The organism is Brevinema andersonii, assembly GCF_900112165.1.
Lineage (GTDB): Bacteria > Spirochaetota > Brevinematia > Brevinematales > Brevinemataceae > Brevinema > Brevinema andersonii.
In genome coordinates this window covers 57,672-115,342 of sequence record NZ_FOKY01000001.1, presented here as the reverse complement: position 1 = coordinate 115,342, position 57,671 = coordinate 57,672, and the positions used below count along the sequence as shown (strand labels likewise).

The 57,671-nt window shown below is 35.0% G+C and carries 50 protein-coding genes, 2 tRNA genes and 2 pseudogenes (2 of these 54 cut by a window edge); 32 read left to right on the top strand and 22 right to left on the bottom strand.

Annotated elements, in window-relative coordinates; genetic code table 11:
- Together BM018_RS00565 and BM018_RS00560 are read left to right on the top strand one after the other, a co-directional pair.
- Window positions 1–894, top strand: partial view of an efflux RND transporter permease subunit gene (locus tag BM018_RS00565; protein WP_092317126.1) — the 3' portion only. Its footprint begins 2,247 nt before the window's first position; the window shows 894 of its 3,141 coding nt (coding positions 2,248–3,141); its start codon lies off the left edge, out of view; its stop codon occupies window positions 892–894.
- An 83-nt stretch (window positions 895–977) separates the two neighbouring features.
- Window positions 978–1,694 (top strand): pyridoxine 5'-phosphate synthase, encoded by a 717-nt coding sequence (locus tag BM018_RS00560; protein WP_092317123.1) that lies wholly within the window; start codon window positions 978–980, stop codon window positions 1,692–1,694.
- A gap of 82 nt (window positions 1,695–1,776) precedes the next feature.
- Here BM018_RS00560 and mnmG read toward each other — a convergent pair.
- Window positions 1,777–3,651, bottom strand: a pseudogene (gene mnmG / locus BM018_RS00555) (tRNA uridine-5-carboxymethylaminomethyl(34) synthesis enzyme MnmG); the annotation flags it as partial.
- 115 nt (window positions 3,652–3,766) lie between these two features.
- Here mnmG and BM018_RS00550 point away from each other — a divergent pair.
- The 4 genes from BM018_RS00550 (at window position 3,767) to BM018_RS00535 (ending at window position 6,900) form a co-directional block, all read left to right on the top strand.
- Window positions 3,767–4,003 carry a hypothetical protein gene (locus BM018_RS00550; RefSeq protein ID WP_143280358.1) on the top strand — a complete coding sequence of 79 codons (237 nt, stop codon included), beginning with the start codon at window positions 3,767–3,769 and terminating at the stop codon, window positions 4,001–4,003.
- On the top strand, window positions 3,987–6,218 hold the full coding sequence (locus BM018_RS00545; protein ID WP_092317114.1) for a hypothetical protein: 2,232 nt from the start codon (window positions 3,987–3,989) through the stop codon (window positions 6,216–6,218). Before BM018_RS00550 ends, BM018_RS00545 begins: the two co-directional genes overlap by 17 nt.
- 67 nt (window positions 6,219–6,285) lie before the next feature.
- A complete protein-coding gene (gene rpsT, locus BM018_RS00540) occupies window positions 6,286–6,561 on the top strand; it encodes a 30S ribosomal protein S20 (RefSeq protein WP_092317111.1) in 276 nt (91 codons plus the stop codon).
- A 24-nt stretch (window positions 6,562–6,585) separates the two neighbouring features.
- Window positions 6,586–6,900 carry an HU family DNA-binding protein gene (locus BM018_RS00535; RefSeq protein WP_092317108.1) on the top strand — a complete coding sequence of 105 codons (315 nt, stop codon included), beginning with the start codon at window positions 6,586–6,588 and terminating at the stop codon, window positions 6,898–6,900.
- Window positions 6,901–7,112: 212 nt separating this feature from the next.
- Here the strand turns inward: BM018_RS00535 and BM018_RS00530 are convergent, their stop codons facing one another.
- The 8 genes from BM018_RS00530 to BM018_RS00500 form a co-directional block, all read right to left on the bottom strand.
- Window positions 7,113–7,868 (bottom strand): Nif3-like dinuclear metal center hexameric protein, encoded by a 756-nt coding sequence (locus tag BM018_RS00530; RefSeq protein ID WP_092317105.1) that lies wholly within the window; start codon window positions 7,866–7,868, stop codon window positions 7,113–7,115.
- Complete coding sequence (gene mltG, locus BM018_RS00525; protein WP_092317102.1) at window positions 7,865–8,845, bottom strand: endolytic transglycosylase MltG; 981 nt, start codon at window positions 8,843–8,845, stop codon at window positions 7,865–7,867. The genes BM018_RS00530 and mltG overlap by 4 nt, the downstream gene beginning before the upstream one ends.
- Window positions 8,846–8,892: 47 nt before the next feature.
- Window positions 8,893–9,225 (bottom strand): TraR/DksA family transcriptional regulator, encoded by a 333-nt coding sequence (locus BM018_RS07935; protein WP_092317099.1) that lies wholly within the window; start codon window positions 9,223–9,225, stop codon window positions 8,893–8,895.
- A 35-nt stretch (window positions 9,226–9,260) separates the two neighbouring features.
- A complete protein-coding gene (rpmA, locus tag BM018_RS00515; protein WP_092317096.1) occupies window positions 9,261–9,512 on the bottom strand; it encodes a 50S ribosomal protein L27 in 252 nt (83 codons plus the stop codon).
- Between the two features lies 1 nt (window position 9,513).
- Complete coding sequence (locus BM018_RS00510) at window positions 9,514–9,795, bottom strand: ribosomal-processing cysteine protease Prp (protein ID WP_092317094.1); 282 nt, start codon at window positions 9,793–9,795, stop codon at window positions 9,514–9,516.
- Window positions 9,792–10,103 carry a 50S ribosomal protein L21 gene (gene rplU / locus BM018_RS00505; RefSeq protein ID WP_092317091.1) on the bottom strand — a complete coding sequence of 104 codons (312 nt, stop codon included), beginning with the start codon at window positions 10,101–10,103 and terminating at the stop codon, window positions 9,792–9,794. The genes BM018_RS00510 and rplU overlap by 4 nt, the downstream gene beginning before the upstream one ends.
- Before the next feature lie 90 nt (window positions 10,104–10,193).
- Window positions 10,194–10,709 carry a magnesium chelatase subunit ChlI family protein gene (locus BM018_RS08110; protein ID WP_200778543.1) on the bottom strand — a complete coding sequence of 172 codons (516 nt, stop codon included), beginning with the start codon at window positions 10,707–10,709 and terminating at the stop codon, window positions 10,194–10,196.
- Between the two features lie 4 nt (window positions 10,710–10,713).
- Window positions 10,714–11,697, bottom strand: coding sequence for a YifB family Mg chelatase-like AAA ATPase (locus tag BM018_RS00500; protein ID WP_200778542.1), 984 nt, complete (start codon window positions 11,695–11,697; stop codon window positions 10,714–10,716).
- A gap of 117 nt (window positions 11,698–11,814) precedes the next feature.
- Here BM018_RS00500 and topA point away from each other — a divergent pair, with 117 nt between their 5' ends.
- The 6 genes from topA (at window position 11,815) to surE (ending at window position 19,730) form a co-directional block, all read left to right on the top strand.
- Window positions 11,815–13,971, top strand: a complete 2,157-nt coding sequence (topA, locus tag BM018_RS00495) for a type I DNA topoisomerase (RefSeq protein ID WP_092317088.1) — start codon at window positions 11,815–11,817, stop codon at window positions 13,969–13,971.
- A 3-nt stretch (window positions 13,972–13,974) separates the two neighbouring features.
- The gene (locus BM018_RS00490; protein WP_092317085.1) at window positions 13,975–15,255 is read left to right on the top strand and encodes a hypothetical protein; all 1,281 of its coding nucleotides are present in this window, start codon (window positions 13,975–13,977) and stop codon (window positions 15,253–15,255) included.
- 74 nt (window positions 15,256–15,329) lie between these two features.
- On the top strand, window positions 15,330–16,967 hold the full coding sequence (groL, locus tag BM018_RS00485) for a chaperonin GroEL (protein ID WP_092317082.1): 1,638 nt from the start codon (window positions 15,330–15,332) through the stop codon (window positions 16,965–16,967).
- Between the two features lie 128 nt (window positions 16,968–17,095).
- Complete coding sequence (gene dnaN / locus BM018_RS00480; protein ID WP_092317079.1) at window positions 17,096–18,208, top strand: DNA polymerase III subunit beta; 1,113 nt, start codon at window positions 17,096–17,098, stop codon at window positions 18,206–18,208.
- 10 nt (window positions 18,209–18,218) lie between these two features.
- A complete protein-coding gene (locus BM018_RS00475; protein ID WP_092317077.1) occupies window positions 18,219–18,926 on the top strand; it encodes a transporter associated domain-containing protein in 708 nt (235 codons plus the stop codon).
- Window positions 18,927–18,938: 12 nt separating this feature from the next.
- Window positions 18,939–19,730, top strand: coding sequence for a 5'/3'-nucleotidase SurE (gene surE / locus BM018_RS00470; protein WP_092317074.1), 792 nt, complete (start codon window positions 18,939–18,941; stop codon window positions 19,728–19,730).
- Window positions 19,731–19,732: 2 nt separating this feature from the next.
- On the opposite strand, the gene BM018_RS00465 is transcribed toward surE, so the two are convergent.
- The 3 genes from BM018_RS00465 to BM018_RS00455 are packed head-to-tail and all read right to left on the bottom strand — an operon-like array spanning window position 19,733 to window position 24,816.
- Window positions 19,733–21,991, bottom strand: a complete 2,259-nt coding sequence (locus BM018_RS00465; RefSeq protein ID WP_092317071.1) for an alpha-hydroxy-acid oxidizing protein — start codon at window positions 21,989–21,991, stop codon at window positions 19,733–19,735.
- Window positions 21,992–22,001: 10 nt separating this feature from the next.
- Entirely contained in the window at window positions 22,002–23,915 is a 1,914-nt protein-coding gene (locus BM018_RS00460; protein WP_092317068.1) for a tetratricopeptide repeat protein, read from the bottom strand.
- Complete coding sequence (locus BM018_RS00455; RefSeq protein ID WP_159428103.1) at window positions 23,902–24,816, bottom strand: DUF2225 domain-containing protein; 915 nt, start codon at window positions 24,814–24,816, stop codon at window positions 23,902–23,904. Before BM018_RS00455 ends, BM018_RS00460 begins: the two co-directional genes overlap by 14 nt.
- Before the next feature lie 141 nt (window positions 24,817–24,957).
- On the opposite strand from BM018_RS00455, the gene BM018_RS00450 reads away from it, so the two are divergent.
- Genes BM018_RS00450 through obgE form a run of 6 tightly spaced genes read left to right on the top strand, consistent with a single transcriptional unit; the run spans window position 24,958 to window position 34,762 of the window.
- Entirely contained in the window at window positions 24,958–25,767 is an 810-nt protein-coding gene (locus tag BM018_RS00450; RefSeq protein ID WP_092317062.1) for an undecaprenyl-diphosphate phosphatase, read from the top strand.
- The gene (locus tag BM018_RS00445) at window positions 25,764–29,981 is read left to right on the top strand and encodes a DNA translocase FtsK (protein WP_092317059.1); all 4,218 of its coding nucleotides are present in this window, start codon (window positions 25,764–25,766) and stop codon (window positions 29,979–29,981) included. Before BM018_RS00450 ends, BM018_RS00445 begins: the two co-directional genes overlap by 4 nt.
- Before the next feature lie 9 nt (window positions 29,982–29,990).
- Complete coding sequence (locus tag BM018_RS00440) at window positions 29,991–32,471, top strand: ATP-dependent DNA helicase (RefSeq protein WP_092317056.1); 2,481 nt, start codon at window positions 29,991–29,993, stop codon at window positions 32,469–32,471.
- Between the two features lie 56 nt (window positions 32,472–32,527).
- Complete coding sequence (locus BM018_RS00435; protein WP_234945082.1) at window positions 32,528–33,262, top strand: ankyrin repeat domain-containing protein; 735 nt, start codon at window positions 32,528–32,530, stop codon at window positions 33,260–33,262.
- Window position 33,263: 1 nt separating this feature from the next.
- Window positions 33,264–33,698: a dUTP diphosphatase gene (gene dut / locus BM018_RS00430; RefSeq protein WP_092317050.1), complete on the top strand. Its 435-nt coding sequence runs from the start codon at window positions 33,264–33,266 to the stop codon at window positions 33,696–33,698.
- Complete coding sequence (obgE, locus tag BM018_RS00425; RefSeq protein ID WP_200778541.1) at window positions 33,698–34,762, top strand: GTPase ObgE; 1,065 nt, start codon at window positions 33,698–33,700, stop codon at window positions 34,760–34,762. Before dut ends, obgE begins: the two co-directional genes overlap by 1 nt.
- A gap of 5 nt (window positions 34,763–34,767) precedes the next feature.
- On the opposite strand, the gene BM018_RS00420 is transcribed toward obgE, so the two are convergent.
- On the bottom strand, window positions 34,768–36,009 hold the full coding sequence (locus tag BM018_RS00420; RefSeq protein ID WP_159428101.1) for an EAL and HDOD domain-containing protein: 1,242 nt from the start codon (window positions 36,007–36,009) through the stop codon (window positions 34,768–34,770).
- 100 nt (window positions 36,010–36,109) lie between these two features.
- Between BM018_RS00420 and BM018_RS00415 the strand changes: the two genes are divergently transcribed.
- The 9 genes from BM018_RS00415 to BM018_RS00375 all read left to right on the top strand — a co-directional run bounded on the left by BM018_RS00415 (window position 36,110) and on the right by BM018_RS00375 (window position 44,386).
- On the top strand, window positions 36,110–36,550 hold the full coding sequence (locus BM018_RS00415; protein WP_092317044.1) for a hypothetical protein: 441 nt from the start codon (window positions 36,110–36,112) through the stop codon (window positions 36,548–36,550).
- The gene (locus BM018_RS00410; RefSeq protein WP_092317041.1) at window positions 36,550–37,551 is read left to right on the top strand and encodes a hypothetical protein; all 1,002 of its coding nucleotides are present in this window, start codon (window positions 36,550–36,552) and stop codon (window positions 37,549–37,551) included. Before BM018_RS00415 ends, BM018_RS00410 begins: the two co-directional genes overlap by 1 nt.
- On the top strand, window positions 37,548–38,309 hold the full coding sequence (locus BM018_RS00405; protein ID WP_092317038.1) for a T9SS type B sorting domain-containing protein: 762 nt from the start codon (window positions 37,548–37,550) through the stop codon (window positions 38,307–38,309). Before BM018_RS00410 ends, BM018_RS00405 begins: the two co-directional genes overlap by 4 nt.
- Window positions 38,310–38,317: 8 nt before the next feature.
- Window positions 38,318–39,205, top strand: a complete 888-nt coding sequence (locus BM018_RS00400; RefSeq protein WP_092317035.1) for a tyrosine-type recombinase/integrase — start codon at window positions 38,318–38,320, stop codon at window positions 39,203–39,205.
- 60 nt (window positions 39,206–39,265) lie between these two features.
- The gene (locus BM018_RS00395) at window positions 39,266–39,589 is read left to right on the top strand and encodes an STAS domain-containing protein (protein WP_092317032.1); all 324 of its coding nucleotides are present in this window, start codon (window positions 39,266–39,268) and stop codon (window positions 39,587–39,589) included.
- A 6-nt stretch (window positions 39,590–39,595) separates the two neighbouring features.
- Entirely contained in the window at window positions 39,596–41,977 is a 2,382-nt protein-coding gene (locus tag BM018_RS00390; RefSeq protein ID WP_092317029.1) for an ATP-binding SpoIIE family protein phosphatase, read from the top strand.
- Entirely contained in the window at window positions 41,974–42,846 is an 873-nt protein-coding gene (gene rsmH / locus BM018_RS00385) for a 16S rRNA (cytosine(1402)-N(4))-methyltransferase RsmH (RefSeq protein ID WP_092317026.1), read from the top strand. Before BM018_RS00390 ends, rsmH begins: the two co-directional genes overlap by 4 nt.
- The gene (locus BM018_RS00380; RefSeq protein ID WP_092317023.1) at window positions 42,837–43,085 is read left to right on the top strand and encodes a hypothetical protein; all 249 of its coding nucleotides are present in this window, start codon (window positions 42,837–42,839) and stop codon (window positions 43,083–43,085) included. The genes rsmH and BM018_RS00380 overlap by 10 nt, the downstream gene beginning before the upstream one ends.
- 68 nt (window positions 43,086–43,153) lie before the next feature.
- Window positions 43,154–44,386 carry a tetratricopeptide repeat protein gene (locus tag BM018_RS00375; RefSeq protein WP_092317020.1) on the top strand — a complete coding sequence of 411 codons (1,233 nt, stop codon included), beginning with the start codon at window positions 43,154–43,156 and terminating at the stop codon, window positions 44,384–44,386.
- 41 nt (window positions 44,387–44,427) lie between these two features.
- Here the strand turns inward: BM018_RS00375 and BM018_RS00370 are convergent.
- Window positions 44,428–45,123 (bottom strand): annotated as a pseudogene (locus BM018_RS00370) (substrate-binding domain-containing protein).
- 282 nt (window positions 45,124–45,405) lie between these two features.
- Here BM018_RS00370 and BM018_RS07535 point away from each other — a divergent pair.
- Window positions 45,406–45,897, top strand: a complete 492-nt coding sequence (locus BM018_RS07535) for a hypothetical protein (RefSeq protein WP_143280356.1) — start codon at window positions 45,406–45,408, stop codon at window positions 45,895–45,897.
- 502 nt (window positions 45,898–46,399) lie between these two features.
- Here the strand turns inward: BM018_RS07535 and BM018_RS00360 are convergent.
- From BM018_RS00360 to yajC, 6 genes are all read right to left on the bottom strand, one after another.
- Entirely contained in the window at window positions 46,400–48,157 is a 1,758-nt protein-coding gene (locus BM018_RS00360; RefSeq protein ID WP_092317011.1) for an LTA synthase family protein, read from the bottom strand.
- A 163-nt stretch (window positions 48,158–48,320) separates the two neighbouring features.
- Window positions 48,321–48,393 (bottom strand) — tRNA-Asn (locus BM018_RS00355).
- A 12-nt stretch (window positions 48,394–48,405) separates the two neighbouring features.
- Window positions 48,406–48,478 (bottom strand) — tRNA-Lys (locus BM018_RS00350).
- A 32-nt stretch (window positions 48,479–48,510) separates the two neighbouring features.
- Window positions 48,511–49,437, bottom strand: coding sequence for a protein translocase subunit SecF (secF, locus tag BM018_RS00345; protein WP_092317008.1), 927 nt, complete (start codon window positions 49,435–49,437; stop codon window positions 48,511–48,513).
- Between the two features lie 10 nt (window positions 49,438–49,447).
- Window positions 49,448–50,983, bottom strand: coding sequence for a protein translocase subunit SecD (secD, locus tag BM018_RS00340; protein WP_092317005.1), 1,536 nt, complete (start codon window positions 50,981–50,983; stop codon window positions 49,448–49,450).
- An 11-nt stretch (window positions 50,984–50,994) separates the two neighbouring features.
- The gene (gene yajC, locus BM018_RS00335; RefSeq protein WP_092317002.1) at window positions 50,995–51,324 is read right to left on the bottom strand and encodes a preprotein translocase subunit YajC; all 330 of its coding nucleotides are present in this window, start codon (window positions 51,322–51,324) and stop codon (window positions 50,995–50,997) included.
- Between the two features lie 384 nt (window positions 51,325–51,708).
- Between yajC and BM018_RS00330 the strand changes: the two genes are divergently transcribed.
- The gene (locus BM018_RS00330; protein ID WP_268750978.1) at window positions 51,709–52,845 is read left to right on the top strand and encodes a hypothetical protein; all 1,137 of its coding nucleotides are present in this window, start codon (window positions 51,709–51,711) and stop codon (window positions 52,843–52,845) included.
- Here BM018_RS00330 and BM018_RS00325 read toward each other — a convergent pair.
- Window positions 52,842–54,539 carry a choline/carnitine O-acyltransferase gene (locus BM018_RS00325; protein ID WP_092316996.1) on the bottom strand — a complete coding sequence of 566 codons (1,698 nt, stop codon included), beginning with the start codon at window positions 54,537–54,539 and terminating at the stop codon, window positions 52,842–52,844. The two genes, BM018_RS00330 and BM018_RS00325, sit on opposite strands and share 4 nt — an antisense overlap.
- Window positions 54,540–54,671: 132 nt before the next feature.
- Window positions 54,672–56,204, bottom strand: a complete 1,533-nt coding sequence (locus BM018_RS00320; RefSeq protein WP_092316992.1) for a BCCT family transporter — start codon at window positions 56,202–56,204, stop codon at window positions 54,672–54,674.
- A 171-nt stretch (window positions 56,205–56,375) separates the two neighbouring features.
- Here BM018_RS00320 and BM018_RS00315 point away from each other — a divergent pair, with 171 nt between their 5' ends.
- From BM018_RS00315 to BM018_RS00310, 3 genes are all read left to right on the top strand, one after another.
- Window positions 56,376–57,209, top strand: a complete 834-nt coding sequence (locus tag BM018_RS00315) for an NAD-dependent epimerase/dehydratase family protein (RefSeq protein ID WP_159428099.1) — start codon at window positions 56,376–56,378, stop codon at window positions 57,207–57,209.
- Window positions 57,210–57,302: 93 nt separating this feature from the next.
- Window positions 57,303–57,644: a cupredoxin domain-containing protein gene (locus tag BM018_RS07530; protein ID WP_143280355.1), complete on the top strand. Its 342-nt coding sequence runs from the start codon at window positions 57,303–57,305 to the stop codon at window positions 57,642–57,644.
- Window positions 57,619–57,671, top strand: partial view of a hypothetical protein gene (locus BM018_RS00310; RefSeq protein ID WP_143280354.1) — the beginning only. It continues 163 nt past the right edge of the window; only the first 53 of its 216 coding nucleotides appear in the window; it begins with the start codon at window positions 57,619–57,621; its stop codon lies off the right edge, out of view. Before BM018_RS07530 ends, BM018_RS00310 begins: the two co-directional genes overlap by 26 nt.

Genomic DNA, 57,671 nt, shown 5'->3' with positions numbered 1-57,671 from the left:
CGAACAGCTTTTGGTGGCCGTGTTGCGACAACAATTCTTGGCAACAGCGGGGATGATATTGATGTTTTGGTTAAGGTTCGCGATGAGGATAGGGTATCGATTGATGCATTGCTTAATCTTAATATTCCAACATCAAGCGGCAAGAATGTTTCTTTTAAGAATCTCGTGACTTCTGTAATTGCTACGGGACCTGCACAAATAAGACGTAAAGATTCGACGCGTTATATTCAGATTAAGTCTTCAACAAGCGGCATCTTCGAAAAAGACGTGACGGGAGCTGTTGATAAAATCCGAGAAGAAATCGGGAAAAACTTGTTTGTTCCTGCAGGTGTACAGCTTGTTTTTGCTGGCGACTATGAAGACACACAAGAAAGCATGTTAGGCTTAGCAGGTGCGTTTTTAATTGCTATTTTCATTGTATATGCTCTTATGGCGGCTCAATTCGAATCCTATATTGCTCCCTTTGTTATTATGGCATCAGTGCCTTTTGGTGCTTTGGGAGCAATATTAGGACTTTTTGTGTCGGGGCGCTCGTTAAATGTGATTTCGGCTGCGGGTATTGTGGTTTTGGTGGGAATTGTGATCAACAACGGTATCGTATTGGTTGATTATATGAATCAGCTGTTAGCAAAGCGCACACCGGTTGACGAAGCGGCGATTCAAGCTGGTGTACGTCGGATTCGTCCGGTGTTTATGACGACGCTGACAACTATTTTGGGGCTGATTCCTATGGCGCTTGGTGTTGGTGAAGGTGGTGATACTTATGCACCGTTAGCAACATCGATTTTAGGAGGCCTAATTGTTTCAACATTATTTACTTTGCTGATTGTTCCTACAGCTTATGCTGGCATCCGCAAGCGATTTCCCTATGTTATTCGTGAAGATAATGTTTAATATGAACTGCAGAAACGTCTCTTTTTGAGGCGTTTTTTGCGATTTATGGATTTTATGTTATAATATGAAAAAAAGAAGGGCTTATGAAAAAATTAGGTGTTAATATTGATCACATTGCAACACTAAGACAAGTGCGTGCAGCGTCTTATCCGGAACCTCTTCAAGCGTCTTATTTGGTGCAAAATGCCGGTGCTGATAACATTACTATTCATCCCCGTGAGGACCAGCGGCATATTCAGAAAAGAGATGCATATTTGATCCGTGAAGCCTGTTCACTGCCATTAAATATTGAAATGGCTCTAAATGAAGATATTATGGCAACAGTTCTTGATGTTTGTCCTGATGAAATTTGTATTGTTCCAGAAAACCGTAACGAATTGACAACAGAAGGTGGCTTGGATGTGGCCGCAGCATATAAAAAATTGGAAAAATTTATTCCACTTGCTAAGGATCGGCATATTACAGTTAGTTTGTTTATCGAGCACAGCCGAGAAGTAGTGGATTTGTCTTATAAGTTAGGTGCTGATGCTGTGGAAATTCATACAGGGGCTTATGCTGATGCAGAAACACCTCAAGCTCAAGATATTTTACTTAAAAAAATTAATGATATTGCTTATTATGCTGATTCGCTTGGCTTAATTGTGAATGCTGGTCACGGTTTAAATTATCAAAATGTCAAACCTATTGTGGATATTGATCCTATTCGCACTTTAAACATAGGGCATGCTATTGTTTCGCGTGCTGTATTTGTTGGCTTGGAACGTGCTGTCCGTGATATGAAAATACTTATCAGTTGTTAAGCTCGCTTTGGTAAGTACTGGACGTATGGCCCCAAATTGGAGCGGTGATACTTTGACTGTTAAGACCTTTTTGGCACTCAAATTTAAGGACCAATGCAATAATATGAACAGCAGCGGGGCGTATTCCGGCAATCCTACTGAGCTGTCCCAAACTATAAGGCCGTAGTGCAGAAAGTTTTTCTATTTCTTCCAGACGTAACCCAGAAACTCTATCGTAAGGAAAATCTTGAGGTATAATTGTTTGTTCGGCATTTTTTACTTCTTCGATGCGATAAAGATCTTCTTGAATGTAGCCTTGATATTTTGTTTCGATAGTAATTTGTTCTTCTTCCAAAAAATGATAATGATTGAGCATAATATTGAAGAGAGCTAGTGCTTTTTTTAAAGAAGGGTAGTTGATTTCCGGTCGTTTAAGAAGATCAGCTGCTGATATTTTTTTGGGAGGAAGAGGTGTATTGAGTTGCTGGAATAATTCAGCCAATTCGGAAGACGGAGTAATATTGATATTTTCAAGTTCCTTAATCCCTTGTTTAATACGGCTATATTTTTCCAAGCAAAATTCATAATTTTTTTTATCTAAAATTCCTAATTCATGTCCGATCGGACTTAAACGTATGTCAGCATTATCTTCGCGCAGCAAAAGACGATATTCCACGCGCGACGTAAACATTCGGTATGGCTCTATAGTGCCGAGAGTTGTTAAATCATCAATCATAACACCAATATAGCTATCCGAACGTTTGAGAATTAAAGGGTTCTTTTCTTGAACACAGAGCGCTGCATTAATGCCAGCAATCATGCCAAGCGCTGCTGCTTCTTCGTATCCTGTTGTGCCGTTGATTTGCCCAGCAAAGAAAAGATTATTAATTTTTTTTGTCTCCAAGGATGGTTTGAGTTCTGTAGGATCTATATAATCATGTTCAATGGCATAAGCTGGCCTTGTCATGACCGCATTCTCAAGCCCCTGGATGCTGTGAATTAATTCCTTTTGTACTTCGATAGGCATGGAGTTAGATATCCCATTAGGATAAATTTCGTTACTGTAAATGCTTTCCGGTTCAAGAAAAACATGATGACGCTGCTTATCAGGGAATTTCATTACTTTATCTTCAATTGACGGGCAGTAACGCACACCTGTGGCATCAACATCTCCGGAGTACATAGGAGCTTTTTCGATGTTTTTGGCTATCAACTGATGTGTTTTTTCGTTAGTATAAGTGAGAAAACATGGTGTTTGCTGCGGATTAAAAGAGTCAAAATCTGTACGAAACGAAAACGGTCGAGGGTTGAGATCTCCGTTTTGTATCTCCGTTTTAGAAAAATCAATTGTTCGTCCGTCAAGACGTGGCGGCGTTCCGGTTTTGAAGCGGCGTACTCTAAAATCAAAATCTTTAATTGTTTGTGCTAGCCGGATTGATGAATTTTCACCTATGCGTCCTGCCGGATAACTCATCTCACCAATACGAACCAAGCCATCTAAAAAAGTGCCTGGAGTAATTACAACAGCTTGACTATAATACTTAATACCTAACTGCCCAATTACGCCGTTTATCCGATATTTTTCGATGATTAAATCTTCAATTGAATCCTGAATAATCGTAAGATTTGGCGTATGGAACAGCATTTTTTGTATCAGACTACGGTAGGCAATTTTATCCACTTGAGCTCGCGATGAACGTACAGCAGGTCCTTTTTTCATATTCAAACGCCGAAACTGTAATCCTGTTTGATCTGTTGCTAATCCCATTAAACCGCCTAAAGCATCAATTTCTTTAACCAGCTGTCCTTTTCCGATGCCGCCAACAGATGGATTGCAAGGCATATGTCCTAAAAGATCAAGGTTCGAAGACAATAACAATGTCTGAATTCCCATTTGCGCTGCTGCATGAGCTGCTTCAATGCCGGCATGCCCGCCTCCAACGATAATGATGTCCCAAAAATTTGTTGATTGTTTCACATTTTTTCCTTATTTTTTTTGAATTTTTACCGATATATGATTATACCAAAAATTTTGGATATTTGTAAAGATTATTTACGGGTTCGATAAAATGATTTTTTTGTTAAGAGGTATTTTGCTGAGTGTTGTTTGTATGATAATTTCTGCGTCGTCAATTACTGTAGCGTTTATTCTTGAAAATAATTTGCTTCGTGTGTCTCAGATTTATCTCTATACGGCATTATTTGTTTTTCTTTTGTCTATGATTATTTGCTATCCTTTTTTTAAACTTTGCGATCAAACAGCAGTAATTGTTAAGCACTATATAGAAACAAGGAAATCTTTTGGAGGATACCGTGAACGATTCAAATAAATTTTTATCTGTCTTCAAAAAATATATATTTCCTGTAATAATTTTTTTATTATTAAGTTTGGTTCCGTTTTTTTTTCTTCAATATAATCAAAAATCCACAAAACGTTTAATGAAAACGTTTCCCCAATTGTTTGAAGTATCAGGTTCAACGGGTGATGCCTTACGCGAAGCTGCTGAACGTGATTATTATGTAGTTTTTGAATCAAATATGTCTTATTATGTTCCTTATCAACCTATTATTTTGAATCTTGCGGTTTCTGAAAAACAAAATGGGTTAGTTTTAGATGATTTGACTCCTTATGTTGTTGTACAAGATGAAAATGGCAATTTACTACCAGATATTTTTGGTCGTACTAAGATACCCTTGCTTTTTTCGCAGCAAGATCATTATTTTTCAGTGAAACTCATGCTTAATAATCCGGAATATATTGGAGATCTTGTTATTAAAGCAGTGATTGAAATGCCGGCATTTGATGCCCCTTCTGAAAAAATTCTTCATACAAAAATAATTCTTCCTTCTCCTAATTCGATGCTATCTAATACATTCACTTTCCTGACTCTCGACTCTAAAGAGACTATTAATGAACGTAGTATTTTATCGGTATCTGGTAGGGAGACGAGTATTAATCATCTTTATGAATGGTTTTCGATGATGAATATTGATGCGGTTTTGATGCCTTCCGCTATCAGTAAAACATTTATTTCTCAGAATGTCAGTGTGCCTTGGGATATCGAAAAATTACAAGAAAGCCTCCGCTTAGCTAAGGATTTTTCGAGGCGTGGAAAAGATGTTGCATTTTGGGTGCAGGCACTCGAAGTAGAAGGCATAGAATTAGAACGTTTAGGTTACATGGAATCCCAACAAAAAATAGAATATCAAAAATCGAATTTTTCTGAATTAAGTGTTATTTCCTTGAGCGACCGTAAGCGTTTTTTTGATTTGTATTTCATATTGAGTAATCATATTGCAGAAAGTTCTGTAAATTATGTAGGTCTTTCAAAAATATTTTTTGGCGATAGCTACCATGAGGAGTTAAAGCCGATTTTTCTTAAAGATTTTCCGGGACTAGCTAATCATCATATATTTGACCATGCATTTGGCATTTGGAAAAAATATACTGCTGTCAGTTATTTTCGTGATCTAATTAAGAAACTTAAATCTCAAAAATCTCAAAAAAAGATTTTTATGATGCTGGATAGTGCTGATTTATTAGCTTATCCTAGTATGTTATTAATGATGTTTGCAACAGGCATAGATTTTGTTATGCTTGATATTGATCTGCCGATCCATCAGATTGACAATTTTTATAAGATGCTAGAAAGTAATACACTATTCAAAATTTTTTTACCTTATATTGTGATTTCTTACCGAATTGATTATAATAATTTTGTAGAAGGGGATATTTCAGCTCCGGAAAATTGGATTAATCAAAATCTTCGCTCTCTGGATGAATATAATATTAATTCATTGCGTATTAATGATTTATATAGATCAATGTTTGGTAACCGTGGTGTATATACGGCATATGAGTGGATGTTATCGGCAGCATCTCTTGTGGATCAGTGGAAAAGTCAGCGTGAAAAAACAGCCCTTTTGGTTAATATTCTACCTAACACTCGATGGGTTACAAATTCTGTAGTTTTTAATGTTCAGCTGCAAAATAATACAAACAAAATAATTTCTAATATTATAATTAATTTGTTACCTTTATTGGACCTAGAAAGGCTTTTTGAAATTCGAATTCCTGAACTGAAAATTAAAGAAACATTTCGTACAAATTTCATATTGGACAATGTCAATTTTAAATCAAGTGTTGTACAAAAACAAACTCGTTTTATTGGATTTCACATAGAGTATCAATTGTTTAAAGAAGCAAGAAAAATGCAAAATATTCAATTATTGTCTTTTTTAGATCAATCTTCAGATAAAGATCTGATATATTCTGCTATATCGGCTCCTATATTGCCTGTTCCTGAGGAGAAAAACACAAATTCCGACACTGTAATACAAAAAAAATCTAATGATTTAGAATTTTCTAATGTGCAGGAAATGAAAAAAATTAATAAATCTCAAAAAAAACAAAAGACTTCTGTAAAAGAAAAGATCTCTAAAGAAGAAGATGATAATAAAAAATCTACAGAAATCGATAAAAAAGTTAAGAAAACACCGAAACGTTCTTTATTAAGAAAAAATAAGAAAACAAAAGAGGAATAAAAACTTGACTTTTTGGTACTTCTTTTGTTATAATAGTAGACATTGTTAATCTATTGGAGGTTAAGCTGTGCCAAATATAAAATCTGCAAAAATAAGAGCTAAACAAAATGAAAAAAGGCGGCTACGAAATAAGGCGATTAAAACATTTATTAGGCATTTACGTAGAAATGTTTTTCAAACGCTTACGGAAAAAATGTTTACTATAGAAGAAGCTCAAAAAGAGCTTAATGCTTTTAAAAAACAAGTTGATAAAGCTTGGTCGAAGGGAGTTTTGCCAAGAAATACATCTTCACGTATGAAGTCTTCTATGGAATTATTATTTAAAAAAAATTATTCTATTTAGTTATTATTAATTGGGGGTTGGTTTATGGGAAAAAGTAAACTCACAAAATCTGATATAGTGGATATTTTATGTGGAGATGGAGAAATAATTGAAAGTAGAGCATCTAAGCATCAAATTGCTTTGGTTATATCGAAATTTATTGAAACTTTGCGAAAAGAGATCGAAAAATTAAATAATAATGAACGCATAGAATTAAGAGGATTTGGTACTTTTGGAATTAGACAAAGAAAAGATCGCATAGCACGTAATCCTAAAACAAATGAACATGTGAATGTCCCTGCTCGTAAATCTCCTTATTTTAAGGCAGGTCGTTATTTGCGTTCTATAGATAATAATTAATAAAATTTTAAAAAAATCTTAAACAATTTTCTTAAACAGTTTATTGGTATTTAAGATCTTAGTGATTTTTATATTTATTAATAATTTCTCTTTAAAATTAGAGATATTAGCTTTCTATTTTTTAGATTGATTAAGAATTTATTTCTAAATAAGTGGTTTATTACTGTTATTAATAATTTATAGAATATATCATTTTTAGTATCTAATAAAAATTACCAGTTAGTTGGTAAATCTAGAAATGTACATTTTATATTTTGGAATTTTTTATTTATTTTTTTTAAAAGTGCTTGTATACCAAAAGTTTCAGTAGCATAGTGTCCCGCACATATAATATTTATTTCTAGTTCCTTAGCATAGTGGTACAAAAGACTGTTTGTTTCGCCACTTAAAAAGGTATCAACTCCTTTTGCATAAGCTTCGAAGAAAGCACTCGTATCAAGTCCTGCACCTCCAGAGCACACTGCTACTCTTTGAATCATCTTTTTTCCAAAGGGCATTTCAGTGATATTTTGTGATATTTTTTTTCTAATTTTTTTGATAAAATTACTGTATGATATCTGTGAATTATATATACCTATATATCCAACATCAAAGAATAATTCTTTAGTGTTTGTCATATCTAATAGCTGAATGAGTTGAACATTATTGCCCAATGTAGGGTGAATATCAAGTGGTAAATGACTACAATATAAATTTATATCATGCTGGCACAAAAGTTGAATTCTTTGTTTATCAATACCTGTAATTTGTTTTAATCCGCCCCAGATCAAACCATGATGAGTAATTAAAAAATCTATTTGTTGTTCAACCGCTTTTTGAAATGTTTCGATAGAAACATCAACTGCTCCTCCAACATGAGTAATTAACTCTCTACCTTCGAATTGTAGGGAATTAATAGTATGATCTTTGATGTTATTTGGTAATAGCCAAGAATCTAAAGAATCTATTAATTGATGTCTTTTTATCATTGTTTTTTTCGTTGATATTGTTCTACTGCTAAATTATGTTCAACAAGCGTCTTAGAAAAAATATGAGTTCCATCTCCTTTTCCTACAAAATATAAATATGAAGTTGGTTCTGGCGATAGGCTGGCAAGAAGTGCAGATTTACCTGGATTAGCAATAGGTCCAGGCGGTGTTCCATAAGTATAGTAGGTATTATAAGGAGATGGCCATGGAGGTCTTAAATGCTTATATCTTATGTTTCCGTCATATTCATTTTCTAGAATCAAAGCATAAATAAGTGTCGGATCAGCTTGCATTTTCATACCTATTGCCAGTCGTTTGGTATACACCCCGGCAATCAATCCCATTTCATTATTTCCTCCAGATTCTTTTTCTACGATAGAAGCAAGTGTTAATAATTGATGCAGAGTTTTGTTTTGTTCTTTAAGGTTTGTCAGAATATCTGGTGTAATTATTTTGTCAAAGCGTAAAAGCATCGTTTTTACTACAGTTTCAGGCTGTGAATTTATACTAAAATTATAAGTATCAGGAAACAAATAACCTTCTAGAGTTTGAGCAGAATTACTTGGTATATTATAACGGATGAGATATTCTGGTTTGCTGATTTCTTTGATAAAATCATTGGAGGAAATAATATTATTTTTTTCTAGAAGAGCTGCAATATCAAAGCTATTAAATCCTTCAGGAATAGTAATTCGTATGCCTGAATCTCTACCAGAACTTAAGATTTTAAGAATATCATAATAAGAAGATTGTGGAGGTATAATATAATTGCCCACTTTAAGCTTAGAACTTTGTCCTGAAAGCTTTGCTGTCAGACGGAATATTTTGAAGTCATCAATGATTTTTTCATCAATTAAACGTTGAGTTACTTTAGAAAGATTATCTCCTCTATTCACTGAAAAGTAAACTTCAGTATTATTTTGGGATTTTGTACACGAAATAAGCAATAAAAATAAACATAATATCTTATATTTCAATGTTTTTTCCTTATCTTATGAGAGAACTATTATTAAATAAATAATTTTTATTTCATATGTTCTTTGCATGTTTCTGCATAAGGAATAGCTTCTAAGCGTTCTAGTTCAATTGGTTTGTCACATATAAGACATTTACCGAAGAGACCATCTTCTATTCGTTTTAATGCTCTATCAATTTTATCTAAAGTGTTTCTTTGTGAAGCTGTTAATTCTTCGCTCACCGCAACATATGTTAAAGCTTCCGCTTTGTCTGCCATGTCGCCTTGAATATTAAATGGACTTTCTTCATCTTCCAGCTCGCCGATAATAGTCTCAATGAGCTCTGATTTTAAATCTGTTAATTTTTTATGAAAAAATGCAAGTTGTTCTTGTGTTAACATAATACCGCCTAGTCTTATCTTTCTAGTCTTATCTTTTATGATGATAAAACATTTACTACTGTTTTTCCCCGGCTATAGGTAAATTTTATAATTCCATCTGTTAAAGCAAACAAGGTATCATCTCCACCGCGACCCACTGAAATACCAGGATGAAATTTTGTCCCACGTTGGCGTATAATAATGTTTCCAGCAATAACTTTTTCTCCACCAAATTTTTTAACTCCTAGCCTTTTCGATATACTATCTCTTCCGTTTTTGGCTGAGCCTCCGGATTTTTTTGATGCCATTTTAGCCTCCAATATTTAGAGTAATTTCCTTTGGATATTGTTCGTGTAACGCTTTTAATCCTATAGTTAATTGGACAAATAATATATGAGAAATAGAAGTTTTAGGAATTTTTGCCTGAACATACCCTTTGTCTGCAGGAATTTTATGTTGTTCTAAGTATTCTTCTGTAAGTCTCCATGCTTCTAACAAAGCAGAGACTCCAGCACATACAATACTTTCACTATGTCCTTGTACTTTGATTTCTATATTATCCAATTGTTCTTTAAGAGTTATAGTTATCATTTATTGATGTTGGTAATTTTAATCAATGTATATTTTTGTCTGTGACCAGTCTTTACTCTGTAATTTGTTTTATTTTTATATTTAAATACAGTCAATTTTTTACCTTTTACTAATGGGTCAATAATTTCCGCTTTAACCGTTGCGGAAAGATACGGAGCTCCGATTTCGGTGTTACCGTTGTCGTTGAGCATCGCAACCTTATCAAAATTTAATAATGTTCCTTTTTCTCCGGCAATTAAATTAACAAGAAGCTCTGCGCCTTCTTCGGCTTTGTGCGATTGACCGCCTATCTCTACAATTGCGTACATAAGAATTACTCCTTTGATGTCTGTCTGAAATTCAGATACTTGAAAAGTATTATACTTGCTTTTAAACTATTTGTCAATATTTATTTGCATTTATATCAGTAATCGATCCAAAATACGGTATTGTAATGCTTCACTGACATGGATTTCATTAATCTGTGCGTCTCCTGATAAATCTGCAATTGTACGTGCGCACTTAATAATTTTATCGTAGGAACGCAATGAAAGAGATAACTTTTCCATAGCCAACTTTAGAAGATCTTCAGCGGCAGCGTTGGGTGTGCAGTATTTTTCTATTAATGGTGGCTCAAGATCGGCGTTGACCATGATATTTTCATACTTAAAACGTTCCATCTGAATTTTCCGAGCTTCGGTTACGCGTAATTTGATAGTTTCCGAGCGTTCCCCTTTTTTTCTTTGATCAAGCTTTTCGTAAGGTACGTTTCCTACTTGAATATGCATATCTATTCTATCAAGAAACGGATGCGAAAATTTTTTCAAAAGTCGCAGCATATCCTGTGTATTCCAGCTTTCAATGGTATCTCCTACTGGACTTTTTGAAGGATTCAAAGCACCGATCAACATAAATCGTGCCGGAAAACTAACCACTCCTTCAGCACGTGAAATAGTAATTTTTTTTTTCTTCCAAAGGCTGCCTTAACACCTGAAGTATGGAACCACTGAATTCCTGCAGTTCATTCAAAAACAAAATACCATTATGTGCCAAACTTATTTCACCAGGCTTTGGAAAGCGTCCACCTCCAACGATCGCAATGTCCGAAGCTGTATGATGGGGAGCTCGAAATGGCCGTGTGCGCATTAGTTGAGAACCAGATAGTGTTCCACAAACACTATGAATTTTGGAAGTTTCCAATGATTCTTGAGGTGAAATCGGAGGTAGAATCCCGGGCATTCGTCGAGCTAGCATAGTTTTTCCTGTCCCGGGAGGTCCCAGCATCAAAATATTATGTCGTCCTGCAGCTGCAATTTCCAGAGCACGTTTGGCTGTTTCTTGTCCTTTGACGTCGCTAAAGCAGAATAATTTTTCCTCTTCAAAAATTTTTGATTTTGGAGGGCATGATGAAGAAACAGGATATTTTCCTTGAATTATTTCGAAGGCATCTGTCAAATGTTTAATTCCAATTATTTTTATTCCATCTATCATCATAGCTTCAGCGGCATTTTCTGCAGGGCAGACGAACGTTTCAAAACCTTGTTCTTTTGCATGGGCTGCTAAAATCAGTGATCCTTGAATGCTGCGAAGTTGCCCGTCCAGCGAAAGTTCACCCAACATAAATGTTTTTTCAGGGATCGAAAGATCGGCTTCGTGGGCCAAAATGCCGAGGGTAATGGGAAGATCAAACAATGTGCCAATTTTTTTAACCCCAGCTGGTGCAAGGTTAACAATAATTTGCTTGCCTGGAAAATGAAAGCCGGAATTGGTTATTGCTGTTTCGATGCGACGGCAAGATTCGCGGATAGTGGTGCCTGGCAATCCAACTATTTCAAAATTTTTCATGCGAGGCTTGATATCTATTTCTATTTCAATAGTTAGGCAGTCTAAACCGAAAAATGCGCCCGAAAATGTTCTAATCATTCTCTCTCCCGAAATCTTTTTGTTTAAAAAATTGTTTTTTATTGTTAATAATGCTATATTTTACAGTATATCTTGAGAATTTTCATTTTTTTTTGTCCGAATATTTGGAGGAAATTTATGGCTGTAAAGCACAAATCGACTACTTCCAAAAAAACTAAAAAATTAACGAAATTGGTGATTGTCGAGTCTCCGTCAAAAGCGGCGACTTTAAGAAAATATCTTGGAAGCTCGTACACAATCAAAGCGTCCGCTGGACATGTGATTGACTTGCCGAAATCGACTTTAGGAATTGATACTCAAACTTTCGAGCCTCGTTATATTGTGATGCGTGACCGTAGTAAGGTGATCAAAGAATTAGCTGAAGCATTGAAAAGCTCCAGTGAAGTGCTTCTTGCGTCCGACCCCGACCGTGAAGGCGAAGCAATAGCACGGCATTTAAAAAATTATTTTGAAGAGAAAGTCATTCCTAAACTGAAACGCAATATTCCGATCAAACGGATCCGCTTTTTAGAAATTACGAAAGATGCTGTTCTAAATGCAGTAGCGGCTCCTACAGATATTGAAGAAAATTTGGTTAATGCCCAACAGGGGCGTCGCGTGATTGATCGTTTGTTCGGTTACGAACTTAGCCCACTTCTTTGGAAAAAGGTCAAAGGCAAGCTTTCTGCTGGACGTGTGCAATCAACGGCGTTGCGGCTGATCGTTGAACGTGAACATGAAATCAGAGTATTTGTTCCTCAAGAATACTGGACTCTTGATGCAGAATTGACTGCCGGCAAGCATAAATTTACTGCTGCATTGTCGCGTTATCAAGGTAGACGCGTTGTGACTCCCAATGATTTCAATAACGATAAAACTCAATGTGTTGTTCGATCAGAAAAAGAAATGAATGCTATTGTGTATACTCTTAAGAATGCTCATTTTATTGTTGAAGAGGCAAAAAAATCAACATCAACCACTAAAACATCAGCACCTTTTATCACTAGCACTTTGCAGCAATCCGCTAACAATCTTTTAGGCTGGGCTGCCGCGAAAACTATGCGTACTGCTCAGGAATTATATGAAGGTGTCGATTTGAGCAGCAGTCGGACTGGACTTATTACATATATGAGAACTGATTCGACAAGGATTTCACCGGGTGCAGCTCAAGATGCAGCTGAATTTATCAAGAATAATTATGGCTCTGAGTATCTTCCAAAAACACGGAACAGTTTTTCGAATAAAAAAAGTGCTCAAGATGCCCACGAAGCCATAAGGCCTACTGATGTGACTTTGCATCCGGATGAAATCAAACAGTTTCTTTCAAATGATCAGTATAAATTATACAATTTGATTTGGCGCAAATTTGTTGCGTCTCAGATGGCGCCGGTTGAGCGCGAAGTCGAAAGTTTATCCATTGCTGCAGCAGAATGTGTATTTTATACATCAGGATCACGAGTGGTTTTTGATGGATTTCAGCGTGTTTGGACTTTTGCTTCCGACAAAAAAGATCCCAAATTGCCGCCGCGTCTTGATAAGGGAGCGTTGTTGAAATGTGAGAGGCTGGACCCCGAACAAAAATTTACGCAACCTCTACCCCGTTATACTGAAGCTACATTGGTCAAAACGATGGAAGAATTAGGGATCGGACGACCGTCAACTTATGCGCCAACAATGATGACGCTTTCCAAGCGCTATTATGTTAAAAAAGACGGGCGCAGTCTTATTCCAACAGAACTCGGTGAAGCAGTCAACAAGCTTTTGACGGATAATTTTTCGTCACTGATCAATGCTGAGTTTACGGCCGATATGGAAGAAAAACTCGATGCTGTCGAAGAAAACCGCGTGCCTTGGAAAGATGTGGTCCGTGCATTTTATACACCGTTTCATAAAACTGTAGCAGATGCTTATGAACGCGTGGATTCGATCAAAGGTGCATTCGACGAAAAAACAGATGAAATTTGTGATAAATGTGGTAAACCTATGCTTAAAAAGCTTGGGAAATATGGATATTTTCTAGCGTGTTCGGGTTGGCCGGAGTGCTCAAATGCAAAACCTATTCCTTACGGCAACTGTCCAAAGTGTCTTGAAGGAAAAGTTGTCGAAAAACGCGGCGGCAGACGTGGGGCTTTTTATGCGTGCACGGGCTACCCAGAATGCGATTTTATTGTTAATATGAAGCCATCAGGAAAAGTATGTCCTAAGGACGGAACACCTCTTTTCCCAAAATCAGGGGAAAATAATACTCCTATCTGTTTGCGGGAAGGATGTAGCTATTCTGAACAAGAGGATTGATGTATGTCTAGAGCACACGAATTTATTATTTTTCTGGTGTTTGTTCCTGCGATATTATTAAGGACGCAGTTTGATTTTGGTCGTTATGTTGTTTCCCAAGACCATGTACCTTTATATGATACTTTTGCTGATAGTTCTGCAGTTGATTTTGCGCCATTTCTGCTTGTGTTCAAAGCTCGGGCACAGCGCGGAACAAGAATACAGCTTAGTTACAAAGGCCGGGAATTATGGATTGAAATGCATAATGTGATTAAGATGGATTTTAATTCTTGGAATTTTTCCGACAGTTCAACGGACTTTATCGAAACAAAACTTGTTGGGAATGTATTATGGTTTGCCTACAAAAGAGCACTGTATGCTATGGATTTGTCTGATATTAATATGCCTGTTGTTCAAAAAAAGGCTGAATTGCCAGCGGTTTCTGATGCTCAAGCTTCTGAAGATAGGACTTTGTGGCTTTTGAGCGGTGAGTCTAGCTATAAAAATGAGCGAAATCTTCGTCTAGCTTTATTCAGCGTACCTCAGAAACGTTTTGTGCCTTTAACCATGATTTATGGAAATAATATGTCACTGCTGGATGCAGCATTTTCTGCAGACAATCGCTTTGTTGCTGTGCACACGGATCTCCAGGATGCTAAAAAATTAACGGTTTTTTCTACAAGCAATGGAATTTTGGAGCATTCTTTAAATGATGTGGACAATTTTTTTTGGTATGGAAATTCGATTTTGATTTTCCGCGAGCATGATATTATTTTATTCGATCCTAGTCAGCCTAATATGGAACGGACAATTTTATATGCCTCTCCTAAACAAAGGGATACGATTGAATACCGGCAGATCGGCGATCGTATGCTAATTGCAGTTGATGGAATAGTTTATGTTCTAACTAATAGTAATCTTCAAAAAACAGATTTCAAATCTATAGATCGTAGTTCGGATAGTAGTTTGGAACATTTTGAAGAAAAAGGTTTGGCATATACTCTTTATAAAGGTAAGCAACTGCGTTCTTTATCGGGTAGCAAGCCACGTTGGGAATTCGATTCTTTTTTGGGTAATAACTACATTGTTTATAGGGAGAAAAAAGGAAGTGCATTAACGACACTCTATTTATATAATCCGAAAAAAGATGTTAGCCTACCCTATTATTGGGTTGAAGAGCCGAGTCAGATTCTCAATGATGGATTAGCTATTGAAGCTGTAAATGAAAAAAATGACGTCTGGTTTTTTCTGGAAAAACCTGGTGAAACTGCGAAAATTTTGCAACTTAGTGAAATTATTAAATAAAAAAATAGAATTGGCATAATTTTTGCTAATGATATTTATAAAGCATCAAATAAATAACAAAAAGGAGTTTTATTATGGCTAAGGATTTATTATTTTCCAGTGAAGCACATCAAAAAGTGCTGACAGGTGTTGAAAAGCTTGCCAAAGCTGTTGGTACTACATTAGGGCCACGCGGGCGAAATGTAGTTTTGGATAAAAAATATGGGGCTCCACATATTACAAAAGATGGAGTTACAGTTGCAAAAGATATCGAATTGGAAGACAGTTTCGAAAACATGGGTGCTCAGCTTGTCCGAGAAGTGGCTACTAAAACTAACGATGTTGCTGGTGACGGAACCACAACTGCTACGGTTCTAGCACATGCTATCATTAAAGAAGGTTTCAAAAATGTTACTGCTGGTTCTAATCCTACACTTATCAAACGGGGAATGGATAAGGCATTGGATGTTTTAGTGCAGGAAATTCAAAAAATTGCAAAAGAAGTAAAAACTTCGGAAGAAATTAACAGTGTTGCTACGATTTCAGGCAATAATGACAAAGAAATTGGAAAATTGATCGCTGAGGCGATGGAAAAAGTGGGCAAAGATGGCGTGATTACTGTTGAAGATTCCAAAGCGATGGAAACTTATGTTGATGTCGTTGAAGGTATGCAATTCGATCGCGGCTATTTGTCGCCATATATGGCTACCGATGCTGAAAGTATGGTTGCTGAGCTTGATGATCCTTATATTTTGTTGTATGATAAGAAAATTTCTTCGCTGAAAGATTTGGTTCCGTTGCTTGAAACAGTGCTCAAGCAAAGTAAACCTCTTCTTATTATTGCGGAAGATGTTGATGGTGAAGCTTTAGCAACATTGATTGTCAATAAGCTACGTGGTACGTTGAATGTTGTTGCTGTGAAGGCTCCGGCTTTTGGCGACAGAAGAAAAGCAATGCTTGAAGATATTGCTGTTCTTACAGGTGGGCAAGTGATCAGCGAAGATAAAGGTATGCGCTTGGATCAGGCTACTCCTGATATGTTGGGACGTGCACGCAGAGTCCGCGTTGAAAAAGAAAATACTACTATCGTTGACGGTGCTGGTGAAACTTCTGCGATCAAAGGGCGTGTAAAACAGATTGAAATGGCTATCGCTGAAAGCACTTCAGACTATGATATCGAAAAATTGAACGAACGTAAAGCAAAACTTGCTGGTGGTGTTGCTTTGATTAAAGTTGGCGCAGCAACAGAAGTCGAACTAAAAGAGAAAAAAGACAGAGTTCAAGATGCCCTTTCTGCAACAAAAGCGGCTGTTGATGAAGGCATCGTTGCAGGTGGCGGGCTGGCATTATTAAAAATTCAAGCTGCATTGGATTCCCTCAAAGGAGACAATGAAGAAGAACAAGTTGGTATCAATATTATCAAAAAGGCTATTGAAGCTCCTATGAAACGCATTGCTGAAAATGCAGGAGTGGATGGTTCGGTTATTGTTATGAAAGCCCGTGAATCGAAGGAAACTCAAGGTTATAACGCGTTGACGGATGAATGGGTGGATATGATGAAATCTGGTATTGTGGACCCTGCAAAAGTAACACGTACCGCATTGCAAAATGCTGTGTCGATTGCAGGAATGCTCCTAACAACGGAAGTAATGATTACGGACAAGCCTGAACCGAAATCTGATATGCCGAATCCCGGAATGGGTGGCGGCATGGGAATGCCCGGTATGATGTAAAATTTCTTAAAAGCTGCCTCCTATTTTGGAAGGCAGCTTTATTTTATAAAAATATAGAAAAACTATTGATTTTTTAAGAAAAAGCGTGTATTATTTTTAAAATTACTCTTAAGAGTTTGGAGCTGTCTATGAAATTTAGTATTAACAAGGATGAATTTCTCAAAGTTTTAATAACAGCTGATTCTATCATTAATCCTCGCACTCCATTAAGTATTTTATTGAATGTATATATAGAAGTGCATAATGATGGTCAAATGATGCTATTCAGCTATAATGGCGATCACGGCGTAAAAATAGAAACGAATGTTGATGTTCAAGAAGCTGGTAAAATCAGTGTATTATCGAAAAAGCTGCTTGAAATTATACGGAATATTCCGGGTGATCGTATAGAAATTGAACATCAAGAAGGTCAACTTGAAGTTATTATAAGGCCTGAAGGAAAAACATCGCCTACATTTAGGCTGCATGGTGTTTCGGCGGATACCTATCCGGTATTTAAAGAGTTCAATTGGGAGTCGTATCTCAAACTGAATCAAAGTACATTGCGTGAACTTATTACCTGTACAGAGTTTGCGGTTTCAAACGATATGTCTCAAATTGCTTTTACTGGCACGTTTGTTAAAGAAAGCGCCGATGGACTGCTTTCATTTGTTGCGACAGATGGTAAACGTTTAGCTGTTATTACAAAACCTATCGAGGAAAAGAATGGTGAAATCATTCTTGATATTATTGTCCCTCAGCGTATTATGAAAACAGTCAGTGATGCTTTAGGGTATGGCGATGTTTTATTTTCTGTTAAAGAAGGTCAGGCATATTTTAAAATAGATAATGTTTATATTTTCACTAATTTAGTAGAAGGTAAATTTCCAAATTATAGAGATGTTATTCCTGATCAAAGCGCATCAACGTTGGTTGTTGGTGCTAGTGAATTATCTTTATGTTTGTCACGAGTTGCTATTATGTCTGACAATGAATCAGGCCGTATCAAACTGGATGTTGATAATAATATGCTTACAGTGTCGAGTTCGACAGTGCAAGGAGAAGGTTTTGATACTCTTGGAATAGAATATAGTGGTGAACCAACCTCAGTTGCTGTTAATCATAAAGCATTAACTGATTTTTTACGGGTACTTCAAGGCAAAAAAGTTTTGATTTCTATGAATTCTCCTAATAGTCCGATTCTTCTTATGCCTTCCGGTGAAAGTGATTATGAATACATTACAATGCCAATGAAAGTATAAGGATTATACTATGGATGATAGTAGTTGTAGACAGAATAATGTAAAAGAAGCATTTTTTGTTGCACTTTCGCAACTGCAAGCAGAGGATATTTTTATTCCTATTTCCACTGTTAAAATGTTTGAATTAGAAGATTCTTACGATTTGATCTTAGATGCGATAAAAAGTAATGGATTTTCTCGCTATCCTGTTTATCAAGATGGTATTGATAATATTGTTGGTATTCTTCATGCAAAAGATTTGTTGGGTATTGAAAAAAATAATTTTAATATAAAAAATATTTTACGGACCCCTTTTTTCATTTCAGAAAATAAGCAGCTTGATAAGCTTTTTATGGAAATGATTCAAAAGCGTATGTTATTGTCAATTGTAGTTGATGAATATGGTTCGGTTCGTGGAATAATTACTATGGAAGACATTTTAGAAACATGTTTTGGGCATATTTTAGATGAATTTGATCTAGAAGAAAAAGATTTTACTACCAAGATGGCTAATAATAGAGAATTTCTTGTTGATGCCCGTATGCCCCTAAGCGATTTTAATAAGAGTTTTAATGCGTCGTTGCAGAGTGAAGACAGTGATACCATTGCGGGTTTTATTATTGATCAGCTCGGACATGTACCAGAACAAAATGAAATTTTAGAGTATGATAGCTTGAAAATTAAAGTTAACAAAGTAAATGGGTCAAAGCTGATTGAGTTAATGATTACAAAAACTTAAACCGAGGAAAACATGAATATTTTATTTACAAATGACGATGGTTACGATGCTATCGGTATTAATACTGCTTATAAAGAATTTTCTCCTCATCATAATATTTATATGTGTGCTCCCTTACGCCATAAGAGTGCATTTAGTCATGCTATCAATGCTTGGGACGATTTAGAATTGATTGAGTTGACTGGTACAACAAAAGGGTTTGCGTTAGATGGAACGCCAGCTGATTGTGCAAAAGCGGCTACTTTGGGTCTCTTTGGAAATTTGAAATTTGATTTAGTGCTTTCAGGTATTAATTTTGGGATCAATGCAGCACAGGATATTTTTTATTCCGGGACGGTTGGGGCTGCACGGGAAGCTATGTTCCAGGGAATATTTGCTATTGCATCTTCTTTAGACATAAGGCTTGATTTAGATCATGATGAAGCTTCTGCTCCTGAAATTTTTGCTTATTCTGCGCGCATTCTTCGTCGTATTGTTGAAGCATTGCCTCCTAAAATCTTAACTTATAAAGATTCCATTATTAATGTTAATTTTCCTTATACTCTTTCTGCTAAAGGAATTAAATGCGCCCAACTTGGCAAACATGACTATAATACCCGAGTTAATGTTTTTGAAAAAGAAGGAACATCTTTTCTTAACTTTAGTAGCCGTTCTACCCATCCCACTGCGTCGACTGAACATGATCTTTCTTTATTAGATGAAAACTATATTGTTGTAACGGCACTATATCATGGAGTTGTATTGGATCCCGTCCTCCAAAAAGAACTGTTCTTCTTAGAAGATATTTCTTTAGAGGATATTTAAATTCAGTTTTTCATATCTATAAGCAATTTCGGGTTATCTTTAAGATCCTGTATTGATGATGCGTTTATTAATAACATAGTTGTTTCGATTTGTTTTTTTATACTAAGAAGATAGGATCGAACACCTTGGGCATTATTTCCTATAGCAAGATAAGCTGCTGGACGTCCTATCAGAACAGCATCAGCACCTAAAATTAATGCTTTTACGACATCAGCACCAGATCTAATTGCTCCGTCTATGAGAATACCAGCACGGTTTCCAACAGCTTTTTTTATCGCAGGCAGAACATCTATAGGACACGGAAATGCTTCGTTGATTCTGCCTCCGTGTGAAGACACAATGATATGTGTTGCTCCAGCGTCAATAGCAGATAAGGCATCATGAACAGATAAAATTCCTTTGATGACAAAAGGAACCTTATATCCTCGAGAAATTTCTCTTAATTCATCAATAGTTTTAGGACATGTGCCTTGTCCGGCAAGAATGAATGTTTTTAATCCTATACCATCGATATCCGTGCCAATCCCTAAAGCTCCCGCTTCCAAAGCTGCTGTAAATCTCTCTCTGATGAGGTTTGAATCAGTACGCGGTTTGCATATTGGAATAGAATGCCCAAAATTTTCTAAAATAGCCTGCGCACATACCGAAAAAACATTTAATGGTGCAGGATCAGCAATGAATCCCATAGTACCTGCTTGATAAGCTCCTTTGATGAGTGCCCTTTGAAATTCTAACTCCGTAGAGGCATTGTTATAATTGATATAGACCCCTCCAATAGGAGCTGTGAATACTGGCATAGAGTGTTTTTGTCCGAACATTTCTATCGATGTGTCTACATTTCTGACGTTGTGAATGTAAGTAGGCACTAATTTAAGTTCTCGGTAACGTTGGTAGCTTTGTATGAATCCTTCTCCTGTGCCGACGCCACCCACTCCTGGGATCTGCCCACGGCACCAAAGTCCATCACATGTTCTGCATACATTACATGTGCCTTTCAAGAGCATGCGTGCTTTGTCTTCGGATTCTTTAATATATGTATGCAAGTCGTATTCAGGTTCTATTGTAAATTTTATACTCTTAATGGCTTTATTCACTGCATGAATTGCTTGTAATCGACTTGGAGCTGTCGCAATGATACTGCCTGCTTTGTCTAAATTATTTTTGGGTGAAACGGAAATATCACCGGGATTAGCACGCATCGAAAAGTGTGTGATAAATTCTCGCTGTGAAATGTTTTCTGGGACAGAAATGCCGATAATTTTTCCGGGTGGGGCGATGATTGCGCGTTCGATACTGACTAAATTTTTTGTCGGTCCGAATGATGTAAGTTGTTCGCCCATCGCTAGCATCACCATATAGCGGTGTAACGGAATGCCAGTAGCTGCCGGAAATGTATGTGAAGACATATATCCGCCAGATAAACGTGCAGCTATTTCAATAACCCAAGTCCTTTCATTAGAAACTTTTATATCTATTTTGGCTGCTCCGTGTTTTAATCCTAATGCTTTGATAGCATCTCGGAACGTAATTAATGCTCTGTCAATCCATTCTTGTGGCAGATTTGACGGCAGAATATGACCTGTTTCTACAAAATATGGTGCATATTCAATAATTCGATCCGCAATTCCTGTGATTGTTACAGTATGATTAAAGACTAGAGAGTCAATACTAAGTTCCGGAGCATCGATATATTCTTCTATAAGATATTCATTGGAAGAAGAGTATTTTTGCACTAACTGAAAAGCAGCTTCGAGTTCGTCTTCTTTTCTCACTAAAGATGTTCCTCTTGCTCCCATATTATTGATAGGTTTAACAACACAAGGGCTATTAAATTCTTTAAAAAAGCGATTTAATTCATTAAGTGTGGAGAAAATTTGAAATTTTGGAATTGAGACCCCTGCCGATGCTAAGGCTTCACGCATTAGTTTTTTATTGCTAGCTCTGTGTGCTGCTTCAATACTATGACCTGGAAGATGAAAATGATGAGCAATTGTTGCAACTGCTAATGATGCGTCTGTTCCTGCTGTTGCTACTCCATGAATAGGTCCGTTTTGCGCCGTAAATGAAATAATTTTTTCCAAACTTTCTTGAGGATTCATAGTATCAGCAATAATTTTTGCATCAGCATAAGCAAAACCGGGAGCATCAGGATTCTGATCGCTAGCAACAACAAAAAGTCCAAGTTCTTTAGCGGCTTGTATTAATGGAACCTGTAATTCACCTGCCCCCACAATAAGGATTTTTTTATTTTCTCGTTTCATAATAGCCTTCTTAATTGTATTTTGGTGTGGGATTGAGGGGGAAAGTATCGTTGTATTCTCCAATGAACAACCGTACGGGATCTATGTAAAATTCTTTGTCCAAATACTTGGGAGTTGTATACAATATCTCAGCAGAATCCAAATTAGCTGGGGTGCTGTTTAACCGAGCTTTGGATGAATAAAGTTGTGTTTCTAAGACTGTCAATTCGGTAATTAACTGAAAATTTTCATCAAAAACGGATAATAATTGATTATTTGTTATACCGTAACTGCTGCCTAGATCTGTTTCGAAGGACGAATCGGGTAATCTTTTTTCGATATAAGCAATAGGTACTAAATATTGTGAAACGGCTTTTAAGAGTTGAAGTGCGTTCTCAGTGAATGACGACGAATGATAATTAAATTCTCTATTCTTAACTAACAACCCTTTTTTATCAAAAAATAATGCTTTAATATGGTTATCCTTATCGTTTGATAAGTGAATAATTAAGCCATTATTAGTATTAGTTCTGAAAAATGAGCGGCTTTCTAAAGCAAAATTTTTATTTATTTTAGTTTGCAACTCAAATTTTGGGAACATAGGGTTTAGAAATTCTAGTATATCAGAGAAGTGTTGTGCATAATATTCTTGATTTTCGTCAATAAAAAATAATATTTTATATTGATATAATTTATGTTCTTTCTGATTAAGACGACCTGTTTTTGCCCATCGATCCCGTATTTCAAGCGTAGTAATCGCTTTTTTGTTTGTAGAATATTTTGCTATTTGTTTTAAAATATCTGTCACTTGGAATTCATTTTTTTTTATCTTGGCAAATTCTAAAAGTTCATGATAAGCCTGATCATTGAACGGATCAAGCAGAATAATGGTTTTTAGCAATGTCAAATAATAGCTGCTTAATCCCTTTTTCTTATTTTTTTTTGCAGTCTGCTCGAAGTATTTTGTTAGAGAAATTCTGTTTTCATGACTAGGAGGGTATTTTTTTGCTAGGAAAAAGGCATATATCGAATGATACATTTGATTTCCTGGCGAAAGCTCAAATGCTGTTTTTAAACTGATTTCTGCATTATTTGAATCATTTTGTATCAGATACAGCTTATACAAATTCCAGTTAACAGATGCAGCAATTGGATATGCAACGTTACTAAAAACGTTTTTGATATTTTGGTAATATGTTAAAGCTTCCGAAAATTTTTGTTTAATAAATAATAAATCTGCAATTTGAATATCTCGTTTAACACTCTTTCCAAAGCGTGTATTTGCTTCCTTCAAAACAGCAACAGCTTTGGCATAATTTTTTTCGTCAATATAGTAATCAGCAAGTGCATGTAAGATTCCAACTTCTTGGGGAAACTGGGCAATCGTTTCTAAGAAAATCTGCTGTGCTAGATTACTTTTCGATTGATGCTGTGCCAGTCGAGCTTTTAAAATATTATTCTGCCATGCTTTCGGATTGAAACTCTCTGATAGATTCAATAATCTCTGTGCATCCATGATTTTTAATTCCTGGAATCTCAGCAAAGAAAATTCATAATATGTTTCTGCTATTCCTGGATCTATTTCAAGTGCCTTGTTATAAGCATCTGCTGCTTCTTGATATTTTCCTGATTGTCTATAAATATTGCCGGCAAGAATATAGTTTTGAACATTTTGAGGAGCATAATATAAAGCACGGTTAATGTTAGAAATGCTTTCTTCGAAATTTCCAGTTTTATAGTAGAGCTCTGCTGAAAGGAGGTATGCTGTTGAATTTTCTGGGTTAAGTTTTAATAAATCTTTTAGCAATGTTTCAGCAACAGCATAATTATCGATATCAAGAGCTTCTTTGATCTGCTGCTCTATTTGATGAGTATTACTGGATACTTGTGAGGATACTAAAAATATAACGAAAAACAATATTAAGCTTTTGTTATATATTTTCATGCTGGTCCTCTTCGGTTTCTGCGGCACTGATATCTATGCCTTGATCAGAAAAATTTTTCAGGATGTTGTTAGCGGTCATATAGAGATTTTTTGATAGGGAAACAAGGGCTTTTGGCTTTTCTTTATTTGATTTTCCTATTCCGAAAATTTTCGACAATACGATTTTTGCACGACCTATTTTGTTGATTTGCTCTTCGCAACTAATAAAGAGGTCGAGATTTTTAAGTGTAAGAATAGCTGTGATGTAAAGTATGCCATCATAACCGAAATTGGTATCTACATCAGGACCCATCCAGACAAATCCGTCAAAAGGTTCAATATTTTTCATTTGACGTTCTAAAGCATTTTCATAATTAATCAACGCTTGACGATACATTTCTTGTCGAAGTTTTTTGAAATGGTCTAAATTTGTTTTTTTATAAACATCGTCTGCAAGCCATGCCGCACGTAGCGTATATAACCCTCGCCGTGCAGTAGGTGAAAATTCCTTAGGCAGGTGAATTGTATTCATAAAGGCCAGAATATACGATCCTAATCCCGTAATGACATTACGGTAGTCTCTAAAATTCAATGTTTCCCCGAAAATTTTCCGAATCAGATTCAAGCGGTTACCTTTGTCTTTGTTGATTTTGGAAATCTGAACTTCTGTCATTTTCTGCATATCACTAGGCAACCCCGCAAAAAAACACTCAGGACACACAACAATAGGATATATAAGAGGATTTACTGTACCATATTTCTGAGTCGGAATGTAGAGACGCCGCAGTTCATCAGTCAAGTCGCCTGCGTTGATACGGCCTCTGCCGGTTTGTAGTTCCTCGCGTTGAAATTCTGTACCGCATGCAGGACAAGTAATGAGATTTTTTGAAAAAAAGGTAACGCGTTGAACTTTTTCGTTCACGGAAAACTCCTTAAGTATGCTGTATAGTTTATTATAAACTATATTTTTATTTATTTCAAAATTGTGTACCATATCTCTATTTTTTGATATATTTTTTCTTATAAGCTATAATATATATTATGCAGTAAGGTGGCCTATTTTATGTCTAAAATTTCAATTTTTATCTTGTTATCTGTTGTACAGGGGTTAACGGAATTTCTTCCTGTATCAAGCTCCGGCCATCTTTATTTGTTTTCTTTGCTGTTTGGGCAAGAAAAGTCTGATTTTCTTTATGTTTTGTGTCTTCATGCGGGCACTGCATTAGCGGCATTGTGTTTTTTCCGCAGGGAAATATGGGCTATTCTACGCGGGCTGGTTGACTTTTTTTTGAAAAAAAATACTTTGAAATCTCATTATGCTTTGAAGTGGGTTGGACTTATTGCTGTGGTTTCATTACCCACACTTACGGCAGGTTTAGTTTTGCGTCCTTATATTGAAAATCTTAGCGTATGGACTCCTTTTATGATGATTGTAACAGGTGTTATTCTTTGGAGCACCCAATTTGCTCGTAATAAACACCTTTCGTTGAGGAATTTCTCTTTTAAAAATGCATTTTTAGTGGGTGTTGCTCAAAGTTTCGGATTACTGACTGGCATTTCACGTTCTGGTATTACAATATCTACAGCACTTTTTCTTGGAAGCACTCCAAAATTTGCTGGCAAATTATCTTTTCTTGCCTCTTTTGTGCCGATCTTTGGTGCTTTGTTTTTTGAACTTTTTCATGCTTCCAAACAGGAACTTTCTGTTTCTTGGAAAATGTTAGCATCTGGTTTTGTAACAGCCTTTTTTGTCGGACTTTTTTCACTAAGGTTTTTAATGGCTGTCCTTAACTCTAAAAAATTCTATCTTTTTGCATATTACTGCTTTACTGTTGCAATCACTGCAATAGCAATACTAAAAGGATTTCCATGATAAGGGCTATTATTTCTTACTCACTGATTATTTTTTCTTTAATTCTGTCTATAGCGTTAGCAACATTTTCCCCCAATGATGTAGCTGGTTTGTCTTCATCTACAAACATTCATGCTATGAATTGGTTGGGTATTGTTGGTGCTCAAATTGCTGAAGCATTTATTCTATTTTACGGGCAAGCATCTTGGTTATGGGTATTGTTTTCTTTAATTATAGGTTTGCGTTTGATTTTTGGAATTTTTCCTAAAACTTTACTGAATTATTTTTTTTCTACACAATATTTATCTATATTAACAGCGATTTGTTTATCATGTATTTATGGTTCTGAATCTTATCTTAAGGGAGGAATTTTTGGTGCTATGGTATACCAAGCACTGAAGTCAATTTTCCCCGACACTATACTTCAGACATTTTTTTGGATAATGCTAATTGTTTCTGTTATAGCTTTATGGAAGTTTCCTCATACTTTATGGAAAAAATTTATGACATACAGGCGTGCTGCTCATCAACAAAAACAATGGGATAAAGCTGAAGAATGGATTTATGTTGATAAGCAGCCAGTAGAAATTTTTGAAGAGCCGATTGAGCATCATCAAGAAGATCAAACTTTTTATCTTAACAAAAAACGTCTTACACGCCCAGAAGAGCCCTCTTTTTTGCGAGATGTTGATGTTGATTTGACGGACTCTTATAAAAACCCGCCCAATCCTTTTTACGATGTTTTAGAAGAAAATCGCTTAGAACTTGATGATATGCCGGAAATTCATACAGAATATACGGTGCCACCTGATTCTTTAGATGAACTGGAAAATGTAAAAGTGTTTCGAATTCCTGCGGTTGAACGAAATGAAGAACATCAAAAATATATGCCCCAATTGCCAGATGATTATAATCGTACGGAAGATTTTGTCAAGCCAGCACATAAAACTATTCGTTTATCATTGGATAAAGGGTTTATTGACACTGTTGAGTATGAACAGGAATCGGAGCGGCATCTTAAAAATAAAGAAGCTGATATCCGTCGCACGGAGACTAGAATATTAGAACTTGATAATGAATTATATGTTGTGGACACACCAGCAAAAGCATGTAATGATGTGTTAATTTCCAATGTGCAATATATGAAGACATTAAGTTTGTCGGATAATGATGTTGCTTTTGATAAGTTGATTGCGCAAAAAGAAATATTGTTAGATGAATATGGTTTTTATAAGGGCGAAAAATTTAGTCAAAATTACTCTTCTACGGAAGAAATTGCTGATCCTTATCGTTTAATTCTGCCGGAAATTTTTGAATCTCCAGATCAAGATATTTTCCATTCAAATGCTGGTGAATCACGAGAATTAACAGAAGCAGAAACTCAATTGATTAATAATTTGGATCATAGAAACCAACAGAAAATACAACAGAAAAATGCATTTCAAGAGAAAATCCGTCGTAAACAACAAGAATTAGCGGATCAATATCATCAATTATACATGCTGGATGAACAGGAGAAGAATTTAATTTCTCAATTGGAATCGGAATTGCGAGCAAAATTCCAGCATCAGCAAGAACTTCGCGAAAAACTGCACAAGAAACAGCAGGAATTAGCGGAATTGTATCACAGCCAACAACCTATTCAAGGTGAGGTTATTTTTGATATGTTGACCGAACAAATTGATGAACAGCTAACGCATAAACCAAATGTCAACTTTTCTATTTTCGACGATGATGCAGTAGAAGAGTTAGGAGATGAAATTCGTTTGTTGAAAGGAAACGATAAAATATCTGTTTCTGAGTCTGAAGTACAAGAAATACCGATTTCTGTATTTGATGATTTCTTTCTTGAACAGGATAAAATTCCTATTTCTATTCCGGAATATAATTTTACACATCAAGAGTTTGATGATGCTCCTGCCGATAACGAAACCACTGTTCCTGAGCCTATTGAAAATGTGCAAATTAGTAAAGATCTTCTTGATGAAATGATAATGCCAGAGCCTTCTGACGACATGCCAACACTTGATGAGATAGCGGATACTGTTGATACTGAGGAAATAGAAATAAAAGAAGAGGATATTATTGAGACTGAAGAAGAAACTGCAGATTTTGAAGAAGGCATTGAAAATACGGTATCATCCTTCGAAGATGAGGATTTAGATTTGCCGGCAAGCGCTCCACCCAGAGATTGGGAGAAAGTTTTTACTTATGAACCTACAGCTCCTGTAGCTTTGGAATTTGAAAACGAACTAATAGATAATATGGATACAGATATTTCTGAAGATGCTGACAGAACAGTAGATGATATTGATCAAAACATAATCCAAGAGTTAGAAGATGATCCTATCGAAATCAATGAAGCTGATAATATAACTGAATCGGAAGATGAAGCTGCTTATGAAGAAATTTTATTTGATGATATACAATCGTCGATAGAAGACCAAGAAGAGGATGTTGCTCATGAATTTTCTAAAGAAAAACATGTATCTCCGTGGGAAAATGTAGATCTGCATGAATCAGAGATAGTGCCTATTGTTATAGAATCTGTTGAAATAGGTTCTCTTGAAGAAAAATTCAATATTGATGAAGAAAAAGAATCTATTGTTTCTGCTGATTCCCCCCTGATGGTTGAGGAAATTCCTAATTTGATTCCGGAAATATCAGATTTAGACCAAAATGAAGCGGCACTTTTACCTAGATTTACTACTCAAAGTTATTTGGTAGCTACAGATGAATATCCTGTGGATCATTCACTGGGCAAGCCAATAGAAATTGTCTTTCCTAAAGTTGAGGATTTAGATCCTAATTTAGAAATTGTTTTTCACGAACTTGAAGACGATGAGATTGAGGAAACGATCCGCATGATTGAAGATACTTTTGAAAGTTTTAATATCCGTATGAAAGTAGTCGATTATAGTCGTGGTCCTGCTATTACGAGATTTGAATTGGAACCTCCTCCCGGGTTGAAACTCCGTACGATCCGCAATTTACAGGATGATCTGGCATTGCAAGCTGGTACATCAAATATTCGAATTATCAGTCCCGTAGAAGGTAGAAGTTATATAGGAATTGAAGTTCCGAATAAAATCAGAAGACAATTTTTGCTGCGTCAGTTTATTGAAAGTTCAGAATTTCAGCAGTCCGATGCTGCTCTTCCCTTGATTTTAGGTACCGATATAGGTGGTAAAGTGTTAGTCAGTGACCTTGCAACAACACCACATTTATTGGTTGCAGGTACTACCGGAAGTGGTAAGAGTGTTTATATTAATGCGCTGATTATGGGACTGTTGTTCAAGCTGTCAGCCGATGATCTAAAATTTATCATGATTGATCCCAAAATGGTTGAGTTAGAGCTTTATAACGGCATTCCTCATCTTTTGGCACCAATTATTACCAAGCCCGAAGAGGCGATGGCATCTCTAGAATGGGCTGTTAATGAAATGGACCGACGGTATAAAATTTTGTCGGAAAACGGTGTGCGTAATATTAAAGAATATCAAAGTTTGGTAGAAAGTTCTCTGTTCGGCGCTGAAGAATCTGGTTATGAAAAGCTTCCTTATATTGTTATTATTATCGACGAATTTGCTAATTTAATGCTTCGTTCACCTAAGGATACAGAGAAAAATATTTCACGTCTTGCAGCAATGGCACGGGCTGTGGGTATGCATTTAGTAGTTGCGACGCAGCGGCCGTCGGTGGATGTTGTTACAGGTGTCATAAAAGCGAATTTTCCGTGCAGAGTTGCGTTTCGTGTGAGTTCAAAGATAGATTCGCGTACAATTCTTGATAAAAATGGTGCGGAAGCATTGTTAGGTCGTGGCGATATGCTGTTTATGTCACCTGAGCATATGGATACTGTGCGCATTCAGTCGCCTTATGTGTCTGGGCATGATGTTGAAACGGTTGTAAGTGCTGTCAAAAAGAATGGACCTCCTAATTATGCGATTGATTTTGAAGAATTACTTTCTGCTAATAAAGACAGTATCCAAGATGGGTCTAAAACTGATGCATTAACTGATCCTTTGTTTGCAGAAGTATTACGTTATGCGGTTGATAGCGGTGAAATTTCTGCATCTGCTATCCAAAGGCGTTTTAGAGTGGGTTATAATAGGGCATCGCGTCTTATCGAAACTATGAAGGATCTTAATATTGTTATGCCGCCTGTTAGTGCCGGCAAAGGCTGGCAGGTGCTTATTTCCAAAGATCAGATTGCCGATTATATCGATTTTTAAGGAATTTTTGTGAACAGAGAGGCAGGAGAATTTATTCGGCAGTCTGTGCGTGATGAAATTGCGCATATTATTCAACAATATGATGATGCAGAAGTTTTTTTTGTAGGCTGGGTGGATCGTTATGGAATTGTATCAGAGATCGAGGCAGTAGCATTTGGGAATGATGAATCAGTGCCGGCACCTCTTGCTGAGGGGCTGCGTGGTGATTTGGTTATTCATAATCATCCGTCTGGTGATCTGCGTGCATCTAATCCTGATATTCACATTGCATCTTTGCTGGCTATGCGTAAACTGGGTTTTTATATTGTTGATAACAGTTGTGAACAATTGAATATTGTGTACAAGCCTAAACCACGTATATTTCTTGAAGAAAATCAAGTGCTTAAGTTGTTCCAAAAAGAGGGGCTTTTAGCGCAAACAATAGGGTCTTATGAAGAACGTTTTGAGCAAGAGCAGCTAGTTCGGAAAATTGTCTCTGCGATTAACGATGATCAGATTCTTCTTGCTGAGGCAGGAACAGGGACAGGAAAATCGCTGTCTTATTTAATTCCTATCACTTTATGGGCTGTCCAAGCTGATAAACGTGTCCTTATTACGACACATACAATTAATTTGCAAAATCAAATTGCTAAAAAAGATGTCGAACTTGTTGCTCCTATTGTAGAAAAAGTAACAGGAATCAGGCCACGTTTTGCTGTGCTTGTGGGCCGAAATAATTACATTTGTCCTAAAATGGTTGATGAATTGGTTCATGATACAGATAAATCACGTTTACTTTTCGACAATCAGGAGGCGATTTCTTTGCATCTTGAGATGATTATGATATGGCTTGAAAAAACAACAGATGGCTTAAGATCATCGCTTCCCGAGCCTATTCCTCACAGCCTTTGGGATGAAATTTCTGCTTCAACTCCTAATTGTCCCAGAAAAGAATGTCCGTTTTATAGTTCTTGTTTTTACTATAAAGCACGAATGGCAGCTGAGGCATCACATATTATTATCGGGAACCATGCTTTGTTGCTGTCTGCGATCGATGAAGAACAAGGTTTTATTGCAACTCTTCCTCATTTTTCGGGACTTGTGCTGGATGAGGGTCATCATCTTGAAGATGCAGCCCTTCGAGCTATGGCGGATGAATTTTCTTTCGGTGGGATTGCATGGCGTTTGTCGCGTTTGTTCCGACGCAATGCTGATAGAAATTTTGGTCAGCTTAGTTTACTCCGCGACCGTTCGGGCTTGGATGCTCATCCAGAATTGAGCGAACTTTTTTATAATGTGTCAGAGCGGATTGTAGACTTATCATCGACACTCAAGCAACGGGAGCTTTTATTCCGAGAGTGTTTGAAAGAATTAGAGTTTAATTTGGTTGAGCTTGATCTTTACACTCTCAGTAAACCTGGTTGGAAACAAGCCATAACTATATTAAAGGATCTGTTTGATAGTGTACGTAGTATTGAAGTTTTATTGACAAGTCTTATAAAAAAAATGACAGAACTGTTTGTGGAAGAAAGAATTCTCGAAATTTTGAAAGTAGCTGCCATTCATAATGATGCCTTGCTGGAAATGAGACGTACTTTTGAAAAAATTTTCAATCTTGAAGAAGAAAATACACATGTTAAGCAAATGGAATTGTCTTCAAATATTGTTCGTTTTTCTGTAGGGTCTGCGGATGTTGGCGATTTTCTAGCGAAACATATTTTCAGAGTTAAAGATTTTACAATTGCTACGTCAGCTACGTTGTCTATTGAAGGTAAGTTTGATTATTTTATTCAAGGTGTGGGTTTGAATTTTGTGCAGGACCGCATTGTTGAATCAATTATTTTGCCTAGCCCTTTTGACTATAAAAATCAAATGGCTATGCTTGTATTTGAAGAGAGCGGTATCTCTCCGCAAAAAATAGAATCAGAAAAACTGAATTTGCTTCGAGAAGCAATACTTGCTGTAGGAGGAGGTACTTTGATTTTGTTTACGTCTTACAAAGCGTTAGGTTTTGCTTACGAAAAATTAGCTCCTGATTTTTCCCAAGCTGGGCTTTTCCCGATGAGCCAAAAAGAATTTTCCCGGGAAGAACTACTTCAAACTATGCATGCAAAGGATTATACTGTGATTTTTGCAACTGCAAGCTTTTGGGAAGGCATAGATGTGCCAGGAGATCATCTTCGCTTTTTGGTCATTGACAAATTACCTTTCGATAATCCGAGTGATCCTCTGTTCAAGGCGAAATCAAAAATTCTTCAAGCTCAAGGTAAAAATTCGTTTCAGGAATTGTCAATTCCGCGGGCACTTTTGCGTTTCAAGCAAGGGATCGGTCGACTGATTCGTTCGAAGACAGATAAAGGTGTGCTTTTAGTGCTAGATGCTCGTGTTTTTTCAAAATTCTACGGGAAATATTTTGTCAATGCAGCAAAACCAGCTCAAACTTTTTCGTTGGCTCCCAAAGAAATCCTTCAGTATATAGCAAAATTTTTTCGTATTTCATTTCCTTTTTGAATTAAACCAGTTATAATATGAAAAATAAAATCAGGTGGTTTATGAAGCTTTTTTGTATGATTTTTTTGATATTTTCTCCTATCTATGCTGATAGCAGCGATGATTTTATGCTTGCTGTCAAATCGGGTGATATATTGAAAGTTCGAGCATGCGTATCAAGAAAAAAATCATTAGTCAATTTTAAAGACAAATATCACTATACACCATTGTTATACTCTGTATCTATCAATAATTTGGAAATAGCAGAATTTTTATTGCATAATGGAGCCAAAGCAACCTACAGAAACAAAAATGGAGAAACAGCATTGATTCCTGCGATAGGTGAACGAAATCTCGCGATGATAGACCTTTTGTTGAGCTATAAAGCTCCTCTTAACAAAAAAAATCGTCAGGGAGCTAGTCCTATTTTTTATGCTATTTCTGAAGGTGATGTTTCATTAGTTGAGTACTTGGTCAAGCGCGGAGCTGATATTGAAATAAAAACAAAGGAAGGTATGACACCGCTCATGTGGGCTGTGATCAACGGACATAAAGAAGTTGTAGATTTTTTGATTAGACAGGGAGCAAAAATCCATATCCAGGACAAAGAAAATATGAATCTTTTAATGCATGCGGTTGAGTCACAAAATTTGGAATTGGTGAGGTTGATGATACGCTTAAAAATTGATCCCGATGCTAAAGATATTTATCAGCAGAATGTTTTAGATTTTGCTAAAAAAACTGGAAATCATGATATTATTGACGTTATAGAAAATTATTTACTTGTCCGGAGAATTTATAGGAGAAAATAGTATGAATTTACCAATAAAAAAACTCAATCCCCGTGCCGTTTTGCCTCAGTATCAAACTCCTGGCTCATCAGGTGCGGATCTTTACGCTCTACTTGACGGTGAATTCCATTTGATGCCTCATCAAACAGCTGCTATTCCCACAGGGCTAGCTGTTGCTGTGCCCCTAGGATTTGAAATGCAAATTCGTGCACGCAGTGGGCTAGCTGCTAAAGGTATTATAGTACCGAATGGACCAGGCACGATCGACTCCGATTATCGTGGGGAATTGAAAATTTTACTTCATAACCTTTCTGATCAGGTGTTTGTGGTAGAGCCTGAAATGCGCATTGCACAGGCAGTTGTAACTCCAGTGCAACAATGCTGTTTTGTGGAAAATGACACTTTGCCAGCAACCGATCGCAATGAGGGTGGTTTTGGCAGCACAGGAATAAAATAATGATTTTTAAGGATGAAGTAAATATTTGTGTCTCTTCTGGAAAGGGGGGAGATGGTTGTGTGTCGTTTCGGCGTGAAAAATTTATTCCAGAAGGCGGTCCCGATGGTGGTGATGGTGGTAATGGTGGTGATGTTGTCTTTCAAGTGAGCTCTAATCTTAATACTCTAGCAAATTTTCATGAGGGTCAGAAGTTCAAAGCCAAAAATGGCGCTGACGGCATGGGAAGAAAAAAATTCGGACGCAAAGGTGATGATTTAATTTTGCAGGTTCCTCCAGGAACTATCATTTATGAAATTCTTGAAGACGGTTCTAGTAGATTTTTAGCAGATTTGTCGTCTGAGCAACAAAAATATATAGCGGCACGTGGAGGGTGTGGTGGCAAAGGAAATGTTCATTTTAAAAGTTCTGTCAAGCAAAGTCCTCAATATGCTCAGAAAGGAAAACCTAGTATACAAAAATATTTGCGATTGGAATTAAAATTAATTGCCCATATCGGATTTGCCGGTTTTCCTAATGCTGGGAAATCATCTTTAATAGCTCGTCTAACCAATGCACATCCTAAAGTTGCTGATTATCAGTTTACTACCCTGGTACCTAATTTAGGTATTATGGTTCCATCTTCTTTTGAAGATGGGCTGATAATTGCTGATATTCCTGGCTTGATTCAAGGCGCGCATGCCGGGAAAGGATTAGGCCTTGAGTTTCTTAAGCATATTGAGCGAACAAAATTATTGCTCTTTGTGTTGGACATTACGGATGATCCACAGCAGAAATTTACTATATTGCAGCATGAATTATCTTTGTATTCGGAAGAATTGGAATCTCGACCTTTTGCTGTATGTCTTAACAAGATTGATTTAATGTCTGAATTTTCTGAAGAAATTCTATGTTTTATTGATGAACTAAAACATCAAGATATCGTGGTTTTCACAGTTAGTGCTGCAACTGGTCAGGGCTTAGAGGAAATGAAAAAATTACTTTACAGTCTTTGGAAATCTCTGCCGGATACAGATGTTATTCAAGATCATGGTTTTGATGATTTTACACAGGGGGTGGATTTGTAATTCTCTTAAAAAGCTTTTGCAAACTCATGAGAATAACTCATAGAATCAACAGAAATCTTATTAATTGATTCTACGTCCATGTGAAAATCTCGGATTAAATCATAAATTTTGTTTATTTGATTTTGTTCCAGCATTTTTACAATCATTAAAGCGCTTCCTAAATGTCCTTTGTTAAACAGCAAAGCGTCACTAATTCCTTTAGAAACATGGATTTCCTCAAGAATTATTTTCAAAGGAACATGTAGTAAAGTGTCACTCAGTGATAGTAGTCCTGTTAGAAAGGATTCGTCAGACAGTGTGCGAGAAATTTTGCTGCCTGCATGAGAACGAATAATTAATTCCATCATTTTCCCACGCTGCGCAGCTAATAAAAATAAAGGGTTTGAACTTGTAGTTTGGCTTTCGGACATCTTTTTGGAGTAAAGCATCAGAAGTAGCCATTGTGATAAAGCTCGTTTTCCTAATAAAGCGATCGTTTGTCTGATGGAGGTGATCTCTTGAATAGGAGACACACTTGCTGAGTTTACCAGTTTCAACAGCGATATTATTAAATCTGGATGATTTTTTAAAATTCTCTCAATATCTTCGATTTCAACGTCTTGTTTTAAAAGCTTGATTATTTGAATAATTCCTTGAGTATTTGTATCAAATCCGGTTCCTTCGACAAGACTTGGCTTTGTAAAAAAATACCCTTGAAAATAATGAAACCCTAAATCATAGCATAAATCAAATATCTCTGTAGTTTCTACTTTTTCAGCTAATAGAGCGACATTGTAAGCAGCAAGAATTTCTGTTTTTGTTTTGAGATTTTTTTCCGTTGTTTCCAAAACATCGACTTTTACAATTTGAACTTCCTGCAGCACAGGGCGCCAATATATTAAATTTTCGTCGTTAATTACAAAATCATCTAGCGCAAAAATATATCCTTTTGTCTTCAAATGTCGGATCAATTGTATCAGCTCGGGTGATGGTATTTGAGTTTCAAGTATTTCAATAACATATTTTTTTGGAGGCAGAATATCGAGAAGATCTTTCCTCAAGAGGTCCATACCGATATTGATAAAGCCTCTTTTGTTACCTAGGATGCTTTCGGTGCCAAACATATTCAGTGCTGTCGAAAGTACCGATGCTGTGGCTTCGGTTTCTGAGCAGATTGATGTGTTGTCCAAATTTCGAAACAGTAGTTCGTATGCAGCTAAATTTTTTTCACGGTCTAGTATAGCTTGTCGGCCTAAAAGTAATTTCATAAACATCCTTCTTTGATTATTGGCTATATTATAAGTTTGTATACGTTATTTTTCAAGATAATTTCCTAAATTATTTATGGAAAAAAGACGATAAACGTATATGAATAAAAAATACGGTTATTTTTTTCTTTATTTGAGTGTGTTTTGGTTGGTAGGATTGTTTATTTTTGGGGAATCTGGCATCCTCGACAGCACCTATAAAAGCAAGGAAATTCTACGTTTAAAAAATATTGTTTTGCAGTCTGGCATGGAAATTGAAGAAATGACGCGTGAGTATCAAAAATTAAAATCAATGAAAGTACCAGATCAAGCTTTTTTAATCCAGCAAGGAAGAAAAACTCAAAATATTATCATTTTCAAAAAACCTAATGTCAATATTCAAAAACAAACAGAAATTTCTTTAAATAGTGAAAAACAATTGTTTCTTCGTGTCGGTGGCATGGCATTGATTTTTTTATTGTTCGGTATTTTAGGACTTCAAGTGATAACTTGGTATCTTCAGAAAAAGCCAGTGAGTTTAATACCTAAAGAAGGTGAATAATGATTATCTATCGTTTATTGCGTTATTTTATTTTTTTATTTATTGTGATTTTTTCTGCACTTTTTTTTGTTCGGCATAATTTTAGTCCTTTTTCAGGGCTTGCGGAACAATTTAACCGATTTGATAATTTTTATGCATCCTTGTCTCAAAAACATAATGATAAAATTCAAGAAACTTCTTCAGAACAAATTGTTGCTGAATTTGAGAAAATATTAATTTTTGCTTCTCGAGAGATAGATTTTTTTATTAATGATATTCGTTTTGTTCCTGCTGTGGAAGATATTTTTCAACACCGTTTCGATGATATAGAATATCTTGTTCGGGAGTATCTTATTGGGGACAAATATTTCCAAGATATTCTTGTTCTTTATAATGATACGGTTGCTTATAAGTATGAAAACTCTTATATAGGTTCGCCACTTGTCTTTCGCAAGGTTGTAAAAGTTGATGATAGAGATATCATATTAGATTTTGTTTATGATGTGGCTATATTATACCAGGATATTCAAATAAATCCTTTGCCTTTAGCTGTTAAGTATAAAACAAATATTATTGCATCGAAGAGTTTTCAAAAAGATATATTTAATCCTTTTTTGCTTAAACTGAACATGAATACAATATCTAATGGTGAACTATTGATACAACAGGGCCGTAATAAACTTTATTATCATGCTGTGACGAATGATTTGAAGTATCCGTTTGTTTTCTTTTTCTCGCAGCAGCTGGAGGATATTAAACTAGGTCAAGCTTCGATATTGCAATGGCTAATTATATTGTCTTTTCCACTAGTATTAATATTTTTGCTGGTTTTGGATAGAATTATTATAAATTATCTTAGAAATCAGCTTCAAATTCAAGAACATAAACAACGGTTTGCGTTTTTTACGCGAAACGACAATAAAAATAAAGAAGAAGATATTAATGACTCCTTAATGTGGCTGGATCGTTTTATCGGCGTGGAAGAAAAGAAATCTGATACTCCCCATAAGGATAATAAATGAGAAAAAAATATTTTTTTTTGCTGGCATTGATTTTTTGTTTGAGTCCGTTTGATAAATTGCAAGCCATAGGTAAAGTTTTTGCATGGCGATATGAAGGTTTGCCTTCTTTGACACTGACTGAGTCTGTAGGGGTTACCTTTCAGAAAGATGGTCTGGCTGCTGATATAGAAGCTTCGCGACATTTTATCACTATCGAAGATATCAATATTCCTAAATATTCTCAAATTTTACAGTTATTTGTTTCTTTTGACAAGACTAATTATACATCGTTTGTTGTTGTAAAATTTTTTGATACTTTTACAGATCGTCTTTTGTCTGAAATTTCATTTAATGAGACAGGTGCTGTTTATCTTGAGAGTACGGACCTCTATCCTAATCGCATCTATTTTAAAATAGAGCTTTTTGGTCAAGACATTAGGCTCAGGTCAGCTGGGATCACGACAGAACCACGAACAATTATCGAGCCTCAAAATTTGACACTATCATCAGAAATTGTTTATCTTTCTAATAATGTGCTTAAGATTCAAGCGAAACTAAATCAAGAAGCCGAAGTACAATTATATATTTATGATAATGCTGGCTCTGTTAGCAAAAAAATAGTGTCTGGGCAAGTCTATCCTGCCGGTGTTTATGAATTCTACTGGGATACAAACTCGTTAATTCTAGATTCCGGGAAAACTTTTTATGTTTGGTTTCATGCGCGTAATCTGCGTTCCAAGCCAGTGGAATATATTCGTAATGTGTTAGTCATTCCTTAGGGGGAAAAATGGAATTCTTATCTGAAATGTATGCTGCTTTCGAGCACAAGCTCAGTTATGAAAAATTTTATTCAAAATGTACCTTAAAAGCTTATCAAAACGACATCAGTCATTTTATCAATTATTGTATTGGTAAGAATATCAAAAATATTTCTGAAATAACAAGTTTATTTGTATCCGAATGGATGGAGCTGCTGGCTCGGGAAAAGTTATCAGCACGTACTATTGCTCGGAGATTGTCGGCTGTGCGGAGTTTTTTTTCTTTTTTGGTGAAAAGTTCGGTAGTAGAGCATAATCCTTTTGTATTATTTCGAGCTCCTAAGCCTTGTAAAAAAATTCCTACTGTTTTAGGCCAATCAGAAATTTTACAATTGTTAGACAATCTTCCTGAAGATACTATCTTACAGCGTAGAAATAAATGTATTGTTTGTATGCTCTATGCTACAGGAATCCGTTCTGAAGAACTTTGTAATTTGAAAATTAAAGATATTTCGTTTTCCAATCATGTTATGTATATTATGGGAAAGGGCAAAAAAGAGCGTATTGTGCCTTTAATTCCTGTGCTTGAAAAAATATTAAAAGAATGGATAAATGACAGGCAAAATATTGATAGAGGATTTTCGCAAACATTTTTTTTATCGCAACATGGCCGTGCTTTAGAAACCTCCATGATACGTCGTATTATCCGTAATCTGCCAGCTGGTTTGAGAGAAAAAAATTTACATCCACATGCTTTTCGATATACGTTTGCCAGCCATTTGTTGGATTGCGGTTCAAATATCCGTCATATTCAAGAGTTACTAGGACATTCGAATCTCGGCGTAACACAGCGTTATACAAACATTAGTATTAAGCAGCTTAAACAAAAATATCAAATTTATCATCCTCACGCGTGATTGACTTTTCTTTTTTTTAGCAGTATAATAAGCTTGTAGATAAAAGTATAGGAGTGTTTTGTGAAGTATACAAACTCAAATCACGGCAAATATACAGTTATAAAAGTGGAAGAAAATTTAGTCAATGATCCTATTGCTAATGAATTCAAACAAGTAATTTATGATCTGATGGACAAGGGTGAAAAATATATCGCGATCGACTGTTCCGATATGCAGTTTATCGGCAGTGCTGGCATTGGTAAGTTACTGCTTGCTTACAAAAGAATGAGCGAATTAGGTGGAACTATTGCTATTGTTAATCTTCATCCTGACATGAAAGATTTATTTGTTGCTTTTAAATTACAGGATTTTTTAACTATTTGTGATAGCCTGGATGATCTTTAGCATTTTATGCTCGTGATTTTAGGTTTTTTTATTGGAGTAGCTGTTTCATTAGCGGGAATATTTCTTTTTCGTCGTTATGTTAATCATCAGTCATTATTATTCCTAAATTTTTATCAGGATATTTTTAAAAATGTTGTTTCTGATCAAATTATTCTTCGTTTTAGAAAAAAAATATTACGTGAATTTCCAAAACTTAAAGATTATCGAATTTATGTTCTACACAGTTCAAAAATTATTGCTTCTTACCCACATGCAAGTACTTATTTAAGTAGCTCTGCTGAAGAAATTAATGTTCTTATCAAAAAAAGTTTGCATCGAGAGATTCGCTTGTCCTCTAACTATTATTTGAGTTTTGTAAAATCTTCAGATCAAGTTATTATTGCACGTGGATATCATATTCCTATTCTGAATATCAAAATACTTATTTTAGCTTTTTTCCCTGCTAAAACCTATTTATCCCATTCTCAGAAGCAATCTTTGCATGTCATTAATACAGTATTTTCACTAACTTTATTTTCTTTGGAAGCAGTGCGTGACTATAAAGACCTTATAAAACTAGTCCAAGAAATATTTTGGGATTCTCCTTATGCGGTTGGCTTTTGTACACCCAAAGGTGAATTAGTGTTAGGTAATGATGCGCTCTACCAGCTTTTTCAAGGTTCTATTCCTAATTTCAGAGAGCTTGCCGATCCTGAGGTTTTTTTGCTGCTGATCGATGGCAAGCGTATTGGTAAAACTTTTTCATTTCGCGGCAAAAATGTTCGTTTAGAAGCTTATCCTTTGAGCAATAAGAATTTTTTAGTGACGCGGTGCCTTTTTGTTTTTTATGATGAGCAAATAGAAAGAAAACGTACCATACTTGGCGAAACAAATACATTACGGCGCTTTGCTGGAGGGAATCCAGCAATTGGTACGGCTATGTTCACTACAGATGGGACACTACTTTATTCCAATGAGGCGTTTATGAACAGCCTTCATATTCTTAAAGCACGTGAGGCAAAACAAAAAAATATTTATGATTTATTTAAATTGACGGAACCGGAATTCCAAAAAGTTGTTGAAGTCGTAAGTCAAGGTCATGAAGTCCTTAAAAATATTTCCTCTATCGAGCGGGAACAGGAATTTTCTGTTCGGTTCAAGGGTATGGTTTTTGGCGAGCAGACTATTGTCGAAGTGATGCTCGAACAAGAAAATTTTTTTAATGAAAATTATTCTTTTCTTGATAAGGAAACTCAGGAGATTTATGAAGAACTTCATACTGCCCGTAGCGTTCAGGAGCATATCCTTTCACTTCCGACAATTTATACTCCAGGGATCAGCGTGGATACATTATATGCACCATCCCGCCAACTAAGCGGTGACTTTTTTTCTGTAGTGCCTTTTGGAGACCGGTATATGGGGTTTTTGATGGCAGATGTTTCCGGGCATGGAGTTTCTGCTTCATTGATCACGGCTGCACTGAAAATATTAATCGAGTTTGCTCCCAATGAACCTGATCAGCTTCCTAAAATTATTTCCTATCTTAATACTTACTTGGAAGACATCCTACCTGAAGGTAGTTTTGTGACCTTATTTTATGGAATTTTAAATCTCGATGATTATACCTTCCGTTATATTAATTGCGGGCATCCGTTTCCTATTCTGGAGGATCAAACTCTCAATGAAACAAAAATCCTTGAAGGTATGGGATTTCCTTTGGGTGGTCTTTTGAATGTTTCTTTTGATGAGCTGATTCGTACCATCCAAATGCCTGCAAAAGGTAAACTTTTCTTTTATACGGATGGACTTTTGCAACATTTGTCAGGCTCCATGAAAGATAAACTCGATAAAATGAGGACTGTTATCGAACAAAACCGTAAACAAAATGATAAAACACTTCTTAGTACGGTTTATCATCGGTTTGTGGCTCGGAATACCAATATTCCTGAAGACGATGTCAGTATGATGCTTGTTGGCTTTGACCGCAAAAGAACTCGTAAGCATAGTTTAGCGATTTCTTCTACTTTAATCGAAGTGGATACAGCTATTGCTCGCATTGGTGAGTATATTCAAAAAGAAGCCCATTTGCTGCCTAATGTATACTGGCGTTTGCATACGGCTTTTTATGAGGTGCTGTTGAATGCTGTTGTACATGGTAACAAGTATAATACTCAGAAAAAAGTGTTTATTAGTTATCGCATTACTGATGATTTAATTATTATCCGCGTACGAGATGAGGGTAGTGGGTTTAACTCCCAGCAGATTGCTGATCCTCTCGATCAGCAAAACGTACTGAAAGCTTTCGGGCGCGGGATTAAAATGATCAATACTCTTGCCGATAAAGTAAAATTCAATGAAAAAGGAAACGAAATTACTTTGTTTTTTTATATTAAAGAGAAAAATTCATGAAAATTTATCATCAACCTATTTTAGCAACAACAATTATTGAGGCATTTAGATTATCTGAATCTAGTATTGTTGCTGACCTTACAACTGGAGAAGGCGGCCACTCAGAATTGATTGCTCCTTTAATTCAGAATGGCAAACTTTTTTGTATGGATAGGGATAATGAAATATTGTCTATTGCACGTTCTCGATTAAATAAGTTTACTCATGTTGAGTATGTGTGTGATACTTATAATAATTTGACAACACGGCGTTTGGAGGTTGGATTTCCTTTATTTGATGGTATCTTAGTTGATATGGGTATATCAATGTTTCATTTTAAGGGGGTGCAGCGTGGATTTTCTTTTGAGGATGATAATTTGGACATGAGGCTTAACCCCGAACTCACCCTAACAGCTGAAAAAATTATTAATACATTTTCAGAAAAGGATTTATCAGATATTTTTTATTATTATGGTGAAGAATTTTCTTCGCGGAGATTTGCACAGGCTGTTGTCCGGCAACGCCCTTTTTTTTCTGCAAAAGATCTGGCTCAATGTATTCGTCATGCGGCTAATCGAAAAACAAAAACTCATCCTGCAACAAAAATTTTTCAAGCTTTACGGATATATGTTAATGATGAGCTGGAAATTGCCGAAAATTTTTTAAAAGAAGCCGTAAATAATCTAGCTCCAGGAGGCACATTGGCAATTTTAACATTTCATTCTTTAGAAGACCGAATTGTTAAGAATGCTTTTAAAGAATTTGCAGCAAAAAAATTAGGTAATATGCTTAATAAAAAGCCTATTATTCCTGATTTTGGTGAAATTCGCAATAATCCTGCAGCTCGCAGTGCTAAATTAAGGATATTTAAGAGGAATTTATGCATTTAGGAAAATTTTTCTTTATTTTGGGAGTATTTATTTGTTATGGACTTTTATTCTCTGCACAGCGTATGGAAACTCGAGAAAAAGATAATGAAATTAAAACACTAACTAGAGAAATCGAACTACTCAATGCCCGTAAACAAGAATTAACGGTATTGATCCGTGATGAAAGAGAACGATTAGTGCTTCAATCTAAAAAGTTAGGAGTGCCTTTATCACCTAAAGATATCGTTATTATTCAATAAAGATTTCTAATTTAAGTAAGTTTTTAAGAAGTTTCTATAAAATCCGATAATTTCTGTAAGGATATTATATGCGATTGTTTTGGATTATTATTTTTTTTCTCTTACCTTTCAACAACTATGCTACGATGCTTTTTGTTAATTCTACACCCATAGGTGCTGATGTTTACGTGCAGCAGGGTAAAAAGAATAATATTGTATCGAAAAAATTAGGAGTAACCCCTATGAAGTTTGAAGCTGTTAGTAATTTGACATTGGTGGTACATAAGAAAAATCATGTCCCTGTGACGAACAGCATAAAAATAAGCCAAAAATCGGTTCAAAATTATGAAGCAGTTTTGGAACCGCTTTCTTTTGTTTTGAGCCTTCCTCAGGAAAGTGGTGCTTTATATGTGAATAAGAAATTTTATAGCGCCTTGGATGGCGATTTGGTTCTTCCTTATGGTAATTATAATATCAACTTTAATAGAAGAACGCAAGCATTAGGTGTTAGCTATAAGAGCCCTTATACTCCTTTAGTTGGTTTTTTTACTACAACAACTATTTTATCTTTGGGAGCTGTTATTTTGGGTAGTGTTATGGGTGCTCAATGTTATAATCGATTTTATCATGCCAACACAGCCGAAGAAGCACTTGAATCCCTAGGAAAAACAGCATCTTGGGATAGTGTGACTTGGACAGGAATAGGAGTGGGTTCGGCGAGTGTGATAGGGCTTGGGATCTTTGGAGCATTGGAAGCAAAAGAAAGAAAACGTATTAAACGGTTTAATGGAATGAATCGGAAATATGATATTTCAAACGATTTAAAAGAATTTTCACAAATCGTTGAAGCTTATGCTTCGGATCCTATGGTTATGGAATCTCAACTCACTAGATTTATTCAGGTTTATACAAAAGAAGATTCCCGTTTTGTTCCTAAAGTTTACTTAAAACGTGCTAATCTTTATGTGTTACAGAAAAATAATAAAAAAGCATTGGATGATCTTTCCAAATTAATAAAAGATTTTCCGACATTTGAAACATGTGAAACTGCTCAAAAGTTGATAGGTGATATATATTTTAAAAATAAAGAATTCGAAAAAGCATACCAGGCATACAGAACAAGTGAGCAATTTGAATATAATTATGCTTATGAAGATATTCATATGAAAACGTTGGAAAGCTTATATGAAAGTTTTTTGATTAATAAAAAATATAAAGATATTTTATTGACAGAAATGAATCAGACATTAAAGAATCGTAAAATTTCAAAAGAAAATAGAGAAAAAGTATTAATATGGCAGAAAAAGGTTGAAAATAAATAAAGCCTCTTAATTAAGAAGCTTTATGATATTGATCTAAAAAATTATTTTTTATTCCAACCATATTTTTTGAAGATTTTTTGTGCTTCTGGTGTTGAAAGAAATGCAATGAAATCATGAATTGATTGTTTAGCATTATTTTTAATGGCAACAGTTAACGGTCTTGAGATTGCTAGATCTTTTTTCAATAGCAACTGCATCTCCTAAATCATGAGAAAGAGCCTAATCTTCCCAAGTAATCCAAACATCAGCAGGATCTTGTGAATCTGTGAATTTTGCTCTTCCCATACCACTGTTGGGAACAAATGCAACAATTTGTTTTCGAAATTTTGCCATATCTTCAAAACATTATTAAGACGTCCGACAATATCTTCCCAAACACCTGTACTGCTTGTCTGACTGACACCTGCACCGTCGTTGAGACAATTTTTGCACCACTCGTAATTAAAGACCGGATTTCCTTTTTGTACCAGAATAATTGATTTGTGGAGATATAACAGACTAACATTTTCCTGTGTAAAATTTTTTCTGTGTGTTTTTAGAAAAGCTACTATTTGATTGTCTGAAGCCGAATAAAGAATGTCAGCATTTTTCAAAGCTTCGTCTTGCCGAGTTACTTGCGAACCAAACGTAATATTGACTGTAATTCCTGTCTGTTCTTTGAAAAGTTCTCCAGATTCTATTAATGTAGCGTGAGGACCTCCAAGACCGTATACATTGATAACTTCTTGTGCATACATGCTGTTAACAGATAGAGCTAACAGTAAAACTGATAATATATAGTTCATAAGAACCTCCTTTAAAGTTTTAATATAAACTAACTCAGTATAATTAATCATTTTTGTTTCTGTAAGTTTTCTAAATATAAAACCAAGGTTGACAAAATGATAAATATAATATAAGATATTATAGTAGAGGGTATAATTATATGAGATATTGTATACTTTTTATATTTTTTAATAGATTGTGCTCTTAATAATATTCAACAAAATTCTTATCCTGAAATATCAAATAATAATGATTTGCCAACTTCAGATTCTATAGTACCTGTAGAAGATATCTTAGTAAAGATTAGAATAAAGAGATACTCAGATAATGGAAAATTTAAACAATATTCTGTTTATGCAAGAAATCCTGGTATGTATATAACGTCTAGTGAATATTTATTATTTGAACCAAAGTATAATCAAACTCCAGGATATAATATGAGTATTCCGGGATTTGGATTCACATCGCACGAGGGGAGGATTTTCAACTGTCCTTATATAGAACATGAAAGTTTGATAATACCTAATTATCCTAAAAATAATCGTTTATTTATCCTACAAATTCACGTTGTCAATAAAGCTTATATATTTCATAGAAGAGAATTGGAAAACTTTTATTTCATTATACCTTCAACAAAAAAATTTGATCGTCAAATTCATAAACCTATAGCCAAGTTTGCTATTGAATTATTTCCAGATGTGTATAATAAATATCAAATAATATTTGATGGATTTGGAGAAAAATAAAAATGTTTTTTAGAGTTATAAATTTTATTAACTTTGGTAAAAAATCTTTGAGATAAGTTATTCTACCCCAAATACTTACTAGATTTTATAAAATGTTTGTTTTTATTTATAAAATCTCTCCCTATTTTAATAATAAAAAAGAATATTTTTATATAAAAATTCAACATTTTTCTTACAAGATTATAAGCATTTGCATCTTTTAAGTTTTATGAATCATAAATGCTAAGATGTATTTTAATATTTAGCGGATATACTATTCTTAGTTAATAGCCCTATAAGTTCCAAATTTTTAATACATTTTTTCTTATTAAGTATTTTGAAATGTAGTAATAAGCTTTTGTTTGACTTTCCCAGATTAAATGATTATTGATCTTTTTAGTAAGTGTTAACGAAGATTAGAAATATTACTTTGAAATTCTACTCTCTTAAAAAAGGTTTTTTTATTTGTATTTTTACTATATTGATAGTATCAATTCTTGTGTATAAATATATTGTTGCCAATTTAATTAATGCTTACGAAATTTTCAACATTATTTGCAATCATATCTAAACTATAGCTTTTTCCTTGATAGAGATCGATAGATAAAATTTCATAATCTTTTAATGATGTAGTGTTGGTAGCAAAAATTTCAAATTTATTGCCTTTTTTCATAAATAATCGATCATAAATATTCATAATATTATTAGGCATTTCTCTATAAAGCATAGAAATAAGAGTATTTTTATAAGGCAACCCAGCTTCAGCTAAAATCATAAGTGGTATGTTAGCAGGTGAAAATCCATAAGGTAGCTCTAATATTCCATTTGTTCCATCAAAAACCATAAACGGAAGAGGTACGGGATCTTCGAAGAACGAATCTACCATATCTTTAGGCAAATTAGATTCTTGAAGTCTTTGACTTAGTTCTGTGCTATAATGATCCGACTTGAATATAATAAGAGCATCAGGAAATTTATTTAAAATCATATTTTTTATGGAAATAAGACGTTCTGCATTAAAAATGTTTGCTTTCAGTAATTGTTTGGCATTATGTTTTTTTTCGTCTGCAAAATATGATAAAAAATGATCAATGTTCTCTGGATCTGGCAAATTATCTGTAAAAGCGCAGGAACCTCCATGACCTAAGTAAGTAAATCCAAAATAAAAAGGAATAATATTATCAGGAGTATTTTGTAATATTCGTGTAATATTTTTTTCATAGGTATTTGGATCGGTTCGACGACCAGTCCAATCGGAACCATATAATTGAAAATATTGCTTATCAAATTTCCAAAGTTTGTAATAGGTAGACAAACTATAAGTATTTTGCATACTTTCTAAGGCAATTGTGGTATACCCATACTCAGAAAGAATTCGTGGTAAAGTCGGATAAAAAACCTCGTTGCGTTTTGGATGAATCGAGTGATAAGCTCCTGTTAAAGATACAAATCGCGCCTGAAAACTGCCAAAAGTTTGATTAGGGCCTGTATAATTAAAGGGTTGGATAGTATCTAGATAAGATTTAGGAAAAGGATTTTTAGCAAATAGACTGTAAAAATGTTTGAAATCATAAAAAGATTCTACAATAATCATAATAATAGGACGTTTGTTTTTAGGTACGACACTAGGTGATAAAGAAGCAGGGTATTGAATACGTTGTTCTTCTAATTTTTTGAGATTTTTTAGTGATTCCAGGACTTCTTCTGGGTCAATATTGATATTAATAATTTTAGGCTCTACTTGTATTGCAGAAAGAACACCGTGACCAAAAAAATTAGCACGCGGATCTTGATGCCAAATGTCTACTTCTTTATTATAAGTAAGCATTTGATAGCATATTAAAATTCCTATTATTGATATGCTTTTTTGAAAAGTAGAAGCAGTAATCCAATTTTTAATCGCATATATAAGAAAATAGCATAAGTTAAAAAACCATAACAAAAATAAAAAACTATATCCTAATTTTTTAGGAATAGATGATACTTGAAGTAAAGTTAAAAAATTCCTCATTTCACTAATAAGAAAAGGTTTATTAAATATTTTAATGTAAAAATATTGTAATTCAAACGTGGGAAATAATAAAATAAATAATCCCAAAAAATAAATTTTTTTATTTCCTTTTGATAAAATAAATATTGTTAATGCAGAGATAAAAATAAATATGCTATCTTGTATAGCCAATGCTGCTTGAGGCATTTGAAAAAGAAATTGAAGATGGATCAATAAATAAATAATTTGAGATGATAAAATAATAAATAAGATTTTTTCAATCAATTTCATTAAATTATTCCTAAGTACAAACATATTATAGTATTTTATACAAAAAAATATTCATGGAATTTATAAGGAATAAATATATAAATAGTTTTGACATGATTCTATAACAGTTACTATTTCCTTCACTATTTAAAGGCGATAGTGAAATATATTTATAAAGACACAACTCCCCCGGCAAGACTCGAACTTGCGACCAAGTGATTAACAGTCACCTGCTCTACCGACTGAGCTACAGGGGAAAAATTTTTTTTTGAGTTGCCCGGGGTTCGAACCCGGGACCCCGTGATTAAAAGTCACGTGCTCTACCAACTGAGCTAGCAACCCAATCAACTATCAATAGTTTAACTTAAAATAGACTATTTTGTCAAGTATTTATCGGATTTATTTTGTATATTTTGCTTAATTTCCCAAACCGCATAAGTAGTGGGAGATGCTACAAAAATAGAAGAATAAACACCACTGATAATACCAATTATCATAAGAAATCCGAAGTTTTGTAAGCTATTGCCAGCCCAAACATAAATTGCTATAGCTACTATTAAAGTTGTCAAAGATGTTAATAAAGTACGTACCATACATTGCGTAATACTCTTATTAATAACTGGAGCCATATCTTCTTCTGGCAACAAGGCACTGTTTTCCCTAATACGGTCAAATATTACGATAGTATCGTTAATGGAATAACCTAAAATAGTTAAAATGGCGGCTGTTACTGTTAAATCTATAGGAACTCTGAAAAGAATAATGACAATTAATATCACTAAAATATCATGCAGAGAGGCTGCAATTGCTCCGATTCCATAAATAAAATCAAAACGAAACGCTACGTATATTAAAATAAGTAGTGATACTATTACTATTAATTTTATTGCTTGAAACGAAAAATCTTGTCCAACACTAGGACCTACAAAAGTTGATGATAAAATTTGTATTTTATCTGGATCAAAAGATCGCTTAACAATGTCCAAAAGATAGTCTCCGGACCCGTCTCGAGAAAGATCTGCAGGTGCTGTTAATAGAAAGCTTTGACCTATAGTGGCATCTTTCAATGTCGTGATAGAAATAGAAGAATTTGATAGTAGATTTCGTAATTCTTCAACTGTAGCAGGAGCTGTAAATTCGATACGTATTCCTCCAGCTAAATCGGTACCTAATACAAATCCTCCATTTAATTTGTAGCCAATAATACCTAAAATCAAGAATCCAAAAAATAAAAATAAAGAAATATAACGATAACCAATAAAGTTAACTTGAGAAAAGAAGTTTGAAGATTTTTCTTGCATAATCCGTCTCCTATAATTTGATTTCTTTATTTTTACCCATCATACTTTCAAGCAAAAGCTTTGTAATGAAAAGTGAAGTAAAAATATTCGACAAAATGCCAAACACCAACGTAAGACCGAATCCTTTAATAGATCCTGAACCGTAAACAGATAATACAATAGCAGCAATGAGCGTCGTAAGATTTGAATCCCAAATGGTAGTTGATGCATGCTCGTATGCATTGAAAAAGGCCGTTTTAAAATTTCGAGAACGTTTTTTTTCTTCGCGGATCCGTTCATAAATAATAATGTTAGCATCAACAGCCATTCCTATTGTTAACGCAATTCCAGCAATCCCTGCTAGGGTGAGGGTTGCTCCTACTGATGCTAAGAATGATAATAAGAAAAACAAATTAAAACAAACAGCTATCGCAGCAACAATACCAGGCATTTTATACCAAAAAATCATAAATAAAAGTACAGCAGAACCACCAAAAACTAATGCTTGAAAACCTCGTTTTATAGAATCTTCTCCTAATTGAGGTCCAATAATACGTTCTTCAATAATATCCAGCTTAACAGGGAGTGCACCAGCTTCGAGCACCATAGCAAGATAATTTGCTTCATTAAACCCAAAAGAACCGGAAATTTGGCCTTTACCACCGGATATCTCACTTTGAATTACAGGAGCACTCCGTACCCTATCATCAAGTACAATTGCAAACTGTTTCCCGATATTGTTACGTGTAATATCAGCGAACAGTTCTGTTCCTTCATCAGTTAATTCAAACGAAACAACATTTCTGCCTAAATTATCAGTTTCTGCTGAAGCGCGCTTGATCATGGTTCCGTCTATATCAACTTGTTTTTTTAAGAGATACCACCCTTTTAATTCCGGGATATCGGTTTGGTCATTTTCCCAGTAAGAAACCCATTCCGAATTTTCCGGCATAATAAACGCTGCTGGTAAATCATCACGAGATAAAAATCCATAACGCCCATCATACGGTACATTTTGATTAAGCAGACTGGAAGTGGCTTCTTCATTGACAAATCTAAATGTTAATTTTCCTACTTTAGAAAGTCCGTCTTTTAGAAGGTTAGGGTCACTGACGCCAGGTAACTCTATTGTTATTTTGTTGTCGTAAGTAAGACGAATAGAAGGTTCGGCAACTCCAAATGCGTCTATTCTATTTTTAATAATTTCCACAGCTCTCGATAAAGCCGCTTTTTCTTCGTCTTCGAAGATCTGATTTACTATTTCTTCGTTATCATCGTTTTGACGCATCAGTTGCTCGCGTAAATCAGCTTGGTTAGGCACAGCAGCAACAAAAACACCACCTTGCAAATCCAGACCTAATGATAACGTTTTTGCCCTAATTTTTTTTAATTCCTGTACGAATTGTTTTGTTTCTATGTCAAATGTCTCAAGTTCTTCAGGAGATAATGCAATTAGTGCTCTATCTTCTGGAGTTAATTGAACATACCAAACATAAGTTGGATATAATCCCCATATAGCTAATAAAGACACTAATAGCAAGACAACATAACGAAAAATCGTATTCATCTACTACCCTCTTATTGGATTTTCCCGTCATTTAAAACACTAGCAATTCCACTTTTAGCTACTTCGAGCTTTGAATCGAGAGACTTAATATACACAGTTTTTTCTCCAATAAAATCCACAGTACCAACCACATGCCCTACTGTGACAATTTTATCTCCTTGTTTCAAACTGTCAATTTGTTTTTGGAGCTTTTTACGCCGTTTGCTTTCTGGAAGAAAAACCAGCAAGTACATGAAAACAATAATCAAAATCATCGGCAGGAAGGACATTAAGCCTCTGCTTGAATCTGAACCAGATGGGGTTCCTGCAACAGGTGCCAATTGAAAAAACAATCCTAACATAAAAACTCCTTATTATTCTAATAACTTATCTCAATACAGTAAATATGAGCACAATATTTTAACATTTTTCTTAATTTATGTCAATTAAGAAAATTTTTTTCAATTTACTATCATATTCAAAGAATTAAATGATATTCAGAATTACAAAAATATGTTGGGAGAAACTCAAAATGTAATATTTTTAGTAATAATTAGGTGATAAAAACAAAATGTAACTTTCTTTAACAAGAGTAAAGATGAGTTTGTCTATAAACAAATGCTAGTTAATTAGTAGTGTCTTGACATATAAATTAATATGATGTATAATTTGTAACCATTAATATTAGGGAGAAATCAATATGATACTAAAAAAAAAAATTATTTAATGGTATTGCTATTCAGTTATTGTTTCCCTCCCCTCATCTTGTTAAAATATATATTTCTCATGCCACAGTTCCTGCTATGCAATTCTTTTCTGATGCTGCTAAAAATCCAGACATTCTTAAACTTATATATACTCCGCGCTTTACTAATAATTTTAATGCTATAGATAATATTAGAAAACATGATAATATTGACTCTCTTCTCCTTAATATTAAACAAATATTAAAAAAGTATCCATCTGTAAAAATAGAACTTCATACACAAATCCACCCTTTTAAGATGTATTCAGATGTATTGAGAGCTATTCCGACTAACAGACTTTTTCATGTATATGTTTATGATGATGGCTCTGAAGATTATGTTAATTTTTACATCAATAAAAAAACAGGCAGACAAAAAGAAGTGCTCAAGGCTAGTGATGAAGCATGGCAAAAATTTTTTTCAGGCGAATCGAATTTAATTGGTCATCGAAATATGATTGCAAAATATCTTCCTGTTACGCATTACATGTTGAGACCAGATTATTTAGACCACAGTGATATGAAGATCGTTAAAGATGCAATGACTCAAAATAATGCTCAAATAAAAAAAATTGATTTTGATAATTTAAGAATGCAGTTGTCAGAATTAGAGAAAAAAAGGTATTTTAAATATATAGGTTTTAATTATAAAAAAATAAAAAAAATATTATGTCAATCATCAAATTTCTCTTTTGTTTTTACTGGAAGTGCCGTATATGACGATCCACAAAGAGCACAAAAATTTGTTGAAGAGCAAATTAATATGATTAAAAATGTTATACAACCAGAAGGAATTTTACACAAATATTTAAATGGAAAAACTTATGATTTTTTTCTCAAGCTGCATCCTCACGGGGGAGACAGCAATAAAAAAACTAAAAACGCATTTCCTGATTTTCCAAATATTCCAAACTTCATAGGATATGAAGCGTTAATTGTGTCTGGTTTGATTCCCGATAGAACAGGTGGATTTCTGAGCTCTTTATATTTTAATCTGCCTAAAGAGAAAATTGCATTTTTAGTGGCTAGTGTAGACAAAACAGAATGGGATGATCCTTTAGTGCAAGTTATGATAGAATTGGGAATTATTAGAGAATCCTCCATCTATTTTTTATCTGACTTAAAACTTCTCAATTAATTAGGTTGATAATTGCTCAGGAAGCTCATGATTTTCTTTGCACCTTCTTGCAAAGCAAGGTCTAATTCTTGTGCTTGATTTGTGATAGCATTTGAATAAGAGAGGTGCCATAGCAAAAATTCTTCATTCTGTCCATAAGCCATACCATATCCCAAAGTGGTCGCTGGATTGTAAATCAACACTCCTACTAATGGAGAATTACCTAATGAGGAAGTTGAAAAGAAATTCTCCGACTCAGCTTTGTATGCTTTGCTATTGAAAAAATCGTAGATAACAGAACGATCTGTCTCATTTGTAAGAATATTGGTATCAATAAGCTTCAACCCTAAAAGATGCCGATCCACACCATGTCCATTTTTACAGGCTTTTATTCGCTGCTTGTGTTCTTCTATGGCTTTATTGAAAAGCTTAAAAAGCTCTTCTTGACTGGTATCATTCTTAAGAAGCGCTAATGCAAACTGCCACATTTCCCATGAAAGTGCTCTTACACACTCTGTACGTCCATTACGGAAATGGGGGATTGCAACTGCTTCATAAATACTTCGAGGTTCTTTCATAACTTTTGCCATGGCATAAATATGAATCATTTGAGTCAACGCATCGACACTGTATTTTGTTAGCACATCTTTGGAAAAACGAGATTTTATCAGTCGGATAGATATTTGTGCTGCTTCTTTATTGTACTGCAATTGGAAATCTATTAATTGCTTTTTCTGTTCTTCGCTGAGATTTTCTTTAATGAGCTGCGGTGATTTTTTAGGATATTGTTTTTTTTCATTTTGATCCATGTAATCTTTTACATGCTTTAAAATGGAAACAAGTGTTCCCGCATCTTGATAAGTATGCTCAAAGTTTGCCCATAATGTATTATCAAAAATATTGAAGATAAAGTGCATCGACTTGAAAGGCCAGCCATGACTGCCATTTAAAAACATGGCCTTATGAAGCTTTTCATCTGTAGTGATCGTTTTAGCATCGATCAAAGTAACAACGAAAAGTGCATTTTCTATTACTGAAAAATATTCTTTTTCGGTCTCCAGAAGATTTTCTCGCCATATAGCAGCAGTTTCGCTGGGCATAAATCCCATAGTCGAAAGTGTAATTTCTTTATTATGGTCGTTATTTCTAAATAAATTTTCAAAATCTGGCAGGCAGACTATATCGAAATTATTATCTAATATCTCGATTTTATAAAGTCTGTCCTGATAATAGATAGCAATATGTCTACTTTCCTTGGCGAAATGACCTACATCTATACCTTTTTGAGGAATACGGCAATATCCACCTAGAATTGCAAATTGACTCATATCGATCGCTGTGCCGCGATTATCGGTTTCTTGTGGATATTGAACTTTTTGCCATAAAGACGCTTGAAGGCTTAATCCTGCTACAAAATCGGTTAAAAAATTAATATCTTTTTTTTCTCTAGGCAGAATTTCGATAGTAAAATTTGTCGAAAGAGTAAGCGATTCACGGCCTTCCAAGTATGAATCGATCCAATCCTGATAAAGCCAACTTGTCACTGTGTTTTGCTGTTTGTCTATTAAGGCTGCCTGTAATTTTTCTGCCGATTTTCGAAAATTATCCGTTAAAATTTTTGTTTCTTGATACTCTATATCGTTAACAAAAGGACATGACCAACGAATAAATTTTTCTGTTGTTTCTTCCAACGAAGGTATTGGTAATTTTTGCATATAAACCTCTGGGATTAATCTTTTTCTAGAGTTAATTTAATACTCCATGCCAAGAATACTATCGCAAAAACAACAAGTACCGTTTGAACAATTTGTTGAGTTACTGTTAATCCTAAATATATAGGTTCCATGTTAATCCTCCAGATTGGGTCTGCTATGATCTTTTCTCATCTGCCTAATAAGCGCTGAGCTCATCAGGAAAATAAGGAAAACGAACGGAAAGCCTGCAAAAGATCCTACAGCTTTTATGCCTTCTATGCTGCCTGTTACTACAACAGCAAAAGCAACTAAAGCCATAAAAATAGACCAAATAATAGTTTTTATTTTGGATTCTGATTTTCCATCGTGACTTGTCATGATTCCCAGTGAAATTGCTGCGCTTGTTACTGTTGTGATAACAAAGCTTAAAAATAGTAAAGCAACAACCACTTTTGTGATGCTGGAAAACGGCAGAAGATTCAAAAGATAGTAGATGGTGCCTTCATAGCCTCCCGAATTGCCTATTTCTGCAACAACTCCTGTTCCTTCTATGGTGTCGACCAAAGCAAATCCTGAAAAAATCGAAAACCATACAATCATAAATCCTGTAGGAGCTAAAATAGCGGCTAATAAAAATTCTTTTATCGTGCGCCCTTTTGAAATTTTTGCAAGAAACGCTCCGACAAAAGGCATCCAAGTAATCCACCAAACCCAATAAGAAAGTGGATACCAAATAAGCCAATCACGCTTGCGGAATAGATATAATTCAAATCCGTAAGGAATTGTTTCTGTGATGATTTTTCCAATAGTATTTACCATAACGCTCATAAAATACTGCGTTGGACCTACAAGGAAAACATATATCATCAACGCAATTGCAATATACATAGTCCAATCGCCAAGGAATTTCATTCCTTGTTGGATCGGCAGAACAGCAGCGCTCGTATAAATAACGAAAATAATTGCTAGAATGATAATTTTTATCAGATTTCCCTGCAAATCGATACCGGAAATAATTTTGAAACCGGCAGTAACTTGAGTGGTGGCCATTGCTATCGAAGAAGATACGGAAAGTGCTATCGAAACCACTGCAACTCCAGCGGCCAAAGCTGCTAAGGGTTTAGTCCAAGATTTTTTATGAAATCCAATCTCAAGCGATGCTGCAGGCGTGAAATCACCATTTTTTTGATAAGCAAAGTATGCAACAATCAAGCCTCCTAAGGCATATAGAGCCCATGCTGGCAGCCCCCATACCCATAAAGCAAGCGACATCGCATTTTCAGCGGCATCACCTGGATTGTAGCCAGCTGCAATACCAATAGGTGATTGAAAATAGTGCCAAAGAGCTTCGATCGGTCCGTAAAAAACGATTCCTACACCTATTCCGGCTGTAAAAAGCATTGCCATCCATGAATAAAAACTATATTCCGGTACAGCATTTGCTCCGCCCAGCCGTATATTTCCGTATTTCGAGAATGCAATGATAAAACATAAAATCAGCGCCGCTAACGGTATCCAAATAATAAACCAATCGTAAGTTTTGTAGAAAAAAGCTGTCGCACTAACAATGGCGTTTGTAAGCTGTACAGGCCAGATTAAAGCAATAATGGCTAAAACAGCAACGATTGGTGCTGTTGCGATAAACAATTTGCTTGATGTGATAGATTTTTTGAGCTCAGAGTCCATAGTTTCCTCCTTTTTATGTGAAGTGAAAAATAAACCTCACAATAAATTTTAACATAAAATAAATTCATATGTCAAAAAAATAATTTAAATTATAATAATATATTTATTCATCTTGACAAAAAATAAAACCCATATTACAATATATTAATATTTTATCATATGGAAATTCATATGCGTATTGTAATTAGCGGAGCTACAGGGTTTCTTGGATCCTTTCTGCGAAAAAAATTCGCTCAAAATCATCAAGTAATTTCTATTGTTCGGAATACCGATCATTGCCCCCAACCCTGCATCCTAGCTGATAGACTCCAAAGTATGCTGTTGTTCAAGCCGGATATTGTTATTCATACCGCAGCAAGTTACGGTCGCCAACAAGAATCCAAGAAGGAAATATATAATACAAATATTCTCTTCTCTCAAAGCCTTCTTGAGTATGCTGTAGAATCAGGAGTTCGTCTGTTTATCAATATTGGCACCTATCTCTCGCCCGAGATTAATTATTATGCTTATACCAAACACCAATTTAGTGCTTTAGGCATGGACATAGCAAAAAATACTGATACGTGTTTTCTTGATCTGCATTGCAATCACTTTTACGGATATGGGGCTGGACCGGCTAATTTTCTTTACTATGTTGCTTCAAATTGCAGACAAAATAATGATATAGAGCTTACATCTGGCACCCAAAAGCGCGATTTTATTTATATAGAAGATTTTTTTTGTATATTAGATTTAATAATTAATAATCAAGCATGCTATCAAGAATCCCTTGTTGTTCCTGTTGGTTCTGGGGAATCACCTGTAGTGCGTAGTGTAGTTGAATATATTCACTATTTATTACAAGCTGAAAACAAGCTTCTTTTTGGAGCTCTTCCTCTCCGTGATCATGAAACGGATAGCTGTGTTAATATTGAATTTCTGCAGAAAATAGGGTTTCAGTTGCGATATTCTTGGAAGTTGGGAATTTACGATTGGTTTGCAAAAGAAGGTTGGATAATGTCGTAAATATTTTTACTATTTTTATCTATGTAGATATAGCTATTAAAAAATGCTATTATCATATTTTTAAAGTTAATATATGATTAAATTCCGATTTGTTTGTATACCTTAAACATAGAGGAGAATCTTAATGAGCAAAAATTTTTATTTATTGGCAATATTAGGGGTATTTTAGTTGTTGATGCTAATGTAGCTATTGGTACTAATAATTTTGTCTTGAAAGTTGGTGGCGGTTTGGACGTGAGTTTGATGAAAGCCAAATCTGGCAATAATTTTGTGACCCCTGACAATGGTCAAATATGTTCACATGCTAATTTATTAGGTGGAAACTTTACTGCAGATATTGGTTATCAGTATTTTAATGTTTCAGGAATTTCTGTGTATGGGGTTGATTTACTGGGGAGTTTTGGGTTTTTTGTTAGAAAACATCTGTGCTTCTAATTTTTATTTGTTAGTTGGAGACACTGA

What these genes read in the sequence shown, in the direction of transcription:
- BM018_RS00560 (WP_092317123.1), top strand. Translation starts at nt 978, where the DNA reads ATGAAAAAATTAGGTGTTAATATTGATCACATTGCAACACTAAGACAA.
- BM018_RS00535 (WP_092317108.1), top strand. Translation starts at nt 6,586, where the DNA reads ATGGGAAAAAGTAAACTCACAAAATCTGATATAGTGGATATTTTATGT.
- BM018_RS00530 (WP_092317105.1), bottom strand. Translation starts at nt 7,868, where the DNA reads ATGATAAAAAGACATCAATTAATAGATTCTTTAGATTCTTGGCTATTA.
- BM018_RS07935 (WP_092317099.1), bottom strand. Translation starts at nt 9,225, where the DNA reads ATGTTAACACAAGAACAACTTGCATTTTTTCATAAAAAATTAACAGAT.
- rpmA (WP_092317096.1), bottom strand. Translation starts at nt 9,512, where the DNA reads ATGGCATCAAAAAAATCCGGAGGCTCAGCCAAAAACGGAAGAGATAGT.
- BM018_RS00510 (WP_092317094.1), bottom strand. Translation starts at nt 9,795, where the DNA reads ATGATAACTATAACTCTTAAAGAACAATTGGATAATATAGAAATCAAA.
- rplU (WP_092317091.1), bottom strand. Translation starts at nt 10,103, where the DNA reads ATGTACGCAATTGTAGAGATAGGCGGTCAATCGCACAAAGCCGAAGAA.
- BM018_RS00500 (WP_200778542.1), bottom strand. Translation starts at nt 11,697, where the DNA reads ATGATTAGAACATTTTCGGGCGCATTTTTCGGTTTAGACTGCCTAACT.
- topA (WP_092317088.1), top strand. Translation starts at nt 11,815, where the DNA reads ATGGCTGTAAAGCACAAATCGACTACTTCCAAAAAAACTAAAAAATTA.
- BM018_RS00490 (WP_092317085.1), top strand. Translation starts at nt 13,975, where the DNA reads ATGTCTAGAGCACACGAATTTATTATTTTTCTGGTGTTTGTTCCTGCG.
- groL (WP_092317082.1), top strand. Translation starts at nt 15,330, where the DNA reads ATGGCTAAGGATTTATTATTTTCCAGTGAAGCACATCAAAAAGTGCTG.
- dnaN (WP_092317079.1), top strand. Translation starts at nt 17,096, where the DNA reads ATGAAATTTAGTATTAACAAGGATGAATTTCTCAAAGTTTTAATAACA.
- BM018_RS00475 (WP_092317077.1), top strand. Translation starts at nt 18,219, where the DNA reads ATGGATGATAGTAGTTGTAGACAGAATAATGTAAAAGAAGCATTTTTT.
- surE (WP_092317074.1), top strand. Translation starts at nt 18,939, where the DNA reads ATGAATATTTTATTTACAAATGACGATGGTTACGATGCTATCGGTATT.
- BM018_RS00465 (WP_092317071.1), bottom strand. Translation starts at nt 21,991, where the DNA reads ATGAAACGAGAAAATAAAAAAATCCTTATTGTGGGGGCAGGTGAATTA.
- BM018_RS00460 (WP_092317068.1), bottom strand. Translation starts at nt 23,915, where the DNA reads ATGAAAATATATAACAAAAGCTTAATATTGTTTTTCGTTATATTTTTA.
- BM018_RS00450 (WP_092317062.1), top strand. Translation starts at nt 24,958, where the DNA reads ATGTCTAAAATTTCAATTTTTATCTTGTTATCTGTTGTACAGGGGTTA.
- BM018_RS00445 (WP_092317059.1), top strand. Translation starts at nt 25,764, where the DNA reads ATGATAAGGGCTATTATTTCTTACTCACTGATTATTTTTTCTTTAATT.
- BM018_RS00435 (WP_234945082.1), top strand. Translation starts at nt 32,528, where the DNA reads ATGATTTTTTTGATATTTTCTCCTATCTATGCTGATAGCAGCGATGAT.
- dut (WP_092317050.1), top strand. Translation starts at nt 33,264, where the DNA reads ATGAATTTACCAATAAAAAAACTCAATCCCCGTGCCGTTTTGCCTCAG.
- obgE (WP_200778541.1), top strand. Translation starts at nt 33,698, where the DNA reads ATGATTTTTAAGGATGAAGTAAATATTTGTGTCTCTTCTGGAAAGGGG.
- BM018_RS00420 (WP_159428101.1), bottom strand. Translation starts at nt 36,009, where the DNA reads ATGAAATTACTTTTAGGCCGACAAGCTATACTAGACCGTGAAAAAAAT.
- BM018_RS00415 (WP_092317044.1), top strand. Translation starts at nt 36,110, where the DNA reads ATGAATAAAAAATACGGTTATTTTTTTCTTTATTTGAGTGTGTTTTGG.
- BM018_RS00410 (WP_092317041.1), top strand. Translation starts at nt 36,550, where the DNA reads ATGATTATCTATCGTTTATTGCGTTATTTTATTTTTTTATTTATTGTG.
- BM018_RS00405 (WP_092317038.1), top strand. Translation starts at nt 37,548, where the DNA reads ATGAGAAAAAAATATTTTTTTTTGCTGGCATTGATTTTTTGTTTGAGT.
- BM018_RS00400 (WP_092317035.1), top strand. Translation starts at nt 38,318, where the DNA reads ATGGAATTCTTATCTGAAATGTATGCTGCTTTCGAGCACAAGCTCAGT.
- BM018_RS00390 (WP_092317029.1), top strand. Translation starts at nt 39,596, where the DNA reads ATGCTCGTGATTTTAGGTTTTTTTATTGGAGTAGCTGTTTCATTAGCG.
- rsmH (WP_092317026.1), top strand. Translation starts at nt 41,974, where the DNA reads ATGAAAATTTATCATCAACCTATTTTAGCAACAACAATTATTGAGGCA.
- BM018_RS00380 (WP_092317023.1), top strand. Translation starts at nt 42,837, where the DNA reads ATGCATTTAGGAAAATTTTTCTTTATTTTGGGAGTATTTATTTGTTAT.
- BM018_RS00375 (WP_092317020.1), top strand. Translation starts at nt 43,154, where the DNA reads ATGCGATTGTTTTGGATTATTATTTTTTTTCTCTTACCTTTCAACAAC.
- BM018_RS00360 (WP_092317011.1), bottom strand. Translation starts at nt 48,157, where the DNA reads ATGAAATTGATTGAAAAAATCTTATTTATTATTTTATCATCTCAAATT.
- secF (WP_092317008.1), bottom strand. Translation starts at nt 49,437, where the DNA reads ATGCAAGAAAAATCTTCAAACTTCTTTTCTCAAGTTAACTTTATTGGT.
- secD (WP_092317005.1), bottom strand. Translation starts at nt 50,983, where the DNA reads ATGAATACGATTTTTCGTTATGTTGTCTTGCTATTAGTGTCTTTATTA.
- yajC (WP_092317002.1), bottom strand. Translation starts at nt 51,324, where the DNA reads ATGTTAGGATTGTTTTTTCAATTGGCACCTGTTGCAGGAACCCCATCT.
- BM018_RS00325 (WP_092316996.1), bottom strand. Translation starts at nt 54,539, where the DNA reads ATGCAAAAATTACCAATACCTTCGTTGGAAGAAACAACAGAAAAATTT.
- BM018_RS00320 (WP_092316992.1), bottom strand. Translation starts at nt 56,204, where the DNA reads ATGGACTCTGAGCTCAAAAAATCTATCACATCAAGCAAATTGTTTATC.
- BM018_RS00315 (WP_159428099.1), top strand. Translation starts at nt 56,376, where the DNA reads ATGCGTATTGTAATTAGCGGAGCTACAGGGTTTCTTGGATCCTTTCTG.